This window comes from Streptomyces sp. NPDC051364 (assembly GCF_040682115.1).
Lineage (GTDB): Bacteria > Actinomycetota > Actinomycetes > Streptomycetales > Streptomycetaceae > Streptomyces.
In genome coordinates this window covers 1-56,234 of the sequence record NZ_JBFBAH010000040.1, presented here as the reverse complement: position 1 = coordinate 56,234, position 56,234 = coordinate 1, and the positions used below count along the sequence as shown (strand labels likewise).

The 56,234-nt window shown below is 69.7% G+C and carries 56 protein-coding genes, 1 tRNA gene and 3 pseudogenes (1 of these 60 running past the window's edge); 24 read left to right on the top strand and 36 right to left on the bottom strand.

Going from position 1 to position 56,234, the window contains the following annotated elements:
* Window positions 1-529 carry the 3' end of a Helicase associated domain protein gene (locus tag AB0M76_RS39095; protein WP_365957492.1) on the top strand. The gene continues 2,012 nt to the left of window position 1, outside the view, so 529 of the gene's 2,541 nt are visible here — the last part of the coding sequence; its start codon lies off the left edge, out of view; the stop codon is at window positions 527-529.
* Window positions 530-1,103: 574 nt separating this feature from the next.
* On the opposite strand, the gene AB0M76_RS39090 is transcribed toward AB0M76_RS39095, so the two are convergent.
* Complete coding sequence (locus AB0M76_RS39090) at window positions 1,104-1,475, bottom strand: profilin (protein WP_365957491.1); 372 nt, start codon at window positions 1,473-1,475, stop codon at window positions 1,104-1,106.
* 1,269 nt (window positions 1,476-2,744) lie between these two features.
* On the opposite strand from AB0M76_RS39090, the gene AB0M76_RS39085 reads away from it, so the two are divergent.
* Complete coding sequence (locus AB0M76_RS39085; protein ID WP_365957490.1) at window positions 2,745-3,377, top strand: hypothetical protein; 633 nt, start codon at window positions 2,745-2,747, stop codon at window positions 3,375-3,377.
* Window positions 3,378-3,815: 438 nt separating this feature from the next.
* Here the strand turns inward: AB0M76_RS39085 and AB0M76_RS39080 are convergent, their stop codons facing one another.
* On the bottom strand, window positions 3,816-4,400 hold the full coding sequence (locus tag AB0M76_RS39080; RefSeq protein ID WP_365957489.1) for a choice-of-anchor P family protein: 585 nt from the start codon (window positions 4,398-4,400) through the stop codon (window positions 3,816-3,818).
* Window positions 4,401-4,798: 398 nt separating this feature from the next.
* Window positions 4,799-5,947 (bottom strand): hypothetical protein, encoded by a 1,149-nt coding sequence (locus tag AB0M76_RS39075; protein ID WP_365957487.1) that lies wholly within the window; start codon window positions 5,945-5,947, stop codon window positions 4,799-4,801.
* A 555-nt stretch (window positions 5,948-6,502) separates the two neighbouring features.
* On the opposite strand from AB0M76_RS39075, the gene AB0M76_RS39070 reads away from it, so the two are divergent.
* A complete protein-coding gene (locus AB0M76_RS39070) occupies window positions 6,503-6,853 on the top strand; it encodes a hypothetical protein (protein ID WP_365957486.1) in 351 nt (116 codons plus the stop codon).
* Between the two features lie 71 nt (window positions 6,854-6,924).
* On the opposite strand, the gene AB0M76_RS39065 is transcribed toward AB0M76_RS39070, so the two are convergent.
* The 4 genes from AB0M76_RS39065 to AB0M76_RS39050 form a co-directional block, all read right to left on the bottom strand.
* Window positions 6,925-8,853 carry a hypothetical protein gene (locus AB0M76_RS39065; protein WP_365957485.1) on the bottom strand — a complete coding sequence of 643 codons (1,929 nt, stop codon included), beginning with the start codon at window positions 8,851-8,853 and terminating at the stop codon, window positions 6,925-6,927.
* Window positions 8,850-9,380 (bottom strand): hypothetical protein, encoded by a 531-nt coding sequence (locus AB0M76_RS39060; protein WP_365957484.1) that lies wholly within the window; start codon window positions 9,378-9,380, stop codon window positions 8,850-8,852. The genes AB0M76_RS39065 and AB0M76_RS39060 overlap by 4 nt, the downstream gene beginning before the upstream one ends.
* 13 nt (window positions 9,381-9,393) lie before the next feature.
* Entirely contained in the window at window positions 9,394-10,569 is a 1,176-nt protein-coding gene (locus tag AB0M76_RS39055; RefSeq protein WP_365957483.1) for a dsDNA nuclease domain-containing protein, read from the bottom strand.
* 313 nt (window positions 10,570-10,882) lie between these two features.
* Complete coding sequence (locus AB0M76_RS39050; protein WP_365957482.1) at window positions 10,883-12,274, bottom strand: replication-relaxation family protein; 1,392 nt, start codon at window positions 12,272-12,274, stop codon at window positions 10,883-10,885.
* 561 nt (window positions 12,275-12,835) lie between these two features.
* Here AB0M76_RS39050 and AB0M76_RS39045 point away from each other — a divergent pair.
* Together AB0M76_RS39045 and AB0M76_RS39040 are read left to right on the top strand one after the other, a co-directional pair.
* A pseudogene (locus tag AB0M76_RS39045) lies at window positions 12,836-13,180 on the top strand (polyphosphate kinase 2); the annotation flags it as partial.
* Window positions 13,181-13,225: 45 nt separating this feature from the next.
* Window positions 13,226-13,299, top strand: a tRNA-Met gene (locus AB0M76_RS39040).
* Window positions 13,300-13,365: 66 nt separating this feature from the next.
* Here the strand turns inward: AB0M76_RS39040 and AB0M76_RS39035 are convergent.
* Window positions 13,366-15,189 (bottom strand): hypothetical protein, encoded by a 1,824-nt coding sequence (locus tag AB0M76_RS39035; protein WP_365957481.1) that lies wholly within the window; start codon window positions 15,187-15,189, stop codon window positions 13,366-13,368.
* A gap of 149 nt (window positions 15,190-15,338) precedes the next feature.
* Here AB0M76_RS39035 and AB0M76_RS39030 point away from each other — a divergent pair, with 149 nt between their 5' ends.
* From AB0M76_RS39030 to AB0M76_RS39020, 3 genes are all read left to right on the top strand, one after another.
* On the top strand, window positions 15,339-17,417 hold the full coding sequence (locus AB0M76_RS39030; RefSeq protein WP_365957480.1) for a hypothetical protein: 2,079 nt from the start codon (window positions 15,339-15,341) through the stop codon (window positions 17,415-17,417).
* A 631-nt stretch (window positions 17,418-18,048) separates the two neighbouring features.
* On the top strand, window positions 18,049-18,864 hold the full coding sequence (locus AB0M76_RS39025; protein WP_365957479.1) for a hypothetical protein: 816 nt from the start codon (window positions 18,049-18,051) through the stop codon (window positions 18,862-18,864).
* A 337-nt stretch (window positions 18,865-19,201) separates the two neighbouring features.
* Window positions 19,202-19,465 (top strand): hypothetical protein, encoded by a 264-nt coding sequence (locus AB0M76_RS39020; RefSeq protein ID WP_365957478.1) that lies wholly within the window; start codon window positions 19,202-19,204, stop codon window positions 19,463-19,465.
* A gap of 415 nt (window positions 19,466-19,880) precedes the next feature.
* Here AB0M76_RS39020 and AB0M76_RS39015 read toward each other — a convergent pair.
* The 4 genes and pseudogenes from AB0M76_RS39015 to AB0M76_RS39000 form a co-directional block, all read right to left on the bottom strand.
* Window positions 19,881-20,291 (bottom strand): annotated as a pseudogene (locus tag AB0M76_RS39015) (HNH endonuclease); the annotation flags it as partial.
* 122 nt (window positions 20,292-20,413) lie between these two features.
* Entirely contained in the window at window positions 20,414-21,364 is a 951-nt protein-coding gene (locus AB0M76_RS39010) for an ATP-dependent DNA ligase (RefSeq protein ID WP_365957477.1), read from the bottom strand.
* A gap of 380 nt (window positions 21,365-21,744) precedes the next feature.
* Window positions 21,745-22,959, bottom strand: a complete 1,215-nt coding sequence (locus AB0M76_RS39005) for an MFS transporter (protein WP_365957476.1) — start codon at window positions 22,957-22,959, stop codon at window positions 21,745-21,747.
* A 4-nt stretch (window positions 22,960-22,963) separates the two neighbouring features.
* Window positions 22,964-24,331: an FAD-dependent oxidoreductase gene (locus AB0M76_RS39000; RefSeq protein WP_365957475.1), complete on the bottom strand. Its 1,368-nt coding sequence runs from the start codon at window positions 24,329-24,331 to the stop codon at window positions 22,964-22,966.
* A 114-nt stretch (window positions 24,332-24,445) separates the two neighbouring features.
* Here AB0M76_RS39000 and AB0M76_RS38995 point away from each other — a divergent pair, with 114 nt between their 5' ends.
* A complete protein-coding gene (locus AB0M76_RS38995; RefSeq protein WP_365957474.1) occupies window positions 24,446-24,811 on the top strand; it encodes a metalloregulator ArsR/SmtB family transcription factor in 366 nt (121 codons plus the stop codon).
* A complete protein-coding gene (locus tag AB0M76_RS38990) occupies window positions 24,808-25,302 on the top strand; it encodes an N-acetyltransferase family protein (protein WP_365957473.1) in 495 nt (164 codons plus the stop codon). The genes AB0M76_RS38995 and AB0M76_RS38990 overlap by 4 nt, the downstream gene beginning before the upstream one ends.
* Window positions 25,303-25,418: 116 nt before the next feature.
* Here the strand turns inward: AB0M76_RS38990 and AB0M76_RS38985 are convergent, their stop codons facing one another.
* Window positions 25,419-26,201, bottom strand: a complete 783-nt coding sequence (locus AB0M76_RS38985; RefSeq protein WP_365957472.1) for an MIP/aquaporin family protein — start codon at window positions 26,199-26,201, stop codon at window positions 25,419-25,421.
* A gap of 41 nt (window positions 26,202-26,242) precedes the next feature.
* Window positions 26,243-26,557 carry a metalloregulator ArsR/SmtB family transcription factor gene (locus tag AB0M76_RS38980; RefSeq protein ID WP_365957471.1) on the bottom strand — a complete coding sequence of 105 codons (315 nt, stop codon included), beginning with the start codon at window positions 26,555-26,557 and terminating at the stop codon, window positions 26,243-26,245.
* Between the two features lie 90 nt (window positions 26,558-26,647).
* Here AB0M76_RS38980 and AB0M76_RS38975 point away from each other — a divergent pair, with 90 nt between their 5' ends.
* The gene (locus tag AB0M76_RS38975; protein ID WP_365957470.1) at window positions 26,648-27,064 is read left to right on the top strand and encodes an arsenate reductase ArsC; all 417 of its coding nucleotides are present in this window, start codon (window positions 26,648-26,650) and stop codon (window positions 27,062-27,064) included.
* Between the two features lie 341 nt (window positions 27,065-27,405).
* Here AB0M76_RS38975 and AB0M76_RS38970 read toward each other — a convergent pair whose 3' ends face one another.
* Window positions 27,406-28,038: a peptidase inhibitor family I36 protein gene (locus AB0M76_RS38970; RefSeq protein ID WP_365957469.1), complete on the bottom strand. Its 633-nt coding sequence runs from the start codon at window positions 28,036-28,038 to the stop codon at window positions 27,406-27,408.
* Window positions 28,039-28,254: 216 nt separating this feature from the next.
* Between AB0M76_RS38970 and AB0M76_RS38965 the strand changes: the two genes are divergently transcribed.
* From AB0M76_RS38965 to AB0M76_RS38955, 3 genes are all read left to right on the top strand, one after another.
* A complete protein-coding gene (locus tag AB0M76_RS38965) occupies window positions 28,255-28,704 on the top strand; it encodes a hypothetical protein (protein WP_365957468.1) in 450 nt (149 codons plus the stop codon).
* A 295-nt stretch (window positions 28,705-28,999) separates the two neighbouring features.
* The gene (locus tag AB0M76_RS38960) at window positions 29,000-29,296 is read left to right on the top strand and encodes a hypothetical protein (RefSeq protein WP_365957466.1); all 297 of its coding nucleotides are present in this window, start codon (window positions 29,000-29,002) and stop codon (window positions 29,294-29,296) included.
* Window positions 29,293-29,622: a DUF6233 domain-containing protein gene (locus tag AB0M76_RS38955; protein ID WP_365957465.1), complete on the top strand. Its 330-nt coding sequence runs from the start codon at window positions 29,293-29,295 to the stop codon at window positions 29,620-29,622. The genes AB0M76_RS38960 and AB0M76_RS38955 overlap by 4 nt, the downstream gene beginning before the upstream one ends.
* Window positions 29,623-29,953: 331 nt before the next feature.
* Here AB0M76_RS38955 and AB0M76_RS38950 read toward each other — a convergent pair whose 3' ends face one another.
* Both AB0M76_RS38950 and AB0M76_RS38945 read right to left on the bottom strand, forming a co-directional pair.
* The gene (locus AB0M76_RS38950) at window positions 29,954-30,469 is read right to left on the bottom strand and encodes a hypothetical protein (RefSeq protein ID WP_365957464.1); all 516 of its coding nucleotides are present in this window, start codon (window positions 30,467-30,469) and stop codon (window positions 29,954-29,956) included.
* A 288-nt stretch (window positions 30,470-30,757) separates the two neighbouring features.
* Window positions 30,758-31,693 (bottom strand): replication-relaxation family protein, encoded by a 936-nt coding sequence (locus AB0M76_RS38945; RefSeq protein ID WP_365957463.1) that lies wholly within the window; start codon window positions 31,691-31,693, stop codon window positions 30,758-30,760.
* 460 nt (window positions 31,694-32,153) lie between these two features.
* Between AB0M76_RS38945 and AB0M76_RS38940 the strand changes: the two genes are divergently transcribed.
* On the top strand, window positions 32,154-32,576 hold the full coding sequence (locus AB0M76_RS38940; RefSeq protein WP_365957462.1) for a hypothetical protein: 423 nt from the start codon (window positions 32,154-32,156) through the stop codon (window positions 32,574-32,576).
* Between the two features lie 965 nt (window positions 32,577-33,541).
* On the opposite strand, the gene AB0M76_RS38935 is transcribed toward AB0M76_RS38940, so the two are convergent.
* From AB0M76_RS38935 to AB0M76_RS38925, 3 genes are all read right to left on the bottom strand, one after another.
* Complete coding sequence (locus AB0M76_RS38935) at window positions 33,542-33,742, bottom strand: hypothetical protein (RefSeq protein WP_365957461.1); 201 nt, start codon at window positions 33,740-33,742, stop codon at window positions 33,542-33,544.
* Between the two features lie 137 nt (window positions 33,743-33,879).
* Window positions 33,880-34,107, bottom strand: coding sequence for a hypothetical protein (locus AB0M76_RS38930; protein ID WP_365957460.1), 228 nt, complete (start codon window positions 34,105-34,107; stop codon window positions 33,880-33,882).
* 36 nt (window positions 34,108-34,143) lie between these two features.
* Window positions 34,144-34,308 (bottom strand): hypothetical protein, encoded by a 165-nt coding sequence (locus tag AB0M76_RS38925; protein ID WP_365957459.1) that lies wholly within the window; start codon window positions 34,306-34,308, stop codon window positions 34,144-34,146.
* A gap of 128 nt (window positions 34,309-34,436) precedes the next feature.
* Between AB0M76_RS38925 and AB0M76_RS38920 the strand changes: the two genes are divergently transcribed.
* Both AB0M76_RS38920 and AB0M76_RS38915 read left to right on the top strand, forming a co-directional pair.
* Complete coding sequence (locus AB0M76_RS38920) at window positions 34,437-35,207, top strand: TraG/TraD/VirD4 family protein (RefSeq protein WP_365957458.1); 771 nt, start codon at window positions 34,437-34,439, stop codon at window positions 35,205-35,207.
* Window positions 35,200-35,787, top strand: a complete 588-nt coding sequence (locus AB0M76_RS38915; RefSeq protein WP_365957457.1) for a DUF4913 domain-containing protein — start codon at window positions 35,200-35,202, stop codon at window positions 35,785-35,787. Before AB0M76_RS38920 ends, AB0M76_RS38915 begins: the two co-directional genes overlap by 8 nt.
* Window positions 35,788-35,882: 95 nt before the next feature.
* Here AB0M76_RS38915 and AB0M76_RS38910 read toward each other — a convergent pair whose 3' ends face one another.
* From AB0M76_RS38910 to AB0M76_RS38875, 8 genes are all read right to left on the bottom strand, one after another.
* Window positions 35,883-36,737: a hypothetical protein gene (locus AB0M76_RS38910; RefSeq protein WP_365957456.1), complete on the bottom strand. Its 855-nt coding sequence runs from the start codon at window positions 36,735-36,737 to the stop codon at window positions 35,883-35,885.
* Window positions 36,724-37,080 (bottom strand): hypothetical protein, encoded by a 357-nt coding sequence (locus tag AB0M76_RS38905; RefSeq protein ID WP_365957455.1) that lies wholly within the window; start codon window positions 37,078-37,080, stop codon window positions 36,724-36,726. Before AB0M76_RS38905 ends, AB0M76_RS38910 begins: the two co-directional genes overlap by 14 nt.
* A gap of 70 nt (window positions 37,081-37,150) precedes the next feature.
* A complete protein-coding gene (locus tag AB0M76_RS38900) occupies window positions 37,151-38,161 on the bottom strand; it encodes an NAD(P)H-dependent glycerol-3-phosphate dehydrogenase (RefSeq protein ID WP_365957454.1) in 1,011 nt (336 codons plus the stop codon).
* Complete coding sequence (locus AB0M76_RS38895) at window positions 38,158-39,045, bottom strand: class I SAM-dependent methyltransferase (protein ID WP_365957453.1); 888 nt, start codon at window positions 39,043-39,045, stop codon at window positions 38,158-38,160. The genes AB0M76_RS38900 and AB0M76_RS38895 overlap by 4 nt, the downstream gene beginning before the upstream one ends.
* Window positions 39,042-40,190: a YcaO-like family protein gene (locus AB0M76_RS38890; protein ID WP_365957452.1), complete on the bottom strand. Its 1,149-nt coding sequence runs from the start codon at window positions 40,188-40,190 to the stop codon at window positions 39,042-39,044. Before AB0M76_RS38890 ends, AB0M76_RS38895 begins: the two co-directional genes overlap by 4 nt.
* Complete coding sequence (locus AB0M76_RS38885; protein WP_365957450.1) at window positions 40,177-41,421, bottom strand: TfuA-like protein; 1,245 nt, start codon at window positions 41,419-41,421, stop codon at window positions 40,177-40,179. Before AB0M76_RS38885 ends, AB0M76_RS38890 begins: the two co-directional genes overlap by 14 nt.
* Before the next feature lie 342 nt (window positions 41,422-41,763).
* A complete protein-coding gene (locus AB0M76_RS38880; RefSeq protein ID WP_365957449.1) occupies window positions 41,764-42,222 on the bottom strand; it encodes a DUF6415 family natural product biosynthesis protein in 459 nt (152 codons plus the stop codon).
* Entirely contained in the window at window positions 42,219-42,638 is a 420-nt protein-coding gene (locus AB0M76_RS38875) for a hypothetical protein (RefSeq protein WP_365957448.1), read from the bottom strand. Before AB0M76_RS38875 ends, AB0M76_RS38880 begins: the two co-directional genes overlap by 4 nt.
* A gap of 196 nt (window positions 42,639-42,834) precedes the next feature.
* Between AB0M76_RS38875 and AB0M76_RS38870 the strand changes: the two genes are divergently transcribed.
* Both AB0M76_RS38870 and AB0M76_RS38865 read left to right on the top strand, forming a co-directional pair.
* Window positions 42,835-44,121 (top strand): hypothetical protein, encoded by a 1,287-nt coding sequence (locus AB0M76_RS38870; RefSeq protein WP_365957447.1) that lies wholly within the window; start codon window positions 42,835-42,837, stop codon window positions 44,119-44,121.
* Between the two features lie 9 nt (window positions 44,122-44,130).
* Window positions 44,131-44,700, top strand: a complete 570-nt coding sequence (locus AB0M76_RS38865; RefSeq protein WP_365957446.1) for a GNAT family N-acetyltransferase — start codon at window positions 44,131-44,133, stop codon at window positions 44,698-44,700.
* Between the two features lie 52 nt (window positions 44,701-44,752).
* Here the strand turns inward: AB0M76_RS38865 and AB0M76_RS38860 are convergent, their stop codons facing one another.
* Window positions 44,753-45,097, bottom strand: coding sequence for a recombinase family protein (locus AB0M76_RS38860; RefSeq protein ID WP_365957497.1), 345 nt, complete (start codon window positions 45,095-45,097; stop codon window positions 44,753-44,755).
* 489 nt (window positions 45,098-45,586) lie between these two features.
* On the opposite strand from AB0M76_RS38860, the gene AB0M76_RS38855 reads away from it, so the two are divergent.
* From AB0M76_RS38855 to AB0M76_RS38840, 4 genes are all read left to right on the top strand, one after another.
* Entirely contained in the window at window positions 45,587-47,695 is a 2,109-nt protein-coding gene (locus tag AB0M76_RS38855) for an NACHT domain-containing protein (RefSeq protein WP_365957445.1), read from the top strand.
* Between the two features lie 93 nt (window positions 47,696-47,788).
* Window positions 47,789-47,956, top strand: a complete 168-nt coding sequence (locus AB0M76_RS38850) for a hypothetical protein (RefSeq protein WP_365957444.1) — start codon at window positions 47,789-47,791, stop codon at window positions 47,954-47,956.
* A gap of 129 nt (window positions 47,957-48,085) precedes the next feature.
* Window positions 48,086-49,333 carry an IS21 family transposase gene (gene istA / locus AB0M76_RS38845; protein WP_365957443.1) on the top strand — a complete coding sequence of 416 codons (1,248 nt, stop codon included), beginning with the start codon at window positions 48,086-48,088 and terminating at the stop codon, window positions 49,331-49,333.
* A complete protein-coding gene (locus tag AB0M76_RS38840) occupies window positions 49,334-49,855 on the top strand; it encodes an ATP-binding protein (protein WP_365957442.1) in 522 nt (173 codons plus the stop codon).
* Between the two features lie 374 nt (window positions 49,856-50,229).
* On the opposite strand, the gene AB0M76_RS38835 is transcribed toward AB0M76_RS38840, so the two are convergent.
* The 5 genes and pseudogenes from AB0M76_RS38835 to AB0M76_RS38815 all read right to left on the bottom strand — a co-directional run bounded on the left by AB0M76_RS38835 (window position 50,230) and on the right by AB0M76_RS38815 (window position 53,853).
* Window positions 50,230-50,502, bottom strand: a complete 273-nt coding sequence (locus tag AB0M76_RS38835; RefSeq protein WP_365957496.1) for a 2OG-Fe(II) oxygenase — start codon at window positions 50,500-50,502, stop codon at window positions 50,230-50,232.
* Window positions 50,491-50,616, bottom strand: a pseudogene (locus tag AB0M76_RS38830) (IS21 family transposase); the annotation flags it as partial. The gene AB0M76_RS38835 and the pseudogene AB0M76_RS38830, both read right to left, overlap by 12 nt.
* 35 nt (window positions 50,617-50,651) lie before the next feature.
* Entirely contained in the window at window positions 50,652-51,662 is a 1,011-nt protein-coding gene (locus AB0M76_RS38825; protein ID WP_365957495.1) for an HTTM domain-containing protein, read from the bottom strand.
* A 55-nt stretch (window positions 51,663-51,717) separates the two neighbouring features.
* Window positions 51,718-52,467 (bottom strand): DUF5819 family protein, encoded by a 750-nt coding sequence (locus AB0M76_RS38820; protein WP_365957441.1) that lies wholly within the window; start codon window positions 52,465-52,467, stop codon window positions 51,718-51,720.
* 171 nt (window positions 52,468-52,638) lie between these two features.
* A complete protein-coding gene (locus AB0M76_RS38815) occupies window positions 52,639-53,853 on the bottom strand; it encodes an ice-binding family protein (RefSeq protein ID WP_365957440.1) in 1,215 nt (404 codons plus the stop codon).
* Window positions 53,854-54,224: 371 nt separating this feature from the next.
* On the opposite strand from AB0M76_RS38815, the gene AB0M76_RS38810 reads away from it, so the two are divergent.
* Complete coding sequence (locus tag AB0M76_RS38810) at window positions 54,225-55,127, top strand: helix-turn-helix transcriptional regulator (protein WP_365957439.1); 903 nt, start codon at window positions 54,225-54,227, stop codon at window positions 55,125-55,127.
* Between the two features lie 255 nt (window positions 55,128-55,382).
* On the opposite strand, the gene AB0M76_RS38805 is transcribed toward AB0M76_RS38810, so the two are convergent.
* Both AB0M76_RS38805 and AB0M76_RS38800 read right to left on the bottom strand, forming a co-directional pair.
* On the bottom strand, window positions 55,383-55,943 hold the full coding sequence (locus tag AB0M76_RS38805) for a hypothetical protein (RefSeq protein ID WP_365957494.1): 561 nt from the start codon (window positions 55,941-55,943) through the stop codon (window positions 55,383-55,385).
* A gap of 31 nt (window positions 55,944-55,974) precedes the next feature.
* Window positions 55,975-56,142 (bottom strand): transposase, encoded by a 168-nt coding sequence (locus tag AB0M76_RS38800; protein WP_365957438.1) that lies wholly within the window; start codon window positions 56,140-56,142, stop codon window positions 55,975-55,977.
* Window positions 56,143-56,234: the final 92 nt, after the last annotated feature.

Here is a 56,234-nt window from a genome sequence, read left to right as displayed (position 1 = left end):
GGAGCGGCGCGAGCAGCTGGAGGAGATCGACCCCTCGTGGTGCCCGGCGTGGCCGGTGACGTGGCAGCGCTGCTTCCACCTCGTCCGGCAGCACCTGGACACCGGCGAGACGCTGCCGACCAAGGCGGGCGAGGTCGTGCGCCAGGGCGAGGACCTCGGCCGGTGGGTCACCTCAGTCCGGCACGGGTGGGACCAGCTCACCGCGGTGCAGCAGTGGATGTGCGAACAAGTCCTCGGCATCGAACCCGCCAGCGAAGACGAGAAGCCGAAGCCGCGCACCAGCCAGGCAGACAAGTGGGCAATGCACTACGCCGCCGCCGCCCAGTACTTCGCGCGCGAGGGCCACCTGACGGTGCCCCGCAAGCACGTCGAGACCATCACCCTCGGCGAGGACGGCGGCGAGGGCCAGGCGCAGCGGGACGTCCCGCTGAAGCTCGGGACGTGGGTCGACAACCAGCGCCGCCGGGCCGCCACGCTGACGCCGGAGCGTGTTGAGCAGCTGTCCAAGGTCGGGATGCGTTGGGCCTAACGCACTCTGGGCTGGGCGGGATCGCCCAGCCTGGCTCTGTCCACGAGAACGGACCGCACTTCGACATCGGTTTGGGAGGCACACGGCCGCCGGATCCACGCCGGAATGTTCACGAGTTTCGGTTCTGGCACACATTCCGTGAACGATCTTGCTGGCTCTCCGCCAGCAGGGCGGTACGCACCACGTGAGCTGCGCGGATTCGATGTCACGTGAGGCTGATGGAGTCCGAGTCAAGATCGTTCACGGAATGTGTGCCAGAACCCGAGTTTCGACGGCAGCGGGGCCTCTCTCGCGGGATGAGGGCTCGGCCGGCGCTCGGCGCTCCTCCCAGATCTGGTCTTGTGCTTGGGAGCTGACACCACTTGTCGCTCAGAGAGGAGAACGCTTGGTTTCCCCGAAGGGCGATGTCTCTGCGTTCTGACAACGCCCGGTGTCTTGCGGTGGGAGCATCGGAGTGCTCTGTGCGATGAGGGGCGAGGGTGCCACAGAAGTTCAAGGTCGATCTGTACGCTGCGGTCCGCCGACCCCTACCGGTCGCTGTCAGCCACGTCCGGTAGCGGTGGCAGATGGATCATCAGTAATTGTTTTCCATCATGTATTCAGCCACTTGCTCCGTGGCCTTGCGCGCATTGACGTACTGGCCCTCGCCGTAGACCGCCACGACCACGGCCGTGCGGGTCTTCACCGCGAGCATGCCTCCAGGGCCCTTCCGGCCCATGATGAAGCTATCGTCGGCCTCGCGAACGGAGTACTTGTTACCCCCTACCGTGACACCGTTTGACGTTGCGTCCGCCGGATTTACGAACAGCCTGCCCAGCGTCTCGCTCTCCGCCGGGGAAATGGAGAAGCCGTTGGACTTTGCCCAGGTGGCGCCGTCACTGCCGATGATCGCGGCCTGGTCCATTCCCTTGGTGTCGAGAAGGGTGTCTACGTGCGCCTGCCACATGTGGGTGCTCCCTCAGGAAGTGATCAGCGTCTGTGCTGGTAACGAGGCGTGGTGGGAAGAGATGCGGAGTACCTACCGGCCTGACCGAGACTTGGGCCGAAAGGACGATAGGTGTCGCATTCGCCGATCGCGTGACCGGGTCGAGGTGGAGGGGCCCGCAGGCGAAGCCGAGAGCGCACTGCCTTGGCGCGGACCGAAGGCCGGCCACCATCACGGCATCGGAAAGAGCCCACACACGCTCAAGCGTTGCTGGTTCTCATCGACATTTCCGGGCTCTGTGATGGCTAAGTGCTGCCCAAGACCGTCGACAAACGTTGCCCGCTCCCACTTACAGAACCACAGATCGCTGGCTTCTAGGTCAACGGCCTCCACATTCTTCGGGATAGCGAGGCGCGGTCGATTACGCTCGAAAGACCCGTCCAGGCGCCTTTCCGCCAAGATCGCCCGAGTGCGTGGCGTATTCGTCCCGTTACCGCGTGCCGCTTCGCTGATGTCGGCATCGTGGGGCTGGCGTGTGGGGACCTTTGGTCTGGAGCCGGGGGGGCCGGTGCTGCACGCGCCGATGAGGGAGGAGATCATGACCACGAACGAGTCTGCCGAAGTCCAGGAGAACGCACCGCAGGAGAGCGCGCTCTACGACTCGCCGCCTGCGGAGGTGGTGGAGCGGGCGGATCGGGCGCGCAAAGAGTTGGAGGCGCTGGGCGCCACAGTTGAGTTCAAGGCGAAGTGGTGGGGGTTCGAGGTTCACCTCAACCAGCAGGCGGTGGACGCCTACCTGGAGATCAAGGACCTGATTGCGGACATCCTCAGCGAGGTGCTCAAGGAGCCGCTTTCGACGCTGGTCACCCTGGCGGCCATGGCGCAGAAGGTCTGGGTCCAGGCGGTGGCCGCCGGCTACGGCTGCAAGCTGGTGTCGCCGTGGATCTCGCCGACGATGCTCATCCCGGTACGGCTTGGCCCCGACGAAGACTTCAACCTGTGGTGGACGGTGTTCAAGCCCGGTCAGGGCTGGAACGAGGACACCCGGTTTCCGGCCCACGCCACCGCCTCGAACCCGGCGCTGGCGGTGTTGAACGGGAAGCTGATCCTGGTGCACCGAGGCTGGGGCGGGAGTGACAAGAACCTGTGGTGGACCTCGTTCGACCCGGACAAGGGCTGGTCCGAGGACAAGACGCTGCCGGCCCATAAGAGTGACGCCGGGCCCGCGCTGGCGGTCTTCAACGGCAAGCTGCACTGTGTCCACCGGGGCGCCAACGGCGACCCCCAGCTGTGGCACACCACGTTCGACGGCACCAGCTGGTCCGCCGACACCAAGCTCCCCGCCCGAGTTCGCACGGGCCCGCGCTGGCCGTCTACGGCAACAAGCTGCACTGCGTCCACAAGGGCGCCACCGACAACTACCTGTGGCACACCACCTTCGACGGCACCCGCTGGTCGGCGGACACCCCGCTGCCCGCCCACGCCACTTCCTCCAACCCCGCACTGGCCGTCTACGGCAACAAGCTGCACCTGGTCCACCGCGGCGCCGGAAGCGACGTGGCCCTGTGGCACACCACCTTCAACGGAAGCAGCTGGTCCGCCGACACCAAGCTCCCCGCCCACTCCAGCCTGGAGGGCCCGGGCCTGGCCGTGTTCGACAACCAGCTGTACTGCGTCCACCGCGGCTACGGCAACGCCGACCAGCAGCTGTGGTGGACCACCTACAACGGCAGCACCTGGTCCCCCGACCAGCGGTTCCCCGCCCACTCCAGCGCCGCCGGCCCTGCCGTCATCGCCTACCGCGACAAGAACGGCACACAAGACCAGCTCATGGTCGTCCACCGCGGCTACGGCGACAGGGCCGCCGGCACCGACAGCGCCGAGATCGAAGCACAGATCGCCGCCGAGGGACACACCGCCTGACAACCCGGCGCTCCCACTGACCGACCACCACCCCCGTTCAGTGGGAGCGCCGTCCGCACCACCTCAGGAACAGCCCAGGGGAAGGGTGCCTGGCCTGAGCCCCAGCCACCTTTCGTCTGCCCGAGGTTGGTTCACCCGGGGCAATTCGTCCCCTGGCCGCCCCGGAACCAGAGTTGGACGCCGGTGCCTCCCGTTTTCGTGAACATCGACCGCGACGCGATCGGGGTGCCTCCCGAGCCGATGAACAACCGCTGTCGACACTCGTGAACAAAGCCACCCAGCCCGGAGTGCCCCTTTTCGTCAGCTGACAACAGGCGTGTCCGGGCCCTGGTCTTCGGCTAGGCCCTCAGGGATGAAGCGTGAGTAGCTTTCGCGCAGGTGCGGTGCCGGCACGGGGGTGCACTCTTGCGGTACGGGTCGGGTGTGGGTGGCTGTCCGTCAGGGGGTTGTGGCCGGGCCGCAGGTCGCTGAGGCGATCACGATGTCGAGGTCGAGTTCCGCTGTAAGGCCGGGGATCGTCAGATGGGCCGCGTTGACGGTCAGACCGCCGTCGGGGTTGTGGATCTGCTCGTTGACCGTCATCCGGCCCCGCCCGACGTCGAAGCTGTAGTTGACGGCGTCGGCAGGAATGGACTGCCCCCCAGGCAGCTGCAGGCCGCTCAAGGTTGTCGAGCCGCTGATGCCCTCCTGCGTGGAGGAGCACTGCGCTCGGGCGGCCTCGATTCCCACGCTGGCGCCCTGACCGCCCAGGCCGTCGTTGGTGATCATTACGTCGGACGCAGTGGCCTGGCTGGCCACACCCCCGGTGCCCGGGTCGTGGCGTGCGCTGGTCTCCAAGGTACCGACCGCGATGCCGGCGGGCAGAGCAGGACTGATGAGACTGTTGGTTTCGGGTCCCCCGGTCTGGGACATGGCCAGGGGAGCAATGGTGAGCAACGGCCCGTCTGCCTTCAGCCCGTACGCGGACCCCTCACCGGCTGCGGCCTGTGCCGGCGTCACACCAGCCAGCCCCACAGCCAGCACCGCCGCCGCTGTCACCCCGCACCGAAGTGCCCTGTGGAACATGGTTGCTCCCGTCTCGCCGCAGCACGCTGCATGATGGTTCACGCCCAGCGAACGATCTTGGCCCGCATACGTCACGCCCACTCGCCGACACGGCCGCCCCCGTCGCCCGGAGGGCAGGATCACCTCGCCCGGCGCCACGAGACTTGCCGGCACCGTTTCCCACGGGCCGGCGGCGGCCCCGCCGCGGCCGCGAGGGTGGAGCGTCAGCACGGACCAGACGGGCCCAGATTTGCACCCTGGCGGGACCAGTACGCGTGCGCGGACTGCCGGATGGTGCCGGGCGGCACCGGTGAGTTGCTCAAGGTGCGGCGGCGCAGGGGCTGAGCCCTGTGCCGCCGGGTGCGGTCTCTTGCGGCTCAGAACTTGTTGGTGGCCATGTAAAGCCGGTGGTGGCCGACGCCGCCGCCGTCGAAGTTCCAGTAGCCGCCCCCGTCGGGCAGGTTGCGGAGCGCGTAGAGGGCGGCGCGGTCGAAGCCGATGGTCCTCTCACACACCAGGTCGTCGTCGTTGGTGGCCCATCCCAGGATGGCGTTGATCAGGCCGGCTGCGATGCCGAGCAGGGCCGCCCAGCCGGCGCCCTTCTTCGTCTCGTCGTCACCGGCCTCGGTCATGTCGGCGGACGTGTCCACGGCCCACTCGGCGAAGTCCTTGAGGGCGCTGCGCAGGTCGTTGTAGAAGCCGCCGCTACTGTCGTCGGCTTCCCAGCACTGGATCTCGACCGACAGGTGCTGGTCGACAGGGCCGATGAACGCATACGTGTCACCGGCGTTGTAGTCGTAGTCGAACTCCGCGGGAACATCGATGACGTCGGTGTTTCCGTACTCCCTGGTCACGAACGACTTCTTGCCCTGCTTGTCGCTGCCCGCGCCCACCGCCCAGAAGATCTCGTCACTCCCGGAGATTTCTCCCGACTCCCGCATGCAGTCGAACTTCGTCATCCGAAGTCGCACGTTCAGCACGCCCTGCGTGTCGGCGGCCGGGCGCGGACCGGTCAGGATCGTGACGCCCCGCCCGAACTCGCCCAGCGCCGCGGCGAACTCCTGGCCGTCGAACGTCTCGGTGTCGGCCAGATTGTGCTTGCTGACGTCGATGATCTGAACGTTGGGCTGGGCGCAGATCTCCTTGGCCAGGGCGGGCAGCGCGGCCTTCAGATCGGCCTTGCTGAAGCCGTTCTCCAGTGGCCGGCTGGTGATCGCCTCGGGGAGCACCGGGACCGGTCCGCGGGCGCAGGCGTCGCGGTAGGCCTGTCCGAAGGCAGGCAGTTCCTTCTCCGGCAGGAGCGTGGTGGCAGCCTTGATGACGCGCTGTTCCAGGTCGGTCAGGGGCAGGCCCTTGTCCTGGCGGGCGGCGGCGTGCAGCAACACCCCGACCAGCAGGTTCGAGGCGCGGTTCAACCGTAGCCGCCGCTCCCCCAGGCTCTCCTTGCCCTGCACCCGCGGCCTTCCGGACAGCGAAGCCGTCACACGCTCCAGGCGCTGCTCAGCAGTAAATGATGATTTCGTCACGAACAACCACATCCCTCACACAGACTCGGAAACGCCCCCAAAACCTGGGACCGCCACGCTGCGTGATCGTAGCCACCGGAAGATCAATTCGTGCGGCATATGCGGCTACGGATAGTGATCGTGCTTCTGTGCGCGGAGGCGTGCACGCCGGTCACACTGCTCCAGCATGCCCTGCGCCGCCCTCCCCTCACGGCCGCACGCCTGGCCGGGCCGCAGGCGCGGGCCGGGGATGGCTCGTGTCGCAGCTGAAGGCCGGGGCGGTAGCCGGAGCGCACACCTGGATCTCAGAGAGCAGCGCCCCGCACGGGGTCCGAGCCGCGCTTCGAGGCCGGCTAGGACGAGGGTGCCCGTACGGCCGCCGGCGACCTGCTGCGCATCGCCGACACCACCGCCGCCCAGCGCGGGCGCGCCACCTCCAACGCCCAGCTACTCGCCCACCTTCGGCAACCGGCCTCCCCCGCCCCGGAGCCCCCGGCGCAGGAACCGGCCCCGGCCCCGGCCGCGGCACTAGACGCTACGGAGGTCCTGGCGGCGGCGCAGCGGTGCACGTGGGCCTTGGCCGACCCGGGCGACTTCCTCAGCTCCGAGGCGTCGGAGGAGATCCTGACCGTGGCCCTCAGCGCCGTGCGCGAGGACGAGCGGGCCGGGTACGTGCAGCGCCCGGAGGCGTTCGCCAACCGGCACCGGGGGCGCCTGGAGGAGCTGCGGCGCGCGTACGGGCCGGGTAGTAAGCCCGCCTCGCACGGCCGGTACATGCTGGCCGGCCAGCCCGAAAGCCTGATCGTCTGCGAGCGCATGGAGAGCGCCCCGTTCCTCCTCCGTGCCCGATGGGACGCGTCGCTGGAGGAGCTCCTGCTGGACGACCTCGAGTTCGCCTGGGGGCCGGCCACCCGCCTCAGCCGCTGACCTTCTGGAGCAGACGGCGACGGGCCGCACGGAGTCTTCCGTGCGGCCCGTCGCTGTCCCCGCTGCGGTCGTCATGCGCCGGCTTCCTCTGCTGGCGGGTCTGCAGGCTGCTCATCGCCGGGTTCGGCAGGGGGCATAGGGACGAGTCGGTCTGTGTCAGACAGCTCCAGCGCCCGGTGGATGCCCTCGATCGGAGGGGAGTCGTTGTCGGTGACGATGATCTGCAGGCGGTCGACGTGTTCGGTGGCAGTGCGCAGGAGGCTGGCGTACATCTTGCGCAGGCGTTCGAGGTCGACGCCTTCGTGGCCGACGTTGCTGCTGATGCCGTCGATGATCAGGAGGTTGGGCAAGGGGATGTCGTGGTCGTTGAGTGCCACGTGTTGGTGCGCCAGGACGTGGGCGACGTTGACGAGTACCTCGACGCCTTGCGATTGCAGGACAGCGAAGGGGCGGCCGTCCACGACAGGCATGTACGTCTTCTTGTTGATGTAGGAGCCCGGCTCGTTGTCGAAGCGGGGTGCGTGGAAGCTGCGGAGGGCGGCTTCGAAGGCGTCATCGAGTTTCCGCAGGCGTTCACTGACTGCCTGGTTGCTGTGGCGGGTGGCGTCGATTTTGCTGTTGAGGTCTTCTTGCTCGCGTTCCAGTTCGGCAACCCGTTCGGCCTGTCCTGCTAGCCGGTCGTGGAGGGCCAGGCCGTCGTCCAGGCGGGCGAGGTGCTCCTCGAGTCGGGCCTGCTGGGCGGCGACGCTTCGGATGCGGTCTGCCTGGTCGGTGATGTAGGTGGAAGTCGCTCGGTCCAGTTGGGCACCAAGGTCTGTCCGGTGCTGGGTCTGGGTAGCCAGGGCTGTCTGGAGCTGAGCAAGGCGGTGGGTGCTTCGGGCGATGAGTTCTTCGGTCTCTGTGACCTGCTCGATGACCCGGTCTTGTTCCGCGGCCAGGGAGGACGGCGCGGGCAGGTTGGGCGGGGCCTGGAGGCAGAGGCGGCAGGTGTGCTCGTCTCCCCTGTCCGGTACACCGGCTCCGCAGCGGGGGCAGGTGTGGAACTCGAAGTCGTTGAGGAGTCGCTCGGCAACCAGGGCGCGGGTGAGTCGGCGGCTCTGGGCAATGAGTTGTCCGTGGAGTTCACGGAGGTTGGTGATGGAGACGGCTTCGGCCTCGGTCGCACCGGCAATCCGGGCGATCTCTGCTTCCGTCTCGGCGATCCGCTCGCGGAGCGTGACGGTGGTCGGCCCGGTCAGGTTGATGTTGCCGGTAAGGCTAACGTCGGCTAGGCGAGCCTGGGTGAGCTCCCGCCCGGTCTCCTGCCGCTCGACTTCCAGCTGGGCGCGGGAGGCGAAGGCGGTGCTCAGGAGGATCCGTTCCAGGGTGTTCGCATCTGCGGTGAGGGCTGCCAGCTCTGTGGTGACTTCGCGCAGGCGGTCGCGTAGGCCGGCTGCCTCGGGGTCGTACAGACCGTAGAGGATCTCGAAGACGTACTTCCGCTTGATGTCCTTGGAGTAGTTGTCCGGGGTTCCGAAGACGGAGGAGTCGATCTCCTTCTGCCTGAGGACGCAGTACATGAGGTAGTCGCTGATGGTGACGGGAACCAGGGGGCTCCTGTCGTCGTTGGGGGCGCGCGGGACCCGGAGTCGGGGCAGCTTCAGTACGTCGCGCCACCAGTCACGGAACGTCTCGTCGTACCCGGCTTGGAGCTGGCTGGCGGGCAGCCGCCAGACTTCCCGGCGGCCTTCGATCTCGGCGATCTCCACCATGGCGTTCGGGGTTGTGACCAGGGGGCGGACGATGCGGAATCGGCGTTCTCCGACCAGCACGGTGCCCGCGATCGTTCGTCCTCGAAGTTCGGGGACGACGTTCACGTCGGCGCCCAGCAGGGCTCGGAGGCAGCTGACGGTGGCGGTTTTGCCGCCACTCATGGAACCGACGATCGCGTTCATGCCGGGTTCGAATCGGATCGTGCGGCTGGTGCCGACCAGGGTGATCTCTTCGATGCGCAGTCTCACAGGTGGGTCCCCCAGTCCGCCTCGACGATGTCGGGGAACGTCTCGTAGATCAGGTTTTTCAAGGTGAGGCCGGTCAGGTTGAAGTACCGGCGCAACAGCACTGCCCGGTCGCGCACCGGGCGCCAACTCTCGCTTTCAGCGAGGGCACGTGCCACGTCATGTCCGGCCTGGGTGGTGCAGTAGGTCGCGATGGCGTCCTCGTGTTTGGGCTCGATGAGTCCTTTGCCTGTGAGGGCGCCGAGCAGTGCGTAGTAGGCGGGGTCCCAGGGTCCGTACCTGTAACGGATCATGCTCTGCTCGATCGTTCCGGTCAGCCACGGGTTATCGCCAGCGTCGACGTTGGGCCGACGAACAGCCATGAGGGTGTTGAACCGGTCCGGGTAGCGCAGCAGGAAGTCGAGCTTGGCCAGCTTCATGCGCCCCTCGATGCCCTTGCCCGCCTTGGTTTCGGAGAACACGTCGATGAGGAGCAGCAGGCGGGCTTGGGCATCGACCGAGGGCGGCCTGGTGGCCGGCACCGCAGTCACGGGCGCGGTAACGCTAGGGAGCATCTCGATCGCTCCCCCAGTCGAACTTGCACTCATCCGAGATCGCGCATGCCCTGCCCATCAGGAGCACACCGTCCTGGGCGTAGAGGGGATGGCGGTCGTACGTGCCGGGGCTGGCATCGAGCGTGCGCTGCAGCTCGTCGAAGATGCCGTCCGCAGGCTGGGGCTGTCCTTTGTGGGAGCGGCCGGTGCGGCGGGCCAGCAAGAGCAGACGCTGATCGAGGTCGGTCTCGATGGCTTGGTCGGCGGGCCAGGCTCCCAGGGCCAGCTCTTTGAAGCGGTGGCGCTCAGCGTGGGCCCGGAACATCTGCGCCTCCTCGATGACCTCCCTGGAGGCCGCGCCCGCCCGGAGCTTGCGAACGAGCGCGGTCTCCGAGCCATTCAGTTGCTGGGAGAGGTCTTCCAGCAGAACGTGGTCGGGACGGGTCAGGCGCTGGCGTACGTCGGCAATCGACGCTGCGGAGAGGCGTTTGTTCAGCACGGCCGGGGGCGGGTTGTCGAGGACCAGGAGCTCTGTCCACCGGGCTACGGGAAGACCTTGGGTGGCGTCGCGGGTACGCCGGAGCAGTTCGTTGTAGAGGGCGTCGATCATCGCCATGGTGAGCCCTGGGCCAAGATCCGCCAGGACTCGCGTGTTGCGCAGCTCGATGTCGCCACGTCGTGGCAGCGGCTTGATGCGCACCAAGGGAAGGAAGCCGGTGAGTGCGTCCTCTTTGACTTTCAGGTGCGTCGCGACCCGCTTGCGGCACGCCGCATTGTCTCCGCCCTGGCCCCTGGAGAGGGCTTGGACCGCCTCGTCGGCTGGGTCGAGATGACCCTCGATGCCAGCGGTCAGCTGATAGGTCAGGCCGGTGCCCGCCACGGTTGTGTGCGTGCGCCACAGGCTCTTGAGTGGCTTACTGGCGAGCACGTCCGTGAGCGTCCAAGGCTCGGTGGCATCCCTCGTTTTGATCTGCTGGAAATCCCAGAACACACCACTGATGCACCGGGGGTCGCCCCTGCGGGCGACGACTACGTCCTCGATGTGCTCGCAGGTCACATGGCTGACCGTTCCACCCGCGAGCATCTCCAGGACTGCTTGCACGGAGATGTGTATCTGATATTCGAACCGTCGCACCACGTCTGACCCTGTGTCATCCGGTGCTTCGATTTCAATCGGATCGACCATCCGCCCCCCATCTCGTTACTCCCCAAGCACGCAGCGTAGGGGGTCCGTGATCGCCAGTCGACAGTCGAGGAGATCCAGTCGTGCTTGCTCGTAACTAGGCCAAGGCACGAGAGCCCGCCGTCAGCCTCCTTCGCGATCCGACCGCCTTCTGCTCGCAGCGTCGGCGCTCGGCGCAAGGGGCGGACTTGCCCAACCGGCGGTGGTCGTGATCTCGGCGGCACGTCTGGCCCAGCTTCAGACCCGCCGCCAGCGGGGGCTTGCCCAGGGTCGCCTTAGGCTTGCCCACGCTGCCGGTGAAAGGCTTGCCCAGCTCTCAGGAGGCTTGCCCGGGGCGGAAGCGAGAGCGCCAGCCGCGGGCCTTTTCGGCGGTTTCGGCGACCTCCGCCTCCAGGCGGTCGCGTTCGGCCTGGTCGGCGGCCGCGACCGTCTTGGCCTCGCACGGCTCGCACAGCCTCGGGTCCCAGTGGTGACCCGGCGTCGGGGAGTAGCGGGTGTTCTCCCAGCGGTCGTTGTCGAACTTCGTCCCGCAGCCGGCGCAGGCAGGGCGGGCGGCCTCGCGCTCGGCCTTCTTCTGCTCGGCCGCGCGGCGCAGCTGCTCCTGGTACTCCGCCTGTTGCGCCTTCATCCTCTCTGCCCGGCGGGCGAGGACGGCGTCGCGGCGGGGGTTGCCGATCGCGTCGCGCAGTGGCTGCATGTGGGTACGGCCGAAGCGGAGGAAGACCGGGCCGTTGGGGCCGTGCTCGCGCAGGTTGCGCAGGCCGGTCGCGATGATCGGGATCTTGCGGTCGTAGCTGCTGTACCCGTCGGCCGGCTCGCCCGCCCACAGCGGCCGGGTGAGCTCCTGCAGCCGCGGGACGGTGCGGTTGGGGTCGCGGGCGCCGAGGCGGTTGAAGACGATCAGGACCGGCGGGTGCGGGGCCTCTCCTCGCTCGGCGACGCGGGCCATCCAGCGCGTGCGCCACATCGGCTTGTCCTTGCCGTCGGTGTCCTTGATCGTTCGTTTGAAGAACCTGGAGTACTTCAACAGCTTGGCCGCGATCTCCTCGGCGGTCTCGTGGCAGTTGTCGACCTCGATGAACAACAGCGGGATCTGGTCCTGCGGGGCGGTGAGCACGATGTCGGCCTGGGCGCCGCCCTTGCCCGGCGCACCCCACGTCCCGGTGGCGGGCAGCGGGACCTCCGTCGCGTACGAGGCGATCGTGCCGACACCGGCCGGGGCGTCGACGGCGGCCTGCGCGGCCGCCTTGGCCTCAGCCGGCTCCCGGGTCAGCAGCCGGAGGTCGGGCTTCGGGCGGAGCATCGCGATGACCGTCTCGTTGACAGCCATGGGGTGGGTGGCCCCGCTGGAGCCCGCGCCGCGGGCGGTGGAGCCCATCTCCGAGAGCGGGCGCCCGAGCTCGTAGGAGGCGGCTTCCAGGCCCTTGGTGGTCAGGTTGCGCAGCGACTCCCCCGCCCGGGTGGTGCCGCCGTTCTCGGCGAGGCCGTGCTTGCGCAGATCGGAGAGCGCACCCGCGTGCGAGGCGGTACGGGCGGTCTTCCGCTCGGAGGCGGTCGGCTTGCTCGTGTGCCGGTAGGTCAGGTGCGGTGAGGCGATCCGCTGGATCTGGTCGGCCGTGGCCACCTTCAAAACCCCGAGCACGCGCAGCACATCGCCCCGCAGGTCGTTCGAGGACCCCGCCGGATTCGTCAGCCGCCTGCCTGCCATCAGCTCCACCCCTTCGCCGCGCGCGACCAGCTGCACCGGTCCGCCGTGAACTGGACCTGACTGGTCGTGGAGGGCGCCGGGCCCCCCTGGAACCCGATGATCTCCTCCCACACGGACAACAAGAGGGGAGAAGAGGGGTGTGACGGCGCAGTTTTCACGCCGATTCCGGCACTGACCTGCATGTTTGCCATCCTGCCGGGTGTCGGGCCCCCAAGTGGGTCCCGAAGGAGACTCCGAAGTGCCCCCTCAAGGAGCCCACTTCGGCTTACCCAGCCAGTGCGGGGCCCGCTCGCGTCCAGCTCGGGGCAGGGCCGGGCTGGCGGCAGCGGGCCGCGTCCTGGACGGGAGTGGATGGTCGCCATCGTCGTATCTCCTTCGCTTCCTTCACCGCCACACGCCGGGGCCGTGGATGGAGAGCGTGCGGAGGGACCCCTTGACCACGGTCTAACGGTGGCCAGCAGCGGGCCATGTCCAGGGGAAACGCAGCGTTCGCGTCCGTGCGCCGGACCCGGACAAGGGGTCAGCGGCCGGGACCGCCGTCGAATGGGACCCCGGACAAGGGGGGTCCTGCTGGTGAAGTTCTGGTTCTCGGTCTCCCGTGCCGAGCAGCGCACCCGCTTCGCGATCCGCTAGTCGATCCGGTGCGGCAGTGGAAGCTATCGCCCACGGACCTGGCCTCGTTGGACCTTCGGGACGCGTACACCAGCGCGAAGGTCGCGATCTCCGCGCGACCGACACCGGCGCCGCGCCATGGACGGTGGTGATCAGCAGCGACAAGCGGCGCGGCCGGCTGGAGGCGATCCGCAGCCTCAGTGGCACATCGACTACGACGGGAAGGACGAAGCGGTGGTGGGCCGCCCCGACCCCCTCATCGTCGGCGCCGCAGGACACCTGAGCAAGTCATAGCTCGTCAGGAGCGGTCCGGCGGTGCCGTAGGGTGGGGTTCACCGACGCGGGGTGGAGCAGCTCGGTAGCTCGCTGGGCTCATAACCCAGAGGTCGCAGGTTCAAATCCTGTCCCCGCTACTGATATCAGAAGGCCCCGGATCCTCAAGGATCCGGGGCCTTCTGCCTTGTCCGCCGTGTGTTGGATCAGCCGACACGGTGGAAGGTGAATGAGCGGAAGAAACCGCCGTCGTCCGCCCATTCCACGTGGAGGGTGTTGCCCTGGGATTGGGTGACAAGGCGGGTCGGGGTCTGGGTGCAAAAGCGCTGTGGTTCGGACGCCGTGACCGTCTCGGGGCTGAAGGTCAGGGTGTCGCCGATGGAGGCGAGTACGGAGAAGCCTTCGCAGTGGTGGGCGTCGCCGTCCCATTTAAATTCGGCCCGGGCGTAGCCGGGTTTTCCCTGGTTGATTGTCATGCGCACGGATGAGGTGGGGTCGTTTCCGTCCTGGGCGCGCCATGTCCCGATGAACGGTGTGGGGATCGTCTGGGTTTGTGGCGCGGTGCGGTGGAGGGTGGCTGTGGTTCCTTCCGATTTCCAGGTGAGGTTGGTGTCTCCTTGGCGTCGGAGTGTGATGTCTCCGTTGGTGGTGCAGAGGTGGCTGGGGATTCCTGAGGTCGGGTTTGTTGTGAGGACGAGCAGTGTGCCGGCCGAGATGAGGGTTCCTTTTGACTGGCAGAGGGAGCTGGCGGTCGACGTCAGGATGTCCGCGGTCTCTGCGCCCACCGCGCCCTTGCGGATCTCGATCCGGCGCAAGGTAGGGGCTTTGTCTCCGGGCTTGGTGAATTCGCCTTGCCATGTGCCCAGGTAGTCGTCGGGGACCGCCGTCACGCTGGTCTCAGTCGAGCGGGTCGGATTCGGGGGCGAAGTTGGGTCGGTCAGCGCCGGGCTCGGGGACGGCGTGGGCGATGCCGGAAGTGAAGGGCTCGGTGTCGGGGGCGGCAGGGAAGCCTCCGGGGCCGGTGTGGGCCGGTTCGCCTGTTCCAGCGGGGGTTGCTGACCGTTTCGCACGAGGGTGACGGCGGCCACCGCTGAGAGGGAGGCGGCGAGCGTCACGGCAACGGCCATCATGACGATCAGGCGTCGGCGGCGCGACCGGTCAGAGGGTGGCGAGACCGTGGTGGGGCTGGGGGGCGGGGAGGTGAGGGCCAGAGCTTCGCGGGGGGTGTTCTGTACAGCTGTCGGCTCGAGGGTGTGCACACCCGCTGCCCGGGCGCTGAGTAGCCGGGCTGCGGCGTAGTGCTCGACCAGTGCGGTGCGGGAGACGATCAGGATGGCGGCGGCTTCGCGTGAGGCTGCCGTGTAGGGCACGGGAAGGTATTGATCGTTGCCGGGCCGGGCGTCGTCACGGGCACGGGATGCGGCATCTGCTGCGGCGGATGGGTCGTGCGCGGTGGCTTCGTCACGCACGCGGCGTACAGCGTCTTGGACCAGGCGGACTTGGTCCAGTCGGTGGTGTGCTTCACGCAGATCAGTGGCTGCCTGATCGGCGGCGGGAGCCAGAGCAGCCGCGTCGGCGCCCGGTGCCGTGCCGTGTTGTGAGGGCATCTGGAGGCCGGCGATGACGCCGAGGAGGATGTGGACCAGACGCTCCGCGTCCTGCAGAGCGACGGTGGCCTGGGCTGCCGCCTGTGCCGCCGTCACTCCTTCCACGGCGGTGCTCGGCTCGTCAGGGCCAAGAGGCTGCTGTGCGGCGGTTGCCTGCTCGTGGAGGCGCTGGGCCAGCGCCCATCTCGCGGCGCGCGCTCGCTCATCTCGCACCAGGTCATGTACGAGGCGTTTGAGCAGGTGCAGGTGGATCGTTTTGGTCCCGGAGCGGTACTCGCCCCAGCTCGTTTTGCTGATCTTGTACCGCTCCGCAAGCTCGCGGATCGTGAAGTCCTGGGTCAGATCCCGCAGGAACACCGCGAGCTCATTGGCTTCATCGGTTTCCCCCTTGGGCCCGCCCTGTGGACGGCCGGCCTTCACCACAGCGGCACTCCCCCGGTTGGTTGTCCGCGTTGTCCGCTCTTCCGTGTCGTCTGAACTGCGATAACGGACAACGCCTATTGATGGACAATCAGACCAGGTCAGACCGTGGGGCTCCAGCACTTCCCAGACAAAATTCCCTGGAGCGTCCTGTGGCCCACCTGCTTTCCCGTAACCGCACGAAGCCCCGACCCGGCGCACCAGCAGCGCGTCTGCGGCGCATCGGTGTCCTGCTCGCCGGCGCGATTACCGCCGGCCTGCTCTCGGCCGCCCCCGCCGCCGCGGACCCCGCCCCGGCCGCCCCCATCGCCCTGGTGTCGGTGACGGCGACCGCTGACGACCAGCTGTACGCGCTCGCCGCCGACCACTCCGCCGTCTACCGCTGGAACGGGAAGGGCACCGACTGGACCAAGGTCGGCGGCCCCGCCCAAGACCTCTACGCCGGCGGCGCGGGCCTCTTCGCCACCAGCCCCGGCAGCGGACAGCTGAGCAAGTACAACGGGCAGCCCGACAGCTGGTCCCAGATCGGCGGGGCGGGCGCCGACTTCGCCGTCACCGGCGACCACCTCTACGGCCTCAACCCCGACCGCACCGCCGTCTACGAATGGAACGGGCAAGGCACCGACTGGACCAAGATCGGCGGACCCGCCCAAGACCTCGAAGCCGGCGGAGCAGGGCTCTTCGCCACCAGCCCCGACGGCGAGCTGCACAAGTACGACGGGCAGCCGGACACCTGGAGCGAGATCGGCGGGGCGGGCGCCGACTTCGCCGTCACCGGCGACCACCTCTACGGCCTGAACCCCGACCGCACCGCCGTCTACGAATGGAACGGCACCGGCACCAACTGGACCAAGATCGGCGGACCCGCCCAAGAGCTCTACGCCGGCGGAGCAGGACTTTTCGCCACCAGCCCCGACAAGAAGATCCACCGTTACAGCGGACAGCCCGAACGATGGGCACAGGCCGGCGAACCGGGCAAGGCCTTCACCGCCAGCAACGCCCACCTGTACGGTCTCGCACCCGACGGCAACAGCGTCCACCAATGGAGCGGCCAGGGCACCGCCTGGACCTCCCTCGGCGCGCCCTCGACGCCCGCCAGCCCCACGGCGCCGCCGCAGCCGACGGAGCAGGCACCGCCCGCGGCGGCTCCCGAACCCTCGGATCAGACGCCCCCCGCGGATGAGGACGGGCCGGAAGGCAAGGGCCCCGAGCCGGTAGAAGCCGGTGACGCGGCGCTCACCATGGCCGTCACCGCCAAGGACGACCTCTACACCCTGACCCCCGACCACAGCGCACTGTGGCGCCGCAGCGGCAGCCGGTGGGAGCAGATCAGCGGCCCCGCCGGCTCCGTATACGCCGGCCGTGCGGGAGTGTTCATCACCCGCCCCGGCACCAACACGCAGATCAGCAAGTACAACGACGAGACCAGGGCCTGGGAGCCGATCGTCGAGGCGAACGGCAGCTTTGCCATCACCGGTGACCACCTCTACCACCTCACCCCCGACGGCATCGGGCAGTGGGACGGCGACACCTGGACCGGGATCGGCGGCCCGGCGAAGAACATCTACGCCGGCGGCGCCGGCCTCTTCGCCACCAACCCCGACACCGGCAACATCTACAAGTACGACGGCCGGCCCGATCAGTGGATTGAGGTCGGTGGCCCCGGAGCCACCTTCGCCGTCAGCGACACCCACCTCTACGGCCTCACCCCCGACCGTAGCGCCGTCTACGAATGGACAGGAAAGGACACCGACTGGATTCTCGCGGGCGATTCCGAAGAGTCCGAGGATGCGACGGGCCCCGAGCAGCCGGGCGGTGCCGTCCCCGCGCCTGCCAGCACTCCCGGCCCCGCCAAAACAGCGAAGTACTGGAACGCCAGCATCAAGTGCAAGGCATCCAACCCCGAGTTTGGGGTGATCCCCACCCGCATCGGCAATGGCGACCTCGGGTGGAATCATTTCACCACGAGGCACAACATCCGGACCTGTAAGCCCATCGAAGCGGCCCTTCGAGGCAAAGTCGACAAGAAGGACGGCGCCCGCCAGGAATACCTCGCCGAGGTGGTCAACGAAAGGCTGCGGAAAAGGGTAGAGGTTGTCGTGATCGTCCAGAATGGGTCCAGGACCCGTGACCAGCTCTATGCTGTGGCCCCCGGCGAGAAGATCGGCGTGATCAACGCCTTCTGCGTGAATCAGCCCCGGAACAGGTGCCCTGACTGGATCAACGAATGATTCCAGCCTCCGTTCGATGTCGTGGCCGTTTCGACTTGGTGGGCCTACCAGTTGGTGCCCATCTGGGTGCGGTTGCCGAGGCCGCCGGGCCCGTTGCCGGGATGGAGGTAGAAGGTTCCCGTGCTGTCGGCGCGGCCCCTGCCTCCCTCGGGCGAGACACGGCGGCGGGCAACATCTGGCTCAACGGGCTACACGCGATGCCCACGTTCCCCAACATCGACAGGACCTGGCTCAACGGCGACCGGACCCTCGGATGAGTTCCGCCCTGTAGATCCTGCCCCTGCCGTGCGAAGTGCCGCTTACGGGCCGTCTGCAGCTCTCTGAACGAACGGACACTCAAGGACATTCCAGGACAGAGGTGGCCCTCACAGCCGCCCAGGTCCACGGCCCATCGCGTGGCCGCGCCGGACGCTGCTGCTCGAACCGAGCAGCGTCCGGCCCGTACAGGAGCACTCACCCCTCACGCACCGCACAGCGTAAGGAGCTACCTGCGCCGCTCAGCTTCGAGTACCGGCTGAGATGGGGGATACCGCAGGACAGCAACAGCCAAACGAGGGAGATGTCAGTGGTGCATTTATGGAAATCGTGCAGGACCTGGCAGATGGGACTGCGGTCGGTAATAGTGGCAGCCGTGGTGCTCATGGGCGCCAACGCTTGTGATGCAGACGGATCAGCCGACAAGCCTCAAGCTGGACAGGCGCCGCAGTCCGCCCAGGCAACGTCGACACCGGACAGAGAAAGAAAGCTGGACGCGCCAGTCGCCAAGGGACTGGCTTCGCTCACCAGCGGTAATCTCACCCAGCTGGCCTTCTACGATCCGTCGACGGGCAAGGAGACCTTCAGTACGACGCTGCCGCAGTACTCCGAGAAGAACCCGTGGAAGCGCTACAGCTTCTCGCCGGACTGGAAGCGGCACGCCTGGGTCAAGGACGGCGACCTCTTCGTGGGCAGCTTCACCGGCTCGTCGGTCTACTCGGCGTACGACGAGACGCCAGGCATAAAGATCGGCGGCAAGCCCACCTTCAACGGCGGTAAGCGCGCCTACCGCCAGCCCCGCTTCAGCGCTGACGGCAAGAAGATCTTCGCCCTGGCCAATGACGAGAAGGTGTACTCCGCCGATCCCTCGTCCCCCGACCAGCTCACCGAGGAAGCGACCCTGAAGCAGGGAAGTTTCTTCGGCGGCAGAAGCGAACTCCTCTGGGACCTCACAGCCGACGGCAAGGTCGTCAAGCGACCCGCCCCTGTGCACCCGGAGCGGGGCGGGCAGGCGACCAGCCCAGACGGAACCAAGACACTGATCTACAACGGCAACGGCTGGTTCCTCAAGATGAACGGCGCAAACGGCGCACCGCAGCTCGCTTTCGAAACACTCACCGACGACACAGACAAGCCTGTGGGAAGCGGCCCGAACCCTGGCATGGACGTCGACATCATCGGCTGGTACTGATCCGGACACACAGCGGAAGACTGGCTTTGTACACGTCGAAGAGCAGCGTTTCGACAGCAGTTCGGGAGTCACCCTGGCCGTCGGCGCCGAGCCGTTGTTCACGACATCGGGAGTCACCGCCCATCGCCAGGACCTCGTGCTGATGGTCTGGGCGTCGCCGGAGGCCGGGTCCGGCCACGGGGGAACATCAGCGCCGCACGCCGTCGGACGAGACCTCTGGACGACACGGCAGCTTCGGGGCACTCCTCCCCGTATTGGGCATGGCCGCGTGCTAGGGATAGTAAGTAAAGATGCCCGAAATAGGAGGTATACGACGATGCGCACAACTCTTCTCCGCGTGACGACCGCGCTGGGCGCCGCGACAGTGCTGGCTGTCTGCGGCGCCGGCGCGGCCAGCGCCGACGACACGGGGCCGGGCCATTCCGTGGGCAGCTCAGGCTTCGGGAACTCCGGCGTCGGCAACGCGGGCGCTCTCAACGACGGCGTCGGCAACGCGGGCATCGCCAACTGGGGTCTGGGCAACGCGGGCATTGCCAACACAGGCATCGGCAGCCACGGCATCGGAAACTCCGGCCTCGGCAGCTCCGGCATCGGCAACTGAGGCGGGCCCACGGCCCCGCACTACCGAGTCACACGACGTGCCCGGCTGCCGTCGGGCCGGTCTACCCGGGCCGGGCCGCCCCTTCCATGAGCGGCAGGCCCGGGTGTCTGGCGCGGAGCAGCTGGCCCGCGACGACGGCGGACCGCGCGATCTGAACCGGCTTCACCTGGTTGCACGAGCGCTTGGACGCCACCGCCCCCGGCGGCCCGCCTGGCCGCCGCCCGCGAGCCCGGCCGCATTGGGGGGCTCCGGGTACGGCTTCAACGCCGTCTCGCGGCCCCCTGTGGCTCGCTGCCTTCCGTTCTCGTGAACATCGACATCCCGCCTCGGCGGGTGCCTCCCGAAGTCATGAAGAACGGGCTTCGCTACCCGTGAATAAAGCCACTGCTGGGACGCCCGGAAACGCTGCACGGCCAGCGCCCGAATCCCAGGCTTCGGCGAGCGGGACCATGTGGTCGATGTCCAGCGCACCGGCCGGCGTGACCTCCCGCTCGTCGTAGTACGACCACCACACGCCGCCGGTCAGGGTGCAGCCCGGGCCGATCTCCGGGTACACGACCGCCTCGGCCAGGAGGACCTCGGCGCGGGTGTTGCAGCCGTCGGCCGGGATGTCGCCGGCGTTCCAGTGCTTGAAGGAGGTGCGCTGGTAGCCGGTGCGGTCCTCCACCGCCAGCGGCAGTGCGGAGACCGCGATCCCGATCGGCAGCACCTGCGGCACGGCGGCCGCGGCCGGAGCCGGGGTGGCGGGTTGTGCAGCCGCGTGCGCGGCTGTGGGCAGAGACAGGGTCAGGGCGAAGACGGCGGCCGCGACAGCGGACCGCTTCATGATCATCATGGGCCGGTTCTACCGACCCCCACACCGTCAGCAACAGCCCGTGTCGGCCGGGTTCACCCGCCCGAGCACGCCGGTTCACCGGCGAAACGCCACTGCACCCCGCCCCCGCCCGGTCAGCCGGCGGCCGCCGCCGGCCCCTCACCGAACCGGGGCACGTCCTCGAGCCCCACGTCCAGGCGCAGGCGCAGGAAGCGCAGCGGGTGGCGGAAGACGCCGCCGTGGTCGATGGCCCGGTCGGCGCTGACCTCGGCGACCAGGGCGGGGTGGACGAGGGTGGTGTCCAGGACGTCGCGGTTTCCCCACGTCGCCGAGAACTTCGCCCCTGTCCACGGGTGTCCGGGCGCGGCCGCGGTGAGATGTTCGGCGACCTGCCGAGCGGCGTCCGGGCGCAGCGGTACCGTGCGGCCGACCGCGCGCAGCCGGCCCGCCTGGTCGTGGCGGCCGAGGACCAGGAGCTGCGGGCGGGTCAGGGTGCCGGTGACTGCGCCGATGATCGCTTCGGTGGTGTCGCGTCTTCTGATCTTGGTCCACCCTCTGTATCCAGCGAGGTAGCGACCGTTCAGGGGCTTGACCAGGATCCCCTCCACTCCCGACACGTCCGTCCAGGACTCCAGCCATTCGCGCGCCTTGGCCAGGTCGGTCGTCATCGGGCAGAGCGTCCACGGCGCGGTCAGGGCGTGCTCGGTGAACAGGTTCTCCAGCAGTGCGCGCCGCTCGGCGTACGGGCGCGTCAAAAGCTCCTGGCCGTCCTGCTGCAAGAGGTCGAAGGCGACGAAGTAGGCCGGCCACCGGCCGGCCAGGGCCCGGGCGCCACGGGCGCGGGTGGCGGCCCGGCGCTGCAACGCCTCGAACGACAACCGGTCGGCCTCGGTGTCCCAGACGACCAGTTCGCCATCGAGGACCAGGCCATGCGGCAACTGTGCCTCGGCGGCCGCCACCAGGTCCGGCCACCGGTCCTGGACCAGCGCCCCGCGGCGGGTCTGCACCAGCACCGTGCCGCCCGGCCCGGCCGCGGTGAAACAGCAGCGCCCGGTGACCGTCCAGCTTCTGCTCGTACGCCACAACGGACCGCAGTGCCGCCGGGCCCGGCACGGCTTCCGCGGCCTGCGCCAGCATCGGCTCCACCGGCGGTCTGAGCGCCACCAGGGCCTCCCTCACGGCTTCCCCTCTTCCAGGGTCCGCCAGACCAGCCGGAGGCGGCCCTGCAGAACGGCCGTCGCGTCATCCATCCGAGGGGTCCGGCGGGGCGAACGGCCTTTCCGGCGCCGGCTCGGCCGCGCAGGGCGAGCCCGCCGAAGCCCCTCTGTCCGCCCCCGCCTCCACTCCGGCGGGCGGCGGCCCGCGTCCGCTGCGCGATCCCGACGCGGTCGCACTCGATGACGACGAGGACGGGCAGGGCTGACCTGCTCTGCAAGGCCACCGAGCAGCCCGGCGGAGCACGGGGTCATGTGGGCGGGCGAGGCGGGCGGGTTCCGAGGCTGGTGACAGCTGCCCCGGCGGAGAGAGCGGCGAGGAGCGCGAACAGGGCGGGGTAGCCGCCGAGGGGCGCGGCGAGGGCGGCGCCGGCGAAGGGGGCGAGGGCGGCCGCGGTGTGGGCTGGTGCGGCGAGGAGTCCGGAGAGGCGGCCGTAGTGGGTGGTGCCCCAGCGGTCGGTGACGGCGGTGGCCTGGAGGAGGGTGAGGTTGCCGCGGACCGTTCCCGCAACCACCGCGAGCGCGACCAGGAGTGCGTAGGGTCCGGCGGTGACCGCGAGAGCTGCGGTGGTGAGCCCGCCGAGTCCGACCAGCGTGGTGGTGCGGGCGGTGGCGCCGGTGCGGCGGGCCAAGGTGGCGTAGAGGGTGCGGCCGAGGGTTTGTCCGGCGCCGCCTAGTCCGAGGGCCCAGGCGGCTTCGGCGGTGGTGTATCCGCGTTCGAGCAGGAGCGGCACGAGTCCCATCACGACGGCATACATCGCGAACCCGGAGAGGGTGAAGGTGACCGCCAGCATCCCGAACGCCCTGCTGCGCACCACGGCATCTCTGCCACCAGCGGCATGCGCGGGGCCCTTGGGAGCGGGCGGCCACGGCGCTTTGAGCGCGAGGGCGTGGGCGGGGACCGTGACGAGCGCGAGGATCGCGGCGAGCACGGTGTAGGTGGCGCGCCAGGACATGTGGTCGGCAAGGACGGCGGTCAGGGGTGCGAAGAGCGTGGAGGCGAGGCCGCCTGCGAGGGTGACGATGGTCAGGGCGCGGATGTGGTCGGGGGCCCACCAGCGGGTGAGGGCGGCGAAGGCGGGCTGGTAGAAGGTGGCGGCCATCGCCGCTCCGGCCAGCAGCCACCCTGCGGAGAAGACCGCGAGGTTGGGGGCGGCGGCCACGGTGAGCAGGCTGAGCACGCCGAGGACGGAGCCGGCGGTCATGACGAGGCGGGGGCCGCGGTGGTCCAGGACGCGGCCGACGTAGATGCCGGTGAGGGCGGAGACGAGGAGGGCGGCGGAGAACGCGGCGGTGGTCGCGGCTGGGCTCCAGCCGGTGTCGGCGGTGATGGCGGGGTTCAGGACAGGGAAGGCGTAGTAGAGGATGCCCCAGCTGGTGATCTGGGTGACGCACAGGGCGGGCAGTGCGGCGCGTGGCCGCGACCGGACCCCCGTCCCGGTCGCGGCCACCTCGGTGTGCGGCATGTGGTCAGCAGCCGCCGGAAGAGGAGGCGGGGGCGCCGATGGTCAGGGTCGCGGGGGCCGCGCAGCAGCCGCCACCGCTGGTCTCTTCGGCGGCCTGGGGCTGGTCGAACAGGCCTGCGCCGCCGCACACGCCGGTCTCCGGGAGGGTCAGCTCCACGCGTTCGGCAGCTTCCTGGTCGCCGGCGAGGTGGGCTGCGATGGAGCGGACCTGCTCGTAGCCGGTCATGGCGAGGAAGGTCGGCGCGCGGCCGTAGGACTTCATGCCGACGAGGTAAACACCCTGTTCGGGGTGGGAGAGCTCGTTGACGCCGTGGGGGTAGACGGTGCCGCAGGAGTGCTGGTTGGGGTCGATCAGCGGCGCGAGGTCGACGGGCGCCTGGAGGCGCTCGTCCAGGCCCAGGCGCAGCTCGGAGACGAAGGACAGGTCGGGGCGCAGGCCGGTGAGGACGATGACCTCGTCGACCGCGTCGAGGCGGCGGCCGTCCTCGGCGACCAGCACCAGGCGGCCGTCGTGGTCGCGCTGGATGGCGTCGGTGCGGAAGCCGGTGACGGCGTCGGCGTAGCCGTTGTCGACGGCGGCCTTGGCGGCCAGGCCGAGGGCGCCGCGGGCGGGGAGCTGGTCGGCGCTGCCGCCGCCGAAGGTGGAGCCGGAGATGCCGCGGCGCAGGATCCAGGTGGCGTGGGTGCCGGTGCCGTCTTCGGCCTTGGCGAGGTCGGCGAGGTAGGCGAGAGCGGTGAAGGCGGAGGCGCCGGAGCCGATGACGGCGGTGCGCTTTCCGGCGTACCGGGCCCGGATGGCCGGGTCCTTGAGGTCGGGGATCCGGTAGGAGATCCGGTAGGCGGCAGCCTTCTCCCCGAGGGCGGGCAGGCCGTCGCCGCCGATGGGGCTCGGGGTGGACCAGGTACCGGAGGCGTCGATGACGGCGGAGGCCAGGATGCGCTCCTCGGTGCCGTCCGCGTTCACGATGCGCACCGTGAAGGGCTGCTGCTCGCGGTCGGCGTCCACGATCCGGTCGCGGCCCAGGCGGGAGACGCCGGTGACAGTGGCGCCGTAGCGGACCGTCTCCCCGAGGACGTCGGCGAGGGGCTGGAGGTAGAGGGCGGCCCAGTCCGCGCCGGAGGGATAGCTCCCGCCGTCGGGTGCCATCCAGCCGGTGGGGGCCAGGAGCTTCTCGGCGGCCGGGTCCACGAGCTCGGACCAGGTGGAGAACAGCCGTACGTGGCCCCATTCGCGTACCGCGGTGGCGGCGGACGTTCCGGCTTCCAGGACCAGGGGCGTGATGCCGCGCTCGGTGAGGTGCGCTGCCGCGGCCAGGCCGGCGGGGCCCGCTCCGATCACGGCGACGGGCAGGGCTTCGGTGGATGCGTTCACGACGGGCTCCCCAATTGATTCGACGTCTGTCGATGTCCTGGCGCCTCAAGAGTGCACCTGACATCGACATTCGTCAACATAGACATCTGTCGAAGTTCGAAGGATGATGGGGGCATGTCCACTGTGAAGGTGTTGCCGCTGCTGGAGCCGGAGGCCGTGGCCCCGTGCTGCCCGCCCCTGACCGAGCGCCCGCTGACGGCCGAGGAGGCCGAACGGACCGCGATCATGTTCAAGGCCCTCGGCGACCCGGTACGCCTGCGCCTGTTCTCCGCCGTCGCCTCCCACGAGGGCGGAGAGGCGTGCGTGTGCGACATCTCCGACGTCGGCGTATCCCAACCCACCGTCTCCCACCACCTGAAGAAGCTCCGCGAGGCCGGCCTGCTCTCCTCCGAACGGCGCGGGACCTGGGTGTACTACCGGGTCGAGCCAACGGTCCTCGCGGCCATGGGCCAGCTCCTCACCCGCGCGGCCACCGCATGAGCATCGCCATCACGGCGCTGACCGGCGCGCACGCGGACGAGGCCCTGGCGATCTACCAGGCCGGTATCGACGAGGGCAATGCCACCTTCGAGACCACCGCCCCGACCTGGCCGGAGTTCGATGCGGCAAAGCTGGCCGAGCACCGCTTCGCCGCGCTCGACACCGACGGCAAGCTGCTCGGGTGGGTCGCCGCCACCAAGGTGTCCGACCGCTGCGCCTACGCCGGTGTCGTGGAGCACTCCGTCTACGTCCACCCCCGGGCCCGGGGACGCGGCGTGGCCAGGATCCTTCTGGACGCGCTGATCACCTCCACGGAAGCCGCGGGGATCTGGACTATCCAGTCCGGGATCTTCCCCGAGAACACCGCCAGCCTCGCCCTCCACCAGCGCGCCGGATTCCGGATCATCGGCACCCGCGAACGCATCGGCCGCCACCACGGCGTGTGGCGCGACGTCGTCCTGCTGGAGCGCCGCAGCCCACAGATCAGCTGACGCGTACAAGCTCCGGCGCCTGCTGTCAGGCGGCTCCCCTGGCGCAGGTCGCAGCCGGCGGCACCCCTACGCGCCTGCCTGGCCGCCGCCGATCACCACCGCGCCCGTCCACCGCGTCATGCGGCGGGCTGGTCCTGTTCGTTCTTGCCACGCATGAAGATGACCGCCACGAGCGCCAGGCCCACCACCCCACCGATCAACTGCATGGCGATGAACCCGGCGACGGAGGCCGGGGCGATGCCAGCGAAGGTGTCGGTGAAGGCGCGGCCAATGGTCACGGCCGGGTTGGCGAAGGAGGTGGAGGAGGTGAACCAGTACGCGGCACCGATGTAGGAGGCCACCGCGACGGGCGCGAAGCGGAGGCGGTCCGTCTTCGCCAGGCCGAAGATCAGCAGAATCAGGCCCGCGGTCGCCACGACCTCACCAAGGAGCAGGTTGCCCGCCGAGCGGTCATGCTGCGACCACTTCACCAGGGGCTCGCCGAACATCGCGTCCGCCAGGACCGCGCCCGCGATGGCGCCGACGATCTGGGAGGTCACGTACACGGCGAGTTCGCGGGCGTTGACGCCGGCGCCTCCACGGCGGGCAGTCCACCACTCGGCGAGGGTGACGGCGGGGTTGAAGTGGGCGCCGGATACGGGGCCGAGGAGGACGATCAGGACGCCGAGGCCGAAGACGGTGGCGGTGGAGTTGGCCAGCAATTGCAGTGCGACGTCGTCGGTGAGCTCGGTGGCCTGGATGCCGGAGCCGACCACGATCGCCACCAGGGCGGCGGTGCCGACGAGCTCGGCGGCGGCGCGGGCGATCAGCGGCGTGCGTGGCGCAGTGACGCCGGGCGCGGGCTGCGACGCCGGGTCGGCGGCTATCGCGTCGCTCGCGGCGGACTCGGTGACGGTCAAGGCAGGTTCTCCTCGGGGCAGGTGAGGCAAAGCGCGAAAGACTACGGGCAGGACCGCTTGAGGTTCGTTTCGGCGGTGGCGCGCGCGGTCGTAGCGAGGTCGGCGAACTGACCGGCCAGCGCTTCGATGACTTCCGGGCGCAGCCGGTAGTAGGTGAACCGTCCGCATGGCTCCGTCTCCACGACCCCGGCCTTTCGCAGCACCGTCAGGTGGTTGGAGAGGTTCGTCTGCTTGGCACCGGTCTCCTCCACGAGGTGGGTGGTGCAGAGCGTCTCCTTGGCAAGGAGGGTCACGATCTGGAGCCTGAGCGGGTCGGCCAGAACCCGGATCAGATCAGTGTCAACTGACGTCATCATGGGCTGATACTTTCACATCAGCGGACACTGACACCAGCTCATGCTGGCGATTGCCGCTTTACGCTCCCGCCTGCCCGAGAAGAGGCTCCCATGCCCGCCGCCAAGCCGTCCGTGCTGTTCGTCTGCGTCCACAACGCCGGCCGCTCCCAGATGGCCGCCGCCTGGCTCACCCACCTCGCCGGCGACCGCGTAGAGGTCCGCTCCGCCGGCTCTGCCCCCGCAGGCTCGGTCAACCCGGCCGCGGTCGAAGCGATGCGCGAAGTCGGCATCGACATGTCCGCCGAAACCCCGAAGATCCTCACCGTCGAGGCCGTCCAGGCGTCCGACGTCTGCATCACCATGGGCTGCGGCGACACCTGCCCCGTCTTCCCCGGCAAGCGCTACCTCGACTGGAAGCTCGAAGACCCGGCGGGCCAAGGCGTCGAGGCCGTCCGCCCCATCCGCGACGAGATCAAGAAGCTCATCGAGGGCCTGATCGCGGAGATCGCCCCGAAGCCCGCAGCGTGAGCAAGACCGGCCTCGGAGAACAGCAGGACAGCGTTTAGCGGTAGCGCTGTTCCGATTGCCGTCTCTCACAAATGACCATCTGTGAGAGTTCCGCGAGAGCCCCCGGAGTGATCACGTTTCCGCAGGTCGCCGTTCGCAAAAGTCCTCTCCCGCCTCACCAGGTGTGGTTGGCCAGTTTGGCCAAGACCGGCGCGAACCCGACTCGGCAACACGGGAGGTCATCCTCTCGCGCGGATACAGGTGCCCCCCTCGTACCGAGGCGCCGCACCTGGACGTACAGCGGCCCGGCGGGGACACCCCTGGCGGGCCGTTGTACTCGGTCTGTCCTGGGCTGCTTGCCGCTACGGCTTCGCCCCTGGGTTCTGGACCACGGGGAGGGGGACGGGGAGGGAGCCGGGAACCGGGCCGTGGCCGTGGTGGTGCGTGACGTGCCCGTGCCGTGGGGGCGGGGCGTTGTCGAGGTTGACCGAGCCGACGTGGTCGTTGAGGTTGACGGCCTGCGGCTTGTACTCGTAGAGGTACGTCCCCTCCGGCTTGGTGGGGGTGGTGGAGGCGAGGCGGGCTCCTCCGTTGTCGCCGGTCACGTTGAGGCTGGCGAGCTTGTGGCCGGCGGCCAGCTGGATGATGTCGGTGGACTCCTCGATGGTCCACTGGTCGCGGAGCTGGACGGTGTAGAGCTTGGTGTTGTTGTAGGCGGAGCGGCCCTTGTGGGCGGGTTGGCGGCCGTCGAGGTTGTATTCGACCTTGTCGGCGGCGCCGTTGTTGCCGAACAGCCAGATCCGGGCGGGGCCGGACGCGTTGTACTGCTCGTGTTCGTAGAGGCACAGGTGCGCGGTCGGGCAGGCGTCCAGGCCCTGGGCGGTCTTCACCCGGATCTCGGGGGCGGGCGCGGGAGCGGCGGTGCTGCTGCCGGGGAGGGCCAGGGGCAGCGCGGCCGCGGCGAGGACGCCGGCCAGCACGGTACGGATCTTCATACACGGCCTAACGCCCCTCCCCCGTCATGGATACGCAGAGGTCAGAAAGGGGCGACGCACCCTGAGCGCGATCTTGACCAGTGTGGCCAACTAAAGCCCGACCACACGTCAGCGCGTCGCCCACGAAGCGGCGAAGATTCAAGAGTTTCCCACCAGTCGACTACCTTCGGTGAAAGGATCATCGCTGCTTGTCACTGGATCCTTAAGGAGAGCCGTATGAGCAGCGAGAAGTACCAGAAGGACATCGACGCCTTCGTCAACGTCATCAAGGGCGCCCTACAGACCGTCTCCATCCCGCCCTCCGACACGTTCATCCCCACCCTCTACGGGCAGGCATGGACTCCCGCCCTGAATGAGCTGCGCATCCACGCGGCTTCCCCTGATCTTCCCGGGGCCAAGACACTGGGCGCGACGGTCTTCACCAGCCGGGACTTCTCCGGTCAGTTCCAGAACCTGACGGTGGGCCGGTACGACATCGGTGACCTGACCATCCCCAACGACTCGGTCTCCGCCGTCGTGGTGATCCCCGGCATGCGGGTGACCCTCTACGAGCACGCCGGGTTCAAGGGCGCGGCCACCGTCCTGGAGGCGGACACCGAGTCGCTCGCCGATGACATCGACGGCACTGCCTCCTCGATCGTCGTGGAGTGGATCAAGACGGCCTGACCTTCGCCCGTGTCGAAGCCCCGGTCTGCCACGAGGGAGCCCCTCCAGTCGGCAGGCCGGGGCTTCGCACGGAGGATGGCAGCCAGCGGCTTTGGACCCGAGAAAATAGGGGCCCGATCACCCGGGGGCCCCCGGCGGGCACCGTGCCGACTGATGAACGGCTGGCCAGGGCCGCGGCTGCACCAGGCCGGTCAAACTTCGCTGAGACTGCTCAAACTTAGATGCGACGGGACAGTCACCGTATGTGACGCGAGCGGACTGGCCCCGCAATTCGAACACCTGCTTGAATATGTGGGTGACGCCCTTCCGCTTTCCTGCCGACCTGATCAGCCTCAAGCGCCAGCAGATCCGCGCCTACAACGAGCTCGCTCTGCGCCCCACCGTGGGAGCGGCCGAGCTGCGACGGGAGCTGATCCGGTTGTCGTGCCCGATCAGCTCCCACCCGTACTGGGCGGAGCGCGGCTGGAGCACGGCGGGGCGGGTCGAGCTGTTCCGGGCGGCCGAGAGCGGGCCGGAGGGGGTGCGGGAGGTGAGCGTGCGCTGGAGTGGCGAGGAGTTCGTCGTCGCCGAGCCCGGGACGCGGTCGTCGTGAGCGAGCTGGAGGCCCGGCTGGAGAGCTGGCGGGCTGTACGGGCGTGGCTGGGCTGGCAGCAGAAGCTGGTCGAGCAGGCGATCAGCGGGCTGGAGGGGGAGCTGGCTGCTGAGGCGGCCCGCTGGCCCCCGCCTCCGCCGCCGGACTGGAAACTCGAGTCCATCCGGACCGGGTCCGGGCCAAAGGCGCTCCGCGTGCACGTCGGGGACTGCGCGATGAGCGGCGGCAGGCCCCTCGGCCGTGAGGAGGCCCGCCGGATGCTCGCCGAGGGCGTCGAGCCCTGCCCCTACTGCAGCCCCGAGAACGCACTCGGCATGACCGGCTGACGGGGGCCTCCGGGCGGCGGGTACGTTCGGAGACAAGGGGTGCGGCCTTGGCCACCAGAAGGCCGCGACGGGGGCCGCGCCCCGACCTCGGGGCAACCGGCGCCCTCGATCGCCGCGCCGGCCATCGAACCTGAATCCTCTTCCCCTCGGCTATCGCGTGGGAAAGAGGTGTCCTCGTCGAGGGGAGGCTTGCCCACCGGGCCTGACCAGGGACGACGAGGTGTGTCCGATTTGCCAGGCTCCCACTCCCGGTCACACCTCCGGTCCCCCGCTGAAAGCAACCGTCCAAGCAACGGTCCAGCCCCCTCCGGTGCAACCCTGCCCGCGGCTCCTACCGGCTGCCGCGGTGCTCGTAGACCATGACCCGCAGATCGCTCATCGCCTCTGCCGCCCGCGCTTCGTCCTTCCCCTGGTCTATGGCTTCCAGGGCCGCGGCCGCCGATACCTGGATCTGGCGCGGCAGGCCCTCGTACGCGGAGAGCCGGTAGGCCACCGTCCGGCGGGCGGTGAGCTCCGCGGAGCTCACTCCGCCTTGCGCCAGGGGGAACATCGCGGCCTGGTACATGCACAGGCCCGCCACCACGTTGTCGGCGAGACCCTCGGCGTCCCCGTCGACCGGCCGGGGGACCTCCCAGGCGGGCCGGAGCAGTTCCTCGAAGAAGCCGACGATCTGGCGGCGCGAGAGCAGCGCCCAGGTCGCCGCCCCGAGTCCGCCGGCCCCGGCGCCGATGAGGGACAGCAGGCGGCCGGACAGCGCCAGACCGAGCACGGCCCCGGCCAGCGTTCCGGCCACCGACACCACAAAGGTGATCACGAGGTGCAGGCGGACAGGCAGCGGCGGCGTCATGGCCAGCAGTATGCCCAAGGCCACCGCCACGGCGAGAGCTGCGGAGCGTCCCCGGAAAGCGGGTGGGCAAGCCTGCTCGGCGGTGGGCTTGCCCAGGTAAGCCTTGGGCTTGCCCGATCGCGTGACCGGTCATCGGTCACCGGTCACGGGGCCGGCGTGACCGATCCGAGTTCCCGTCACCGGTCAAACCGCATGTCAGGGGCGTGACCGGCCCGTGCAACTCTCTGCGGCATGGCGGCTTGCCCAGGCTCCCGGGCCCGGCCTGGGTGGAGGCCGGGCCCGCCGTGCTCACCGCGCCTTCGGCAGCGCGACCAGGGCGCAGCGTTCCTCGCCGTGGCCGTTGCCGACGACCCGCCACACCGGAGCGCCGGCCCCGTCGCGCGTCAGCAGGGGCAGGGTCGTGGTCGCCACGGTGAGCCGGTAGTTCACGCTCCCCACCCGGCGGGCCCGCTCATGGAAGGCAGCCTCCCTCGTGGTCGGGGCCGCGCGGCGCGGGGCCGGAGCGAAGACGAACAGCACCGCCGGGAAGGGCCGCTCCAGGGACGGCCCGGCGTAGATCTCCTGCCAGTGGCTGCGCGGCGCGCGGGCGGCGTTCCCGCGGCCGGCGGCAGGGGCGTTGCGGTAGGCGTCGTAGCGCTCCAGTTTGGCGACCAGGCGGGCGTAGGACATGGTGCGGTCGATCTCCAGGAACGCGCTGGCGCCGTTGTTCAGGAGCACCACGCCGTCGGGTACCAGGTTCCCGGCCGGGGTGGGGTGGGCGACTTCCACCCGCCAGTCCGCATGGTCGGCCACCTCCGCCTGGTGAAAGGCGACGACGGTGTCGACCAGGGCGAGGCCGTGCTCGCGCAGGCCCGTCTTGCTGGCCGCGCGCCTGCCCGTGGTCCGGCCCACCGTCGGCTCGAGCTCACCGGAGGCCGCGGCTTCCGCGAGGCCCGCCGGGCTGCAGTACCAGTAGCTCTGCTGGGCACGGTGGGTCCGGCCGACCAGGGCCGGGGATTCGTCGAGCAGGTTGCGCAGCGCCCGGCGTACGTGGTCGGTGCCCTGCTGGTGCGACAGCAGCAGCGCCTTGAGCTGGCGGGGCGTGGCCAGGCGCAGCTGGGCGAGGGTCAGCAGGACCTCGCCGCGAATGTCCGCGCCGGCCTTCGCCGCCGCCGCGTTCCTCCGGGGCCGGGACGCTTCTCCAGGTACATCAGTACTAGGAGTAGAGGAGTTGCAACCGGCCACGGCAGGCGATTCAGGGGCCTGATCAGCAACAACGCTCAGGCGGCGGCCGACGGCTGCAGGGCTGGGTGCAGGGCTCGCCGCAGGGCTCCCAGCGGGGCTCTCCGTCGCAGCGGTACCGGCCGTGGCTGGCGGGGTGTGCGGGGTGGGTGCGGTGGTCATCGCGTCCTCGAGTTCTCCGGCCGAACGCGGCCGGATAGGTGACAGGTCCGGCCCGCACGCGGGAGGCGTACGGGCCGGGGCCACCGTGAGGAAGGACCCCTTGACCGCTGTCTGACGATCACCACCAACGGGTGTCCGTTTCCGCCTTGACTAGGTAGCCACTGAGCGGTTTGTCCGTGACCGACGTCATGGACAGTGGTCTGCCTCAGAGCGCGGGCTCTGTCCACAGGGCGGGGCGCGCACCGTAGGGCGATCGGCCGGGCGCAGCAGGCTCCCGGCCAGCGAACAGCAGGGAGCCGTCATGGAAACGACATCGCCGAAGGCCCAGCTCGCCCCGGAGCAGATCCTGCGGGCCGCCGATTACGTGGAGCTGGTCTGGCAGGAGCAGGGCAGCGAGGAAGAGAAGGCCGCGCTGGCGGAGTTTCACGCCGACGGCCCCGAGCTGGCGCGGCTAATCGCTGAGTTCGGTGCGCTGCTGCTCGCCGACTACCTCACCGTCGTGCCCGATGAGCACGCCGACTGCGAGTCCGCGTACGTCCTCGGGCAGCTGGTGGAGGTGGCGAGCCGGTACCTGAAGCGGTGGTGCCTGGCGGGCGGCGGCGCGCACACCGCGTGGATCGCGGCCGGGTTCCTGATCGAGTGCATGCAGGAGGTCGACCAGGTGAGCCAGTTCCTCGCCGACATCCGCGGCGACGCCGACGCCGGACACCCGGCGGCGGCCTGAGCCGACGCGGGAAGCTGAAGGGCAGCGCCCGGGGACGGGGATTTCTCCTCCCCCGGGCGCTGTTCCGTTCGGGCGGGATGTCGCACGTAGCGAACCCGGTCAAGGAACGATGCAGCCGCCCGGCCCCGGCAGTGCACATCGGATGCTGTGCACTCCCCGCTCCGATGCCGTGCACTCCCACCCGCGAGTCGGGCATCGGATGCCGTGCATCGGATGCGGTGGCGGACATCGGGTGGGGTCCACTTCGCACGATGGAGTCCACTCCCGATCCGGTGGCGTCCATCGTGGTGCACGCGCCGCGCACCGTCGGTGCGGTGGTGCGGTGGTGCGGTGGTGCGGTGGTGCGGTGGTGCGGTGCGCACCGGTGCGCGCACCGCCGGCGCGGCCGCGGGGTTGGTGCGCGCACCAACCGTCCCGTGGCGCGCATCGCGGCGTGCGGCGCGCTTCTGGGTGGCGCGCGCCGTCGCCATCACGAGGGGCCGGATCGAGCGGAGTTCCTATATCACAGACCCCCTTGACCGCTGTCTGGCACGAGTCCCGAATGTGCGATATGGAACGTTGAGTCTGCGTCAGGTCACATGAAATGGGGGCGAGGTCGGGTTCGATCGGGGCGCACGCGGCATCCGGCCAGGCGGTGCGCACCTTCTCGGGCAGGCGGTGCGCTCGGTGCGCGCACCGAGGTGCGGTGACCGGAGCCCGCGGCGCACCACGATGCGCACCGGTGCGGCGGCCGGGAGTGCACGCCATCGTCGGTGCGCGCACCAGTGCCATCGAGTGGTGCACCGGATGCCGGGGTGCCCCACTCCCCCACCGGCCAGTGCCCACCGGATGGCGTCCACCCCACCCGATGGACATCCCGGTGGGCTCCACTCCCGCCGGGATGCTCTCCGCAGTGGACTCCACTCTCCACTCGGTGCACCGGCCGCTCCCGGCACCGGATGCTCGGTGGAGTCCACCGTGCCCGCTCATCCCCGGCGGCGGCACCAGCGCGCGGTGCGCCAGCGGTTCGGCCGGCCCCAGGGGTACTGCCGTGAGCGGGAGCGGCGCCGGATGGGCGGCGGCTTCGGGAACGAGTACAGCGCCGCGCGCAGCCGGGACGCGTCGGCGAGCTCCGCCAGGCGCTCCAGCCGCTCCGGCGAGATGTGCGTCGGGATCGGGTCGACCATCGGGGCCTCCGTGCTTCGGCGGGTCACTCCCCCGCACCCTCGCCGCCCCGGCCGCCTCCAGGGCGTGAGCCACGGCCGCATCCCGACTGCTGGCGCGGTGACTTCATGCTCCGTCCCGCCGGAGGGTCCGCGGCGCGTCACGGCTGGAGGCCCTGGCCTTGGCCGGGGCCGGGCTGCTGGCGCTGCTGCTCGTGCTCCTGGCGGCGCTGGCTGGCCGGGTCGGCGGCCGGGATCTCCCGGTCCTCGATGGCGCGGCGGCGGGCGGCGGCGCCCTGGGTGAGTGCGGCGAGGCAGGCGATGTTCTCCGGGGTGCGCAGCCATGTCGCCGGGTCGGTCGTGCGGCCCTCCAGGTACTCCTCGGGCATCGCGGCCTGCTGGTGGGCGTGGACGGCGGCGGCCCGCTACGCCGGGGTGAGGGCGGCGTCCCGGTCCGGGTGGTCGACAGCGTGCGGCGCCGCCTGGTCGTGGGTGTGGTCATCGCCGCGCGCTGCGGCCGACGTGGTCGCCGTCGGTGCTTTGTCCGGCGCAGCGGCAAGGATGCGGGCGTCGCGGATCGCGTTCTGCAAGACGAGGCTGGCGACCCGGGCCCGCTCGTACCGGCTGGACTCCCGGGGCGGTTTGCCGCCTGCGTCGGCGATCCACCAGCGGTGGGGCCAGGCGAAGTCCGCGGCTCCTGACCGGCGGCGCTTGAAGAGTGCCGTTCTGTGGGCCGGTCGGGGTCGAACCGCGGAAGGTGCTTGTCCGGGGTGACCCATGCAAGGACCTTCTCGTCCCTCAACGCCGACATCGCCGCGCTTTCGCCACCAGCAAGGTCACCCTGTATCTGCTGAGCAAGAAGGGCGGCCCGTCCAGCGCCCTGGTGGCGGCGGTCGCCGACGCTGTGTTCACCGCCGGAGCGGAGGCTGGGGAGCGGAACGGCGGCCGCCTGCCCGAACCCATGCGCGCCGTTTTGGACGAGGCCGCGAACATTTGCAAGATTGCCGATCTTCCCGACTTGTTCAGCCACCTCGGCAGCCGTGGGATCAATCCCTTCGTGATCCTCCAGAGCTACCGGCAAGGGGTGAAGAGCTGGGGCGAGGTGGGCATGGACGCGATGTGGGGCGCGGCAACCAAGAAGATCATCGGCGTGGGCATCGACGATGCCCGCTTCGCCCAGGACGTCAGCACGCTGACCGGCGCCCACTACATCGAGCGCGGTTCGTACTCGAAGGGCAAGGACGGTACGAGCCGCAGCTACAGCGAGCAGCGCGAGCAGATCCTCGATCCCGCTGAGATCCGCGCCATGAAGAAGGGCACCGCCCTCCTGATGGCTACCGGTATGCCGGTAGCCCAGATCGCCCTGCGGCCCTGGTACGAGGAGAAGGACATGGCGTACATCGGGCCGAACATGACGCTGGAGGAAGTAGAGATCACCAAGCGGGCCGTCGCCGCATACGAGGCGAGGAAGGCCAACCGCCGTGGCTGACGATCCGGAGCCCGACTTCGAGGTCCCCATGGGGCTCTTCCAGGACATGGAAGACCTCAAGGCCCAAGTCGCCGCCCTGTCCGCCCAGGTCACGACCCTGACTGAGGGGGGCGGAGAAGGCGCGGGCGAGGCCTTCGCCGACGACGACACGGCGGCCGGCGAGGAGGCCGAGGAGACGGAAGCAGAGGACGGGTGGCAGTTCCCGCCGTTCATCCTTCTGCTGGACTCCCCGCAGTACGACGACGAGCTGCGCGCCCTGATCGAGTGGGTGGAAGGGGTCCTCGTACCCGGCTACCTCGCGGAGCCGTCCTCCGACGCCCGCTGGTGCCCCAACTGGTTCGAGCACCCCGTAGCGATCGCACGCCTCCACGCGTGCTGGCTGGCATGGCAGGAGCTCACCGACCCGGCCACCTGCGGATACACCGGGCCCAGCGTGTGGCACCGCGACCACCTGGACCCCTGCCTGCGGGAACTGCGACCGTCGAACGGCCCGTTCGCGGGCTGCACCAAGGGCGAGCACCAGATCGACCACCGGATGCCCGGCATCGTGCCCAGCGCTTGGCGCTGCGCCCAGGAGTGACCGGAGGGGCGCCGAGTCCCTGCCAGACACGGGCAGGGACTCGGCCAGGCCCGCCGCGTCCCGTACGAACACGGCTGGCTCCGGGTGTTGGGCGATCAGGCGGCGAAGGCGAGGTACGTGCCGAGGGTGAGGCCGGAGAAGGTGATGAGCTGGCGGGGCTTGAGGCAGGTGAACGCGGCGTGCATTGCGATGCCGGCGGCGATGGCGTACGGCATCGTCTGCTTGATGAGGAGTGCGGGCGGGAGCGCGAGCTCTGCCGCGATGACGGTGGCCGCGAGCGTGCGCCACAGGCGGATGTCCCGGTCGGTGAGGTTGCCTGCGTGGCGGCGGACGAGGCCGGGGACGGCGTACTGGCGCCGGTAGGGAAGCCGGTCCCTGACCTGGGCGTAGGTGTGAATCCACTGGGCGAGGTAGAGGCCGCTGCGGAACTGGGGTGAGCGGAGTTTCTGCCAGGCGGAGTTCCAGTAGATGTCGGTGCTGATCAGTACGAGGAGGCACTGCGCCCACGTGTTTGCGGTACTGGCGCCGTGCTCGACGTGCAGGCCGTGGCCGAGGTCTTTGGCGAGCAGTAGGCAGGTGCCGGTCAGCAGGGTGTAGCGGACCGCGTTGGGGCTCTTGAGGTAGGCCAGTTCCATCGCGGCGCCTGCCAGGACCAGCAGCAGTGCGAGCCGGGGCGCGAGGCCGGCGGCCAGGCAGAGGGCAGCGGCCGTACGGACGATCAGCGCGGGCCGGTAGAGGGTGATCAGGAGGCGGGAGCGGGCGGGTCCGAACCGCTGCTCGGCGAGGTGGGCGCTGAGCGATCCGGGGGCGAGGCGGTCCCAGCCGCCCTGGCCGAAGGAGAGCACGAAGCGTAAGGCGAGCACCGCGGCGAAGACGATCCGGAACAGCTGGAGGCGGCCGGGGTCGGTGGGGTGCTGGAAGCCGGAGGTGAGGGCGTCAAAGAACCACATGACTGTCCCTCACTTCCACGTGCTGCTCCCCGCGGGCGGACAGGACGCGGCCGGCGCCGTCGATCCGGTCGTAGCGGCCGCTGCGGGTGAGGTGGTCGAGGATCGTCTGGAGCTGGGGCGGGCCGAGGATGAAGCTGCCGGGCGAGAGGTAGTCGTAGACGTTCACCGGCTCGGTGCGGCCGTCGCTCGTGGTGCCGGTGAGCGAGATGATCGTGAAGGTGGCCCGGCAGAACATTTTCCAGCGCAGCCAGCGGCCGCGCATGGGGGTGAAGCCGGTGATCATCCACGTCACGAGGGCGAGGGTCAGTGTGGTCTGGACAGCGGGCAGTACAGATGGGTGCATGGTGAGGGCCTCCGTGTCGGGAGGGTGAAGGTGGCGGCGGTCGGCCCCGTGAACGGGGCGTCCGCGGGGGTCAGCGCTCGGGCTTGGGGGGCCGCTGCATCAGCGCGGCCGCGGCCTGCTCGAGGGTGACCTTCTCGTGCAGCAGGTCGGAGATCACTCCCGTGATCGGCATCTCGACCCGGTGGGCGTGTGCCAGGGCGAGGATCGCCTCGGCGCTCTTGACGCCCTCGGTGGTCTGCTTCGTTGCGGCGGTGGCCTGCTCGATGCTCAGGCCCTGGCCGAGGTGGGTGCCGAAGGTGCGGTTGCGGGAGAGCGGGGAGGAGCAGGTCGCCACCAGGTCCCCCAGACCGGCAAGGCCCGCCAGGGTCGCCGGGTGGGCTCCCATCGCCACGGCCAGCCGGGTGGTCTCCGCCAGTCCGCGGGTGATGAGCATGGCCTGCGCGTTGTGGCCCATGCCCATGCCGGAGGCGATGCCGACCGCGAGGGCGATCACGTTCTTCACGGCGCCGCCGAGCTCGCAGCCGGTCACGTCGGTGCTGGTGTAGGGCCGGAAGTACGGGGTGTGGCAGGCCTGTTGGACGCGGTGGGCGGCGTCCTGGTCGGGGCAGGCGATGGTCGCGGCCGCGGGCTGGCCGTTCATGATCTCGCGGGCCAGGTTCGGGCCGGACAGCACGGCGACCCGTTCGGAGCGGATGCCGGTCACTTCGGTGATGACCTGGCTGGCCCGCAGCCCGCTGCCGACCTCGATGCCCTTCATCAGCGACACGATCACGGTGTCCGTGCCGATGTGCGGGGCCCAGGCCGCCAGGCTCGCCCTCAGGGACTGCGCGGGGATGGACAGCACGAGGAAGTCGGCGCCGTCGAGGGCTGCGGCCGGGTCGGTGGTGGCCGTCAGGTTGGGGGGCAGCTCGATGTCCGGGAAGTATCCGGGGTTGCGGCGGGTCGTGGTGATCGCGTCGGCGATCTCGCTGCGCCGCGCGTGCATCACCACGCTCGTGCCGGCGTCCGCCATGATCTTGCCCACGGCGGTGCCCCAGGATCCGGCCGAGAACACCGCCGCACGGACGCGGTTCTCGTTCACTGCGGGGTCCTCTCGGTGGACGCGGGCCTGCCAGCCAGGCGGCTGGGCCCGGCCATCCTAGCGGCCGCCCCAGGGCTGTCCGAGGTGCCCGGAAGGCGCCGCAGGGTCAGCAGGACCGCCCGTCGTCCGGGCAGGGTGGGAAGCACCTGGTGCGCCTCGCGGAGCATGGCCTCGGCGGCCGCCTGGCCCAGCTCGCTCCGCAGATGGTCGCCGTGGGCGATCCACAGCCGGTAGAGCTGCTCCCACATCACGGGCTCCTGGGGCCGCTCGTCCAGGTGCTCCTGGGTCAGCCCGGCGGCTGCCACCTGCTGGTGCCATGCCGGTTCCGCCCCGTGTCGCAGTGCCCGGGTCACGAGCAGGCGGCCGCCGGGGGCCAGGGCGCGGCCGAGTTCGCGCAGCGCCGCCCCGCGGTCGGCCGCGCGCCCGAGGGCGTCCACGCACACGATGCCGTGGGCGTGAGCGGTGGGCAGGCCGGTGTTCTCCAGCTCGGCGACGCGGAAGACGGCGCGGTCGGCGGTGGCAGCGAGGAAGTGGGGGCGGCGGGCGGTGGCTTGCGAGGTGGCGACGGGTGAGAGGTCGAAGCCGTTCAGGCGGACGGCGAGAGCGCGAGCCAGCCACAGGCCGATACCGCCGGTGCCGCATCCGGCGTCCACGAGGAGCTGGTCGGGTTTCATGCGCAGGCGGGCGGCCATCAGCCCCAGCAGGGGCCAGTCGCAGGAGCTGGAGGCGGTGATCTCGGCCGGGTAGTCCTCGCCCATCGCCTCGGCGTACAGGCGGGCGACGAGATCCGTGCGGGCCCGAGCAGCATGGAAGGCGTCGTACGGGGACGAGCGTGTCGTGCCGGGCGCGAGCAGTGCCGCGGCTGCGGCGGGCGTCGTGTTCATCGGGGCATCGACCTTCTGATCCGTGAGCGGGTGCCGGGGCAGATGACCTGCACGGCGTGGACAAGACCGTCGGTGGCCGACAGGTCCAAGGCCACCGGTTCGTGCCCGGTGACGTGCGCTATCCGGCGGGCCATGGCTCTGGCCTGGTCGGTGAAGGTGCCGCCGACGGGGGCGAATCGGGCCGTCGCCTGCGGCCGCGGCGTAAGCCCTGAGGTTGGTGCCGGGCGGAAGACGAGGGCGTCGAAGCTGCCCGGGTCGCAGGGGAGGTCGTCCCGGGTCCCCGCGATCGCGGCGAGGCGGGACTGAGCGGCCTCGGTCACCGCCCGCGTGAGCGCGATCGATGGGCTGCTGTGGCAGCCGCCGCCGGCGAAGACGACCGGGTAGTCCTCCGACCACAGGTACGCCAGGCACACCGGCACCCCGAACGGGCCGTCCACCAGCGCAATCTCCAACGACATGCCCGCGGCCGCCAGCCGCGCGATCACCTCACGGCCGTGCGGGTCCTCGACCGTCCCGGGCGCGATCAGGGTGCGCTGCCGCCCGCCGCGCTGCCCATCCCGGTACAGCACGTCGCGCTCCACCACCTCGAACAGGGCGTGCAGCAGCCCCTCGCCCCGGCTGTTCCCGCACGCGAGTCCGGTACTGGTGGCGCGCCACACATCCGGGGTCCACGCGGGCCGCTGCGCCCGGCGGCGGACCAGATCGACCGGCAGCAGCACCGTCTTCCCGCTCACCACGGCGGTGCCGGCCGCCCACTCCCATCGCATCCGGGCCACGGCCTGCTCCGGGTACGGGGCGGTCAGTGGCAGCGCGGCCAGTGGGCAGTCGGGGGCGACCTCGACGGCCGGGCCGTACGCGATGACGGGCAGCGGCTGCTCGACGTGCCACAGCTCGATCGCCTCCATGACGGCCGACAACTTCGCCAGCAGGGGCGTGGCGCCCTTGCCCTGCGAGGTGCTCAAGGTCAGCGATGCCGGGCGGATCGCCGTGAAGACCGGAAGGCCGATGCAGTCCAGGCCGGTCAGGTCCGCGACCCGGGTGATGCCGAACTCGGGCAGGTGCCCGGCCACCGCAGCCCAGGTCTCCTCGGGCATCCGGGCCCGCACCGTGCCGGGCAGCGTCACCGGCTCCTCAATGTCCGACACTGGCTGCCTCCCTCCTCGTGGTCTCCTCCAGGAAGCCGGGCACCAGCCGCTTGGCCGCCTCCGCGGCACGCGCCCCGCACACCAGCCCCCGCGAGGACGCCTCCGCGTCGAACTCCCGCTCAGAGCAGCGCCACACCCGCAGCAGCAGAGCGCGTGCGGCCTCCTCGCGCACCGCGGCTGCCGAGAACCCCGGCCGCTCGCGCCGATACCGGGCGAGGGCATCGGCGTAGCGGGCGACGGCCTGCCGGTCGTGTACGTTCTCGCCAGCCAGGAGCACCGCCGTGGTCCGCTCGTCGCGCAGGTCGAGCGGCGGATGGAAGACGCGGTCGGCCGGGAGATCCCCGTCCGAGACCCGGGCAAGCCGTTCGGCCAGCGTCAGCCCCGGCCCGCCATCGGCGGGATGCTGTGAGAGGTGCTCGAGGTAGGCCGTCCACCTCTCGGGGAACGCGGGGTCGAAGACCTGCTGGTAGACCAGGCGGTCCTCGGTGGGCAGCACGGTCCCCTCCAGGCGTTCGCGAGTGAAGGCGTTGGACCAGCGCCGGAAGTAGGCCGTCTCCCACACCGGCGCCGGGCCGGGGCCCGAGCCGGTAGTCGCGCCGCCGAGCGCGGTCCGGACGGCGGCGAGCGCGTCGGTACGCTTGAGGTCACCGAAGTACCGGTCCTGCTCCTGCTGCCCGGCCAGCCAGTCGACGAACGAGCTCTCGCCCTCGCGCCGGCACACCGCTCGTACGGCGGCCCACGTGCGCTGGGGGTAGTAGATCGCGCGCAACGCCGCGAGGAGCGTGGTGGCCCGCTCTGCATCGATGACCCCGCCGGATTCCGCGAGCGCCAGGACGTGCCGGACATTGACCAGCGGCCACGTCAGCGCATCCCAAGCCCCGTCCGGGGCCTGCCCGACCGCCACCTCGTCATCGCCTTCGATGTCCCCCCGGACGTAGGCGGCGTAGATGCTGCCGATGCCGAGCATCCCGTACGGCGCGAGCTCGGCCGCCCGCAGCGCGCCGATGCTCGCGGCGCCGATCACCCGGACTCCCCGGCCCATCGCCGCAAGGATCTCCTTGTGCCGCAGCGCCGGCGCCTGGTGATACACCCCGTCGATGATGACCGCCGTGTCGCCTGCGCGGATCGCGTTGTCGAACAGGTCGCCGTGCCGGGCAGGCGGCCATGCCCGTACGCCGGGCACGGCAAGCTCGGACCGTGGCAGCGTCGGCCCGACGAACACGTGAATCACTGCGACCTCCAGACGGGTTGAAGAGCGGAAGGGCGCCCCTCCCTGGCCCCAACGGAGCTGAGGAGAAGGGAGGGGCGCCAGGTCAGGGCGCGGGGGTGGGGACCTACTCCTCGTCCTCGACGTCGACGGCGATCACCACGGGCCCGGTGATCTCCTCGACGTGCTGCGCGGGCGCCGAGATGCTGGCTGCGGCGATACCGGACTTGGACTTCTCCATGGGGCTTTTCCTTCCTTGCCGATTCCGGTACGGGCCCACTGCCCGAACCGGTGGTGCCGCGGACCGCACGGGTTCTCCCCGGCGGCCCGCTTGCCCGTCCCTGGCCGGGGCGGGAGTTGTGGGGTTCAGCCCTTGGCGAGGGTTCGAGCCTCGTGGGCTTGTGCTCCGGACCGCGGGTGAGAGCACGAGCCGCATGCGGGGCGCTCTGCCTCCAGCCGGTCCAGCGAGCCGTAGAGGGCCTGGACGAGGCGGGCGCGGTTCTGCGCGTGGGCGAGGTCACCGCACGGGGACATCGCCGCGGGCGACAGCCGACGCTCTGCCTCACCCAGGGTGTAGGTGAGGAGCTGGCGACGTTCGCAGTCGGCCGGCAGCCTGTCGATCCGGTCCGCGAGTTCGTCGCGCAGCAGCCGCGCGTGCCCGGTCAGCTCCAGCACGGTGAGAGCGGTGTCTGCCACCGGCGGCACCGTTTGCGGAGTCCAGGCCAGGACCGACGTGGCCAGTTGCAGGTGCGGTTCGCGGTCGAGCGGCAGCTGGTGCCCGAGTCGTCCGTCGGGGTCGTGTACGACGCTGTAGTAGCCGCTCATGGGTGCGTCACGTCCTCCGGTGCGACTCCGACGGGCAGTTCGGTGGGATCGGTGGCCATGACGAAGAGGCCGTGCCGCAGCAGCCACGTCCGCTCGCGGTTCCAGTCCGCCCAGCGGTAGCCGATGTGGGCGAAGCAGGGCACGACGAGCCCGGTGACCGCCCGGGCCTGGACCGCGCGCCGTACCCGCGGCCACCCCGACCGGCTCAGGTTCGCGCCGAGCTGGCCGACGTCCGCTGCCGCGCAGCCGGCCGGGACGTGCCAGCCGCGTTCGGTGGCGTAGGACCGCAGTTCCTCCAGCACCCGTACGGAGTCGGCCTCGGACGGGACGACGGCGTACACCGCCACCGCACCCATCGGTGTCGCCCGCTCCCCAGGCGCCATCAGGGCGGTAGAAGCAGTGAAGGTGTCCGGCATGAGGGCCTCCCGAGGCTGGCGATCGTGTCCCAGGTCCACGCAAGCAGCCGCCGCGCGGCGGGTTCGACGCCGCGGCGATGCAAGACCGATGTAATTGCCGCCCGGGCGGGGTGAAATGGGCCCAACTGGCGGGCATGCCCAGGGCGAGGCCGGTACGGTCTCGGCACCCACCCGCCCTGGCCCCGGGAGACGGCACATGGCCGGCAGACGGCATCCCCCCAACACCCAGCTGCGTTGCGTACGCGAGCTGGACCTTCAGATGTCCCGAAGCGAGTTCGCCAAATTCGTCGTCGACACCGGAGCCGGCATGGGCGAGAACGTCGGCTGCACCGCGCGGCTGGTCGCAGCCTGGGAGGACGGCGACGTGGCCTTGCCCCGGGCCGTATACCGCCGGATCCTCACCCGGATCAGCGGCCGAGCGATGTCCGAACTGGGCTTCACCACCACCTCGGCCCCCGCCACCACGATGACGAGCCGCCCGCCGCAGGCCTCGGTGGACCGCCGCGACTTCCTGCTCGACGGAGCCGGCGCCGCCCTGGCCCTGCTGCCCCTGCCCCCGGAACGGACCGGCCGGATCGGGGCCGCCGACGTCCGCACCGTCACGCGGACCGTCACCGCCATCTACGCCCACGACACCGAGCACGGATCGGCGCAGCTACGCCGATCCGCGTCCACCGCGATGCACACCGCCTACCAGTGGCTGCAAGACGGCACCTACACCGAACGCACCGGACTCCAGTTACGCATCGCCACAGGCCACCTGTCGGTCGCCGCCGGATGGCTGTCCTTCGACTCCGGCCGCCCCGCCGACGCCCGCAGCCTGTACGGCGAAGCCCTCGCCGCGGCCCGCATCGCCGACGACCGCGCCCTGGAAGGCCACGCATTCGGGTGCCTGTCCCTGGTCGCCAAGGCATCCGGCCGCCCCCGCGAGGCCGTCGCCGCCGCCCAAGGCGCCCAGAGCGCCGTACGCACCTACGGATCCGCCCGCATGCTCGCCCTCATGGCGATGCGCGAAGCCGGAGGCTGGGCACTGCTCGGCGACGCCGCCGCCACCGACCGGGCCATCGTCCGCGCCCACCACCTCTACGCCCAAGGCCCCGCCGAAGCCGATCCCGACTGGCTCACCTTCTTCACCCCCGCCGAGCTCGCCGGCCTCGAAGCCCTCGCCCGCGCAGACCTCGACCAGCACGAGCGCGCCGCCGCCGGCGCCGAGCAGGCCGTACTCCTCCACGGCGACCAGTTCACCCGAAACCGCGCCCTGTACCTGGGCGACGTGGCGATCCAGCATGCCGTCAGGACCAGGCCCGAGCCCGAAGCCGCCGCCGAAGCAGCCCACCGGGTCCTGAGCTACCTCCCCGACGTCCGCTCCGACCGGCTGCTGCGCCAGCTCCACAACGTCGCCGGCGCCCTGCAACGGCACACCGCCGTCCCGGCCATCACCGACTGGCTCGACGCGTACCGCACCACCACGGCCAGCAGCTAGGAGGACAAGGTGACCACCCCCAGCACCAGTACGGACACGGTGATCCGCACCTACGGCCCGGGCCAGGTCCCCGCCCTGCTCGACGTGGCCGCCGACATCTGGGCCGACGCCCACCCCGAACTGGTCAACAACCCCGAGGCCGCCACCGCCGGGCTGTCCGTTCCCGCGCTCCGCCGCCAGATCACCGGCCACCTCCGGCACGAGGGCTTCACTCTGGTCATTGCCTACTCCGGAGGCACCCCCACAGGCATGGGATACGCCTTCCCATGCACCGCCACCTACTGGTTCGGCACCGACCTGCTCCCAGCCATCCCCGAACCAGCCCGCACCGAACGGCTGATGGGACTGTGTGAGCTGGCCGTCCGCCGACCCTGGCAGTCCCAGGGCATCGGCACCCGCATGCACCAGGCCCTCATCACCGCCATCGCCCCGAACTGGTCCTCCCTGCTCGCCCTGCCCACCAATGACCGCGGCCGCCAGCTCTACACCCGCCTCGGCTACCAGTACGCCGGCCTTTACCGCAACACCCCCGACGGCCCCGCGTTCGACCTGCTACTGCTTCACGTCGACCCCGCCTGACAGGGACAGCCTCCGGAGCTCGGGGACACGCGGGAGTGCCCTCGGTATGGCGTCAACGAGGGCCCGGCAGTACCGGGCGGGGGTCGCCGGGTACAAGGGAGCCCCGTCCTGCTGCCAGCTCCGGCACGTACTTGTAGAGCGTCGTACGGGAGACGCCGAGCAGCTTCGCGATCGAAGTGATCGTGTTCTCTGGCTGCGCGAGCAGGGCGCGGGAATGCCGGATCTGCTCCTCCGTCATGGCGGGCGGCCGGCCGATGCGCTCGCCGCGGGCCCGCGCCGCCTCAAGGCCCTCGTGTGTGCCCTGCACGATCAGTTCGTGGATGAACTCCGCGAGCGCGGCGAACACGTGGAACACGAGGCGGCCGCCCGGGGTGGTGGTGTCGAGCGCCTCGTGCAGCGACTGTCAAGGCCACGTGCCAGTGCACTCCCGCCGCGGTCATTCGGGTATCGCCCAAGACCCTGGCCCGCCGCAGCCTCATGTGCGGCGAGTGCGTGCGTGGCCGACTTCACCGTGGCGGAGTCCGCCGAGTAGGAATGGTCTTTCTGGCCAGATAACCCGCAGGCCCGGCGGTCCCCTCGCAGGAGGGGAGTGCTGTCCGCTGTCATCCAACCGAGTCGTCGTCTCATCGAAGTCAGGCGGCTGGCGCTCTGTCTCCTCTCATGCAGTCGTCGCAGGTCAGCAGCTCAACGCTTCAGAGGGATCAGCGCGCTGGATTCGGTGCCTCCCGGAGCGACGGCGTCATCCAATCCAGTCGTGGCACGTCCGGGCTTCGCCGCCGCCTAACTTCCCTGATGACGGACACGGGCGTCTTCTTCGCATGGCAGAACACTCGGCTCCAGCGCGGCGCTCCCGCGCCGGGTGATTGGGAGGGGCATGCTGTGAGGGGTGAGAGGCGCACGACAGCGGGAATGGGTTCGATACTCAGGCGGGCTGCTGCTCGCCTCGGCGTGCCTGGCCGTCGGTGTCTGGGCCGGGATCACGTTCATCAGCGGCAACCTGACCACGTCCGACAGGCTGAATGTGTTCATGCTGTTGCTCGCGCTGCTGTCGGTGGCCGGCACAGCGGCTAAGGCGCTGAAGCCATCGACCGATGTCGATCTTGTCCAAGCGGCCCGGAAACTCGCCAAAGTGGTGGAGGCAAGTGAGCTGGCGCAGCGCACGCAGTTGCTGGGCGGCGACAACCAGCCGATCGACGTTGCCTTCACGTTCCGTGCCGTACCGTCCCGGGCAGCTGGCGGTGCGGCACCCACCGGCCGTCTGAGCGAGATCAGCGATTACTACTCCCGCCTGCAGCCCCGGCGGCTGCTCATTACCGGGGCCGCCGGGGCCGGCAAAACCGTCCTGGCCGTCGAACTCATGCTGAGCCTGCTTGAGAAGCGAGAAGCCGACGAACCGGTACCGGTTCGCATGGCCCTGGCCGGGTGGGACACCACCCAGCCACTGGACGCGTGGATGACTGGCGAGCTTGCTGATACGTACCAGCTCAGCAAGACAACCGCAAGGCGCTTGATCGACAGGCGTTGTGTCCTGCCGGTGCTCGACGGCCTGGACGAAATGGACGTCGAACTCGCCGACGCTGGTCCCCGCCGCGCGGCTGAAGCCCTGGCCGCCCTCAACCGGTACCAAGCCGGCCGTCAAAAAGCGCCCCTGGTGGTGACCTGCCGCACCAACACATACGACGCGCTGGCGGCAAGGATCCGCCTCTTTGACGCAGCCCGCGTTGAGGTGTCATCCGTGACCACCGACCAGGCGCAGCGATTCGTAGCCGCTCGGGTCTTGACCCCCCAGGATTGGCAGCCGGTTGTCGACGACGCGCGGCGGCAACCGCAAGGAGCAGCCGCCCATGTGCTGTCGACCCCCTGGCTGCTCACCCTGGCGGTGACCGTCTACGAAGCCGAACGCGACCCCACTGAGCTGCTGCGTTTCACCGATGCCAGGGCGTTGCGCGGCCACCTCCTTGACCGCTTCGTGCCCGCCGCCACCGAACTGCACAAGCATGCAGGCAATCGCGCCTATAGGCCGGAGCAGGTCGGGCGCTGGCTTGGGATCCTCGCCCGCTACCTGAGCGACAATGCCCGCGAACGCCGCACCACGGGCGGCCACGTGCTGTCCAGCACTGATTTGGTTCTGCACCGGCTGTGGCCACTTGTCGGCATGCGTGCCCGAGCGGTCGACATCGCGATCAGCGGTATTGCCGGAGTGGCTCTTCTGTCCTGGATCGCACTCATCGCCGTTGCCGATCACGCCGCGATCCCCGCCTTCGTCGTTCTGGCGCTGTTGACCGTCGGCTGGATCTGCGTGTCGGCCAGAGTTGCCTGGCCTGTCCCCCAAAGCGTCTCGCCCGGACGGCTACGCACCCCGGAGGGACGGCGCGCCGTAGTCGGACCGGTCACCTTCGGCGTCATCGCGGCGCTCGCCCTCACGATGGCCCTCGTCGTGCCGGTCGCCGGGCAACCCGGGTACTCATTCGTCATCGACAGCGTCGTCAACCTGAGCGTGCTTGTCGCGATCGCCGTGATCGGAGGCTTCGCGTTCGGCCTTCGGCGCAACCTGGAGGCCACCCCGTCAGGCAAAGGCCCAAACGCCCTTGTCCGGACGGATCTGCGTTCGGGGACGCTGGTCGGTTTCAGCGCCTGGGGCACTTTCGCCCTCACGACGGTGATTGGCGTCCTCGTCACCGAAGAATGGACCTTTGCCGGAGCCCTTACTTTTTCGATCATCATGGTGGGGTTCTTCGGAGGCATCCTGGGCGTTCTCAGCGGGATCATCTGGGCCGGTGCCTGGCGCCGCTACTTCGCCACCTTGCTCTGCACACGCGGACGCCTGCCGTGGCGCCTTGGACGCTTCCTCGCCTGGGCTTCCGACGCCGGCCTGCTCCGGATCTCCGGGAACGCGTACCAGTTCAGGCACCGTGAACTCCAGGACCATCTCGCAGATGCTGCGGCCCGCGCCGCTGGGCGGGCGGCAGGCGGAGCACCCCGAAGCCACGCATGAATGCATCGATGGCAAAGCTACTCCTTCCGGCCGGCGCGTCATCCCCCGTGACACCACCCGCAGCGCGCCATGCGGGCACGGTCGATACCCCTCGTGGACACCTTCGCCAAATGGGCCAGCCTCGCGGCGACCGTGGTGACGGTCGTCGGCGGCGTCCTGCTGATCTCGGAGCAGAATCACAAGCGCCGCGAGCGGAAGAAGGCCCGCTCAGTTCAGTGGATGAAGCTGTCCGACCGGCGCAGCGAGAGGTGCCAGAGCTGAAGGCTGGACTGGATTGGATGAGACTCTCGGCGACGGTTGAACTCGGACCCTCTGACGGCGTATCAAAAGTGACCCACGTGGTGCTCTTCGTCTGACTCTGGCCTTGGTGATCAAGGTCAGGAGGGAAGGGTGATCCTCGTGGAGGACTGGGCAGAGATCCGCCGGCTGCATCGGGCCGAGCGGATGCCGATCCGGGCTATCGCCCGGCATCTGGGGATCTCGAGGAACACGGTCAAGCGGGCTCTGGCTACGGACCGGCCACCGAAGTACGAGCGTGCGGTGAAGGGCTCGGCGGTCGACGCGGTCGAGGTGCAGATCCGTGAGCTTCTTCGGGAGACCCCGATGATGCCGGCGACGGTGATCGCGGAGCGGATCGGCTGGGACCGCGGGATGACGATCCTCAAAGACCGGGTGCGGGAGCTCCGGCCGGCCTATGTTCCGGTCGACCCGGTCTCGCGGACGGTCTATCAGCCGGGCGAGCTGGCCCAGTGCGACCTGTGGTTCCCCGAGGCGGACATCCCGCTGGGCTATGGGCAGTGCGGGCGGATGCCGGTGCTGGTGATGGTCTCCGGCTACTCGCGGGTCATCACCGCGAGGATGCTGCCCTCGAGGCGGACCGGGGACCTGATCGACGGGCACTGGCGACTGCTGACCGAGTGGGGTGCGGTGCCCAAGACGCTGGTCTGGGACAACGAGGCCGGTGTCGGCCGGGGCCGCCCGACCTCCGAGTTCGCCGCGTTCGCAGGCCTGCTTGCCACGAAGATCTACTTGTGTCGGCCCCGCGATCCAGAAGCGAAAGGCCTGGTCGAGCGGGCGAACGGCTATCTGGAGACCTCGTTCCTGCCCGGCCGTCATTTCAGCGGTCCGGACGATTTCAACAGCCAGCTGACGGCCTGGCTGAAGGTCGCCAACCGCAGGATCCACCGCACCCTCGGTGCCCGCCCGGCCGACCGGTGGGAAGCAGACCGGGCCCAGATGCTGACGCTGCCGGCCGTCGATCCGCCGACGTGGTGGCGGTTCCAGATCCGCCTCGGCCGCGACCACTACGTCCGCGTCGACACCTGCGACTACTCCGTCGACCCGGCCGCGATCGGCCACCAGGTCACCGTCCTCAGCGACAACGAGAAGGTTGTCGTCCTGGCCGCCGGCGGGGAGATCGTTGCCGAACACACCCGCTGCTGGGCCCGCCATCAGACCATCACCGACCCCCAGCACGCCGAGACCGGCCGGATCATGCGGCAGGAGCACCACCGCCACCGGCCCTCCGGTCATATCCGGTCCGTCGATTCCGGCCCGCTGGTCGAGGTCGAACAACGCGAGCTCGGCTCCTATGACCGGCTGTTCACCGTCATCGATGGCGGAAGAGAGGTCATCTAAATGGCCCGCACCATCACGGCCGAGACGACAGACGAGACCACCGCAACGGGTCGGCGAACCGGCCAGCAGACAGCCGCTGACCTGGCCTTCCTTGCCCGGGCGATGAAGGCGCCAGCCCTGCTGGATGCCGCCGGACGGCTTGAGGAACGGGCCCGCAAGGAGTCCTGGACCCATACCGAATACCTCGTCGCCTGTCTCCAGCGGGAGGTCGCCGCCCGTGAGTCCCACGGCGGCGAAGCGAGAGTACGGGCCGCCCGTTTCCCCGCGATCAAGACCCTCGAGGAACTCGATGTCACCCACCTGCGCGGCCTGACGCGCCAGGAGGCGCATCTGAGCACTCTGGACTTCATCGCGGGCAAAGAGAACGTCGTCTTCCTCGGCCCGCCCGGCACCGGCAAGACCCACCTGGCCACCGGCCTCGCGGTCAGGGCCTGCCAGGCCGGTCACCGCGTCGCGTTCGCCACCGCCGCCGAGTGGGTCGACCGTCTGGCCGAGGCCCACCACGCAACTGGGTGCGGGTGAAGCGGGCAGCCTGCCTCAGGGGTCGGCGCGGCGGCCAGCAGCGTGCGGGCCAGCGGCGCGTTGATGCCGCCGGTGATGGCCTGGACGGCGGCGAGGTAGCCGGGGAAGTACTCGCGCAGGTGGGAGCGGAGCTTGTTGCCGGCCTCGCGGCCTGGCCAGTACACCCACCAGTACGGCGAGACCCTGCGCGACGGCCAGGGGCAGCCCTGCGACCGCCCGCAGCGCCCCGGTGGTTCCGCGCACCCGGATCGGCTTCCGCCTCGCCCCTTCCCCACGCGCCGCCCGATGGGCTACCTCGACGGCCGCACAGGGGCACTCATCGGCGCAGGAGTCCGTCGCGGTCCTCCCTGGCAGGTCGGCAGCCGGTCGGCGGGTCAGTGGATCCAGCCGTTGCAGGAAATTCGTCCGTCCTCCGGGCGGCGTGAGGGGCAGGTAACGGGAAGGACTTCGTGGAAGACCCCGGCGGAGGGGAAAAAGATGATCGAGTTGTGTACTCGTTCGATGTCGCGGAAGGATGCGGCCGCGTGGACCGCTTCGGGGGTTGCAAGGGTGTCGTAGACCCTGAGCTGCCCACCGGTGAACGGGCGTGGTGATCGGTGCAGGTAGTAGATGAAGCTGATGAGCCGGGTGGCTGTGCGCTCGACCAGGCCTTTTTCTTCCGGATCGCGGGGCCGGCACAAGTAGATGCGGGTCGCCAGCAGGCCCGCGAACGCGGCGAACTCCGAGGTCGGACGGCCGCGGCCGATGCCTGCTTCGTTGTCGCGGTGATGACCCGCGAATATCCCGAGACCATGATTCAGCCGGCCGGACCGGGCTGAGCCGGCACGAGCGTGCATTCTCCCCGGGCCGGAGCCTGAGTCTTCCCGAAGCCTGCCCGCCGGGCTGCTCGCGGTCGCAGTTGCCCCACGGACCGGTAGAAGCGGTCGGGAAGGAACACGGCATCCGCGACGATCATCACGCCGGAGAAGAGCGGCAGTCCCAGGAAGATCGCGATCCCCAGGTGAAGACCCACCAGCATCGTCAACACGGGGTACTTGAGCCTGCCGAACAGCACGAACGGGAAGGCGACCTGCAGCAGCACCGTCAGGTAGCCGGCGACGGCGATCGCGACCGAGTGCTCGTCCAGCAGGAGGGACAGCTCGGGCCACGGCCGGAAGAGATCGAGGTTCAGCACGTAATGGAGGGCGGTCCCGTTGCCCCAGGAACCGCCCTGCACCTTGTACAGGCCCGCGGATCCGTAGAGGAAGCAGACCTGGGCGGCGATGACGAACATGCCGCAGTTGTGCAGCACGGTGCCCACGGTCCAGCGGAAATCGTGGAACCGGCGTCGGTGCCGGCCGCCGTCCGCTGCCGGACCCGCCGTCCTGCGCGCGTCCAGGGACCAGCGTCGGCCGCACGCGGTGAAGACGAGGTAGACGGCCATGAGGAGCATGAGGTTGTCGCCTCCGTCCGTCATGAAGATCGCCCGGGCGTGGAACGACGCCACCACGACCGCGAACAGCACGGACACGGCCCTGGTCCGCCAGCCCAGCATGAAGAGCGCGGACGTGACGAGAGCTGCCGCGTAGCAGACCTCGAAGTAGGCCCAGCTGTCGGACAGGGTGAGGATGCTGACCCACCCGGTCTCGTCGAAGAGCTGCTTCGCCAGCGCGGGTGTCCACGGCGAACCCGGACCCCAGATCTCGTCGCGGTGCGGAAACTCGCGCAGCAGGAAGACGAGGTAGAGCAGCCCGTACCCGATGCGCAGGACCGCCGCGGCGTACAGGGAGACCGGCCGCTCGGTCAGCAGGGCGAGGAGCATGCCCATGCGGTCGAGGACGCGCTGCCCCACAGGGCGGGTCGGCGCGGCTGCGGGTGCTGGCTCAGTCTGTTCCATGGGGGGGCACCTTCCACCAGGGCAGGTAACGGGTCTCGAGAGGCGCGGCACCGGCCGCGGCCCGGTGGGTACCGCCTGCTGTGTTCGGGGCAGCGATGGGGAGCGTGATCACGCGCAGCTGGATGGAATCGAAAGAGCCGCGCCGGTGGGCGGCGACGCGATCCGCCGCGATGTTGCGCAGGTACGTCTGCATCATCACGGCCCGTTCCGAACGCGGCTCGTCGTCACCGCCGAACGCTTCGAGATAGGAACTCCAGGCCCGGCGCAGCATGTTCTGTGCCGTGTGGCTCGGGAAGGGGTTGTGCTCGACGGCGGAGTCGTCCACGGCGCTCAGGTCGAACCAGCCGCTCACCTCCTCGGCGCCGTCGGGTGCCGTCCGCCTGGTCCTCGCGGAGATCTGCCGGTTGGCCGACTCCGGGTCCGGGGCGAAAAGCCGCCAGTTCTGCTCGAACAGGGGATAGACCCACGTGTTGATCGGGCGGCTGTACAGCTGCGAGACCGGGTTCCGAGGCGCCACGTGCAGAAAGACCAGCACGACGTGGGCCAGCGCCGTTGCCAGACACAGAACGACGACGGTTCCGGTTCCGGCCTTCAGCGGGCCGCGCGGCCCGGGCTCACCCCCGTACGCGTGCGGACCGCCGCCTCGGCCCCCGGCGCCCGGCCCGGCTTCGGAACGCTCCGGTTCCTTCACGTCCGCTGACTTGACACCTAGCACGGCCCCACCCGGCCTTCCCATCACGACTGCTCATGCATCGATTTCTTCCGGCTTGTGGAGCGGCGTGCGACGGAATCAAGTCCGCCGCACGCCGCCGAACCCCTCCTTCAACGGGCGACTGCCCCGGCAGTCAGCCCGCCGCGGAGACCTATGCGCGACCCGCTGCTGCGGCGCGCACTGCGTACGGAGAGCTCACTCGTCGCCCTCGTATCCGCCGTGCTCGTCGTGCTCGTCGCGCTTGTCGTGCTTGCCCTGGTAGTCGTGCTTGCCCTGGTAGTCGTGACCGGGCTTGCCGGGCTTCTCATGACCAGGCTTGCCGGGCTTCTCGTGACCGGGCTTGCCGGGGTAGTGACCGGGCTTGCCGGGCGGCTTGGGGATTCCACCGGTTGCGCCGCCCAGCGTTCCGCCCGTGATCGGACCCGCGGTGCCGCCCGTGACTCCGCTCGTGGTCGTTCCTGCGACGAGGCCTCCCGTCGCGCCGCCGAGCACGCCGCCCAGAAGGCCCCCGCCTGTCGACGCGCCGCCGAGCACGCCGCCCAGAAGGCCCCCGCTGGTGGTGCCACCGGTCGCCGTACCACCGGTCGCCGTACCACCGGTCGCAGTGCCGGCGATCAGACCACCCGTGACCAGACCGCCGGTGGCCGTCCCGCCGGTGGCGCCTGCGGCACACGTCCCACGGTTGATCACGTTGGTGTCCATCGTCACCGCACCGTTACGGGCCAGCGCCCGTCCGTCGATGTCCGCTCCCGTGGTCAGAGAAATGGAGGTCAAGGCCATGATGGTGCCGACGAAGCTGGTGTCGGTGCCGAGGGTGGCCGAACTCCCGACCTTCCAGAACACGTTGCAGGGTGAGGCCCCGTTGATGAGGGACACACTGCTGGAGGTTGCCGTCGTCAGACCCGAACCGACCTGGAAGACCCACACGGCGTCGGGGTTGTCCTGGGCGTCCAGGGTGAGAGTGCCGGTGAGTCCGAGAGTGGAGGGCGCGGTGTACACACCCGGAACCAGCGTCAGGCCCCCGGCATCCGGGGGAAGAACTGCGTCCGAGGGCTGTCCGGCGGCGTTGTTGTAGGCCGTGACCAGGGCGCTCTTGGCCAGGAGGCCCACAGGGTCAACCGGGCCGGAGTGCTGAGTACCGTTCACGGTGCCGGGCGGGAATCCGCTGATGGCCGTTCCCGGACTCACTCCGAGGTCGCCGGTGATCACCGAGGGGCCGGTGTTGGTGATCTCCGAGCCGGCCAGCACAGCAAAGCTGGCGGCCGTGCCCAGAGGTACAGCTGTTGCGATCGCATTTGCCCGGGTCGGCGTCACCACGACCACGGCAGAGGCGATCACCATGGCGAGAGCCGTCGCGATCCAGACGGGCGTTGTGCGCCGTAGCGCCGCGCCGGGGATATTCAGCGTCATCGAGGGGCCAACTCCTATGAGTGGACGGTGGCGTAATTGACGGTCTCGGTCGCACAGGACCGTCTCTTTGTCAGTGGAATATTACGCAGAAACATGCACCGACCCGGGGACGGTCGGGTGATTTTCCTCGAAATCCACCATTCGCGCCGACAGGAAATCATACAAAGAATTAAATAGGCTCACTGGGCTTTGTGGGCTAAATAGGCATTCCTATGTTCCCGCGGCCTGAGGTGCGAGAATTCACGAGGCGGCGACGAAAAACGAACCGGTTGACAACAGGCGCGACACGGCATGAAGGTGGATCCAACTCCCCCTGGGCCATGGCAGTCTGCTCGCCAGGACAAGGATCTCGGAGCGGAGGAACACACCGCGTGGGCGTCAACGTCAATCCCACCGTCAGCAGGCGCCGGTTGGGATCGGAGCTACGCCGGCTCCGGCAGATCAGCGGCATGACGACGCAGCAGGTGGCGGCGCGCCTGTTGATCTCACAGCCCAAGATCAGCTTCCTGGAGAACGGCCGCCGCCTCATCAAGCCGCGCGATGTGCGCGATCTCTGCCGGCTATATGGAGTTCAGGACCAGCGGCTCGTCGACGACCTGATGCATCTGGCCCGGGAATCGGGCCGGCAGGGCTGGTGGAACGCCTACGGCGATATCCCGTACGGCGCCTACATCGGCCTGGAGGCCGAGGCCGCCGCGATCCAAACCTACGAGCCTCACGTTATCCCGGGGCTGCTACAGACCCCCGCCTACGCGCGGGCGGTCATTGCAGGAACGATCCCTCACGCCACTGCCGACCAGGCCGCCACACGCCTCCGGGTACGGCTGCGGCGCCAGGACCGGCTGGGCGCCCCAGATAACCCGTTACGCTTGAGCTCCGTACTGGACGAGTCGGCGCTGCGGCGCGTCGTAGGCAGCCGCGAGGTCATGCGCGAGCAGTTCGAGCATCTGACCCGCCTCGGTGCCCAGCCGCACATCACCGTGCAGGTCATCCCTCACAAGGCGGGGGCCCACCCCGGTGTCTTGGGACAGTTCTCACTGCTCGAGTTCGCCGACGCCACCGATGTGAGCGTGGTGTATCTGGAGAGGTTCACCAGCGACCTCTATTTGGAGAAACGATCCGAAGTGCGGATCTACCGCGACATGTATGCGCACGTGCAGGCCCAGGCGCTGAGCCCGGACAGCACCGGGCAGTTCATCACCGAGGCCATCAAGGCGTACGTCGGCACGGAATTCAGGTCGGACACCTCCCCGTTACCCCCACCGCACCCGTGATCGCCGTGCGACGACTGAGCCTTCTTCGGTGTGCCGAGGCCGAAGACACGGGTACGCTCCACCCGCGAGGTGGGTAGGGCGCGAGTGCGTGCAGACTCAGATTGGCCCGGACAAGTCCTTGGCCACGCCATTGACCAAGGGGACGACGGAGGCGACCGGGCAACCGTCCAGCACGAGACCCCAGAGAGGGTCCAGATTGAGAAGCCGTTGTCTTACCGATTCTGAGCGCTGAGTTTTCCCAGCTCACGCATGGTTTTACTGCCTCCGTGGGAGGGTTCGGGCGTCGTGTTCGGGCTCGGTGGTGCGGAGGTTCGTGGTGCGTCGGCGATGGGGTTGATGGAGCGGCGGGAAGCGGCGGCTCGGGTGCGGGTGGAGGAGCTTCGAGCGGAGGCCGAGCGGGTGCTGGCCGAGCTCGCCGGAGCCGAGGAGGTGCTGGAACGTCGGGTGTCGGCGGTGGCGGAGCTGGCCGAGGCTCTGACGGAGCTCGGGGCGGAGTCCGTGGCCGATGTGCCGGTGGCCGGGCCGGAGGTGGAGAGCGTGCCGGAGCCGGAGCCGGTGGCCCGGTCGGTGGTGCCGCGGCGCCGGGAGGGGATGGAGGCGTCGGTGCTCGCGACGGACTACCGGCGGATCGTGGAGATGGTGGAGGGCGAGCCGACGGCCGGTGGGGAGGGGGTGGGCGGTGACCAGGACCATGAGGATCATGCCGAGACAGTCGGTGATCACGTGCCGGCGCCTGCCGTTGATCTTCTTGCCGCCATCGTAACCGCGTGAGCCGGCCGGGACCGAGGCGGCGGCCTTGACCGACTGCGAGTCGATGATCGCCGCTGTCGGCTCCGCCTCCCGGCCCTCAGTGACGCGGACCTTCCCGCGCAGCCGGTCGTGGAGCTCGGCGACCAGGCCACCGGCCCGCCAGCGGCGGGAGGAAGGCATAGACGCGGTCCCAGGGCGGGAAGTCGGCAGGCATCGCCCGCCACTTGATCCCGTTGTCGGTGACGTAGAAGACCGCGTCCAGCATCCAATGCCGCGAAGTTAAGCGCTCGGCAGCGGTGTCAATGCGTCAGGGAGGGTGATCTTGTAGGTGTTCGGCGCGGTGCGGATGAGTCGGCC

Coding starts and splice junctions, on each gene's coding strand:
- AB0M76_RS39005 (WP_365957476.1), bottom strand. CDS start 22,959: ATGCCGCACACCGAGGTGGCCGCGACCGGGACGGGGGTCCGGTCGCGG.
- AB0M76_RS38880 (WP_365957449.1), bottom strand. CDS start 42,222: ATGAGCGGCTACTACAGCGTCGTACACGACCCCGACGGACGACTCGGG.
- AB0M76_RS38825 (WP_365957495.1), bottom strand. CDS start 51,662: ATGGGCATGCTCCTCGCCCTGCTGACCGAGCGGCCGGTCTCCCTGTAC.
- AB0M76_RS38940 (WP_365957462.1), top strand. CDS start 32,154: ATGGAAACGACATCGCCGAAGGCCCAGCTCGCCCCGGAGCAGATCCTG.
- AB0M76_RS38935 (WP_365957461.1), bottom strand. CDS start 33,742: ATGGTCGACCCGATCCCGACGCACATCTCGCCGGAGCGGCTGGAGCGC.
- AB0M76_RS38965 (WP_365957468.1), top strand. CDS start 28,255: ATGAGCAGCGAGAAGTACCAGAAGGACATCGACGCCTTCGTCAACGTC.
- AB0M76_RS38800 (WP_365957438.1), bottom strand. CDS start 56,142: ATGCTGGACGCGGTCTTCTACGTCACCGACAACGGGATCAAGTGGCGG.
- AB0M76_RS38970 (WP_365957469.1), bottom strand. CDS start 28,038: ATGAAGATCCGTACCGTGCTGGCCGGCGTCCTCGCCGCGGCCGCGCTG.
- AB0M76_RS38995 (WP_365957474.1), top strand. CDS start 24,446: ATGTCCACTGTGAAGGTGTTGCCGCTGCTGGAGCCGGAGGCCGTGGCC.
- AB0M76_RS38980 (WP_365957471.1), bottom strand. CDS start 26,557: ATGATGACGTCAGTTGACACTGATCTGATCCGGGTTCTGGCCGACCCG.
- AB0M76_RS39055 (WP_365957483.1), bottom strand. CDS start 10,569: ATGGTCGATCCGATTGAAATCGAAGCACCGGATGACACAGGGTCAGAC.
- AB0M76_RS38875 (WP_365957448.1), bottom strand. CDS start 42,638: ATGCCGGACACCTTCACTGCTTCTACCGCCCTGATGGCGCCTGGGGAG.
- AB0M76_RS38815 (WP_365957440.1), bottom strand. CDS start 53,853: ATGACGCTGAATATCCCCGGCGCGGCGCTACGGCGCACAACGCCCGTC.
- AB0M76_RS38950 (WP_365957464.1), bottom strand. CDS start 30,469: ATGACGCCGCCGCTGCCTGTCCGCCTGCACCTCGTGATCACCTTTGTG.
- AB0M76_RS38905 (WP_365957455.1), bottom strand. CDS start 37,080: ATGCACCCATCTGTACTGCCCGCTGTCCAGACCACACTGACCCTCGCC.
- AB0M76_RS38975 (WP_365957470.1), top strand. CDS start 26,648: ATGCCCGCCGCCAAGCCGTCCGTGCTGTTCGTCTGCGTCCACAACGCC.
- AB0M76_RS38910 (WP_365957456.1), bottom strand. CDS start 36,737: ATGTGGTTCTTTGACGCCCTCACCTCCGGCTTCCAGCACCCCACCGAC.
- AB0M76_RS38820 (WP_365957441.1), bottom strand. CDS start 52,467: ATGGGAAGGCCGGGTGGGGCCGTGCTAGGTGTCAAGTCAGCGGACGTG.
- AB0M76_RS38990 (WP_365957473.1), top strand. CDS start 24,808: ATGAGCATCGCCATCACGGCGCTGACCGGCGCGCACGCGGACGAGGCC.
- AB0M76_RS38895 (WP_365957453.1), bottom strand. CDS start 39,045: ATGAACACGACGCCCGCCGCAGCCGCGGCACTGCTCGCGCCCGGCACG.
- AB0M76_RS38930 (WP_365957460.1), bottom strand. CDS start 34,107: ATGCCCGAGGAGTACCTGGAGGGCCGCACGACCGACCCGGCGACATGG.
- AB0M76_RS39050 (WP_365957482.1), bottom strand. CDS start 12,274: ATGGCAGGCAGGCGGCTGACGAATCCGGCGGGGTCCTCGAACGACCTG.
- AB0M76_RS38840 (WP_365957442.1), top strand. CDS start 49,334: ATGGCCCGCACCATCACGGCCGAGACGACAGACGAGACCACCGCAACG.
- AB0M76_RS39090 (WP_365957491.1), bottom strand. CDS start 1,475: ATGTGGCAGGCGCACGTAGACACCCTTCTCGACACCAAGGGAATGGAC.
- AB0M76_RS38870 (WP_365957447.1), top strand. CDS start 42,835: ATGGCCGGCAGACGGCATCCCCCCAACACCCAGCTGCGTTGCGTACGC.